We start from the raw sequence: 57671 nt of genomic DNA, 5'->3' as shown, positions 1-57671 counted from the left end.
CCTTCATCCGGGCCTTGTCCCGGAAGAGATCCGCGGTGTCCTCGTCGGTGCCCTCCACCCCGAAGTGCGCGCGCGCCTTCGCCAGCTGTACCTGGAGCGGCTCGAGGACGCCGACGATGCGGTGGGGCTGACCGTGGCGGGCACGGAGCCGCTCGATCGCCTCGATGAGCTGGGGCACCGAGAAGCAGTCGGCCACCTCCACCACGTCGGCGAAGATCGAGCGGTCGGCGTGAGGGGGAGGCTCCTGCACCACGGCGAGGAGCCGCACGTCGGGGAGGCGCGCCGCCGCCCGGGCGAAGCGCAGGGAGGTCTCCAGGAGGAAGGGGGCGGCGAAGACGACGGAACGCATCGGACTGTAGGCTATCCCCATCCCCCCCGCCCGGAGTAGCGTCTTCTTCGATGAGAGTCGTCTTCCTGGGTCCGGTCTATCCACCGGAGATGCGGCACTTCACCCGCGGCCTGGCCGAGGTGGGCGCCGAGGTCTATGGGATCGGGGACACGCCGAGGGCCGCCCTGCCGGCGGACTCGCGTTACTACCTCCACGACTACTTGCAGGTGCCGAGCCTCCTCGACGAGGAGGACGTGCTCGAGCGCGCGTCCCGGTGGCTGCGCAACCTGCCCATCGAGCGGGTGCTCTCCGCCTGGGAGCCGACCGTGCTCCTGGCCGCCCGGATGCGAGAGCGCTGGGGCCTGCCCGGCATGTCCCACGACACGGTGCTGGGCTTCCGGGACAAGCAGCTGATGAAGGAGCGGGTCGCCGCCGCGGGCCTGCGGGTGCCGGCCTCGGCGCGGGTGTCCACGGTCGAGGGGCTGCGGGAGGCCGCCGAGGCGATCGGCTTCCCGCTCATCGTCAAGCCCATCGCCGGCGCCGGCAGCGCCGACACCTACCTCTGCCGCGACGCCGAGCGCCTGGAGGAGGTCATCAAACTGACCCGGGGCGTCGCCGAGGTGAGCGTGGAGGAGTACGTCGAGGGCGAGGAGTTCACCTACGACACCCTCTGCGTCGACGGGCGGCCGGTCTACGAGAACGTCGCCCAGTACCTGCCCAAGCCCCTGGAGGCGCGCAGCGAGGAGTGGATCAGCCCGGTGATCGTCACGGTGCGCGACCTCGCGCCGCCGAAGTTCCAGGCGGGCATCGCCCTCGGGCGCGAGGTCCTCGGCGCGCTGGGCATGGGCGACGGCTTCACCCACATGGAGTGGTTCCACACCCCCAAGGGCGAGGTCGTGCTGGGGGAGATCGGCTGCCGCCCGGGTGGGGCGCGGCTGGTCGACCAGATGAACTTCACCGGGGACATCGATCTCTTCCGGGAGTGGGCCCGGGTCGTCTGCTGGGGGGCCTTCGAGGCCTCCACCGAGCGGAAGTACAACTGCGGCATCACCTTCAAGCGGGCGCTGGGGCAGGGCCGCATCACCCGGATCACGGGCCTGGAGGCCTGGCTGCAGGCCTGCGGCTCCTGGGTCGTGGACGAGTCCCTCCTGCGGCCGGGGAGCCACCGGCGCGACTGGAAGCAGACCCTGCTCTCCGACGGCTGGGTGATGGTGCGTCACCCGGACTGGGACGAGGCGGTCCGGATGGCCTTCGCGGCCGCCACGGACATCACCCTCTACGCGAGCTGAAGGCCCCCCCGGCGGATCACTCGCCGGCCGCGGCGGCCTGCCACTGGAAGAGGATCTCGAGCTTCTCCTCCAGGAGCGGGACGGTGCTGGGGCCGAGGGAGTTGGTCTCCTCGTAGTGATCGCCCGCCGCCTCCTCGTAGTAGGGGCTGGTGGGATCGAGCTCGAAGGTCCAGCTGGGGACCAGGTAGCCGACCTCGTCCATCGAGAGACCGAGGACGAAGGTGTGCTCGGTGCCCATCCGCTCGCGGTAGGCCGGCGGCGGATCGGTGGGGAGGGTCGGCGGGTTCGGGTTGTTCGGGTCGATCCGCTCCTTGTTCGCGGGCGTGTAGCTCGCGTCGAAGCCGACGGCCGCCTCGGAGAAGAGCTCACCGGGCACCGAGAGGAGGGAGAGGTTGCCGATCCGGAAGAGGGCGGTCTCGGACTTCAGCCAGGGGAAGTTCTCGTCGGGGTCGATGAGGCCGCCGGCCCACTCGCTGCCGTCCGCCTGGTAGGCCTGCCGGTTCGAGAAGACGCCGACCCCGAACATCACCTGGAAGAAGATGTTGTTCATCGGCAGGAAGAGCTCCTCCGCGCCGAAGGCGATCGTCGTGTCGCTCATCGGCGTGGCGCTGGCGGCCAGGGAGAGGGCCTCCTCGGCCAGGCGCTCGCCCACCGCCCGGGCCTTCTCCCAGTCGCGCACGGCGTCGCGGTTGGTGCCGTCGCGGGTGGTGGCGCCGACCGTGCCCAGGGGGGTGAGCAGGCCGCCCACCGGGCCCTGGAGGTAGACGCAGATGCCGCCGCGGCCGGCCACCGCCGGGGCGCTGCCCTCCGCGGGCAGGCCGTTCTCGACGGCCTCGCGCAGGTAGTGGGAGTAGTCGGAGGTGATGAGGTTGTTGATGTCCGAGAGCACCTCGGGGTGGTTGCCCCAGTTCACCAGGGTGGCGATGGGGTCGCCGCTCGCGGCGTCGTCGAGGACCAGCACGCCCATGGTGTCGTCGATGATCACGGGGTCGCGGCTGTCCCGGACCAGCCCGTCGGCGCCGGTGCGGCCGGTGGCCACCGCGGCGGTGGCGGGCACGGCGGCGTCGTAGGCCTCGATGATGGCGTCGGCGGTGCGGTCGATGAGGTAGTCGAGCCAGACCAGGTTCACGCCGGACTTGTAGGCCGCGGGCACGCCCAGGCCCGGGACGTCGGGGGTCAGCCCCCACTGGCCCAGGGTGTCGGGGACCTCGTGGACGTGGGTGGAGCCCACCTGGATGAAGTCGAGGTCGGCGAAGACCTCGGGGCGCTTCTGGCGCACCGCCTCGCGGACCTTGCGCACGTCCGAGTTGAAGAAGCCGACGAGGTCCAGGTAGACGAAGGCGACCTTCACGTCGCCCTTGCCCAGCACCGCGGCCCGGGCCCAGAGGTCGTCGTGGACCCCGGTGGCCGGGCGGTTGTTGCCGAAGCCGGCCAGCCACATGCCGTCGAAGATGCCGTTGCCCTCGGTGCCGTCGGCGTCGGGGGCCACGTAGCCGGCGTCGCCCGGGCAGACGTTGTCGGTGCCGCAGTCGCGGAAGAAGTCGTAGACGCCGTCGCGCTCGGTGCCGTCGGCGTCCGGGGCGGTGTAGGTCGGATCCCCCCGGCAGAGCATGTCGGCGCCGCAGTCGCGGGTGGCGATGTCGATGAGCTCACCGCAGCGGTCCCCCACGTCGCACTGACCGAGGGCGGCCTCGTCCCGGAGGTACTCGGGCAGGGGCACCTCGAAGGCCGGCGGGGTGATCGTCACCGCGGCGGCGCCGGCCAGGAGGGCGTCGCTCTCGCCGCCGCCGTTCTCGCAGCCGGCCTGCCCGGGACAGTAGGTCGCGGGCGGCGTGGCGCTGCCACCATCGGGGTCCCCGCCCTTGCCGTCGCAGGCGGCGGTGAGGACGAGCAGACCGGAGAGGAGGAAGAGAGAGCGCTGGCGCATCGTGAGTGACCCCTTTCGAGGCCGGAACCTAGCCCATCCGGGCCGATTCGGGGAGGGCGTGGCTTGTGGGGCTCAGGCCCGGAGGATAGGAAGGGGCTCATGGCGGCGCAGCGCAGCTATCGGCTCCGGAACCTGCCCGGGCGTCCTCGCCCGGGCGCGGGCAGCCCGGAAGCCATGCCCGCCGAGTCGGGCCCGCGGGTCTACCGGGTCGACGAGCTCACCCGGGAGATCAAGGGCCTGCTCGAGGGCCGCTTCGCCCGGATCCAGGTGCGGGGTGAGATCTCGGGCTTCAAGCGGGCCACCAGCGGCCACTGCTACCTGACCCTCAAGGACGACGACGCCACCCTCTCGGCGGTGATCTGGCGGGGGCCGGCGGCCCGGATGCGCCTCGACCCCCGGGACGGCCTGGAGGTGATCGCCACCGGGCGGATCACGGTCTACGCGCCCCGGGGCAACTACCAGCTGGTGATCGACCGGCTGGAGCCAGCGGGGGAGGGCGCCCTGCGGGCGGCCTTCGAGCAGCTGCGGGCCCGCCTCGAGGAGGAGGGGCTCTTCGACGAGGCGCGCAAGGTGGCGCTGCCGCCGCTGCCCACCCGGGTGGGGGTCGTGAGCAGCCCGACCGGCGCGGCGATCCACGACTTCCTCCAGGTCCTCGGCCGCCGGGCGCCCCAGGTCTCCGTGCTGCTGGCCCCGGCCCGGGTGCAGGGGGAGGGGGCCGCCTCCGAGCTCGCCTCCGCCTTGCGCCGCCTGGACGCCGAGGACTGCGACGTGATCGTCGTGACCCGGGGCGGCGGCAGCCTGGAGGACCTCTGGGCCTTCAACGAGGAGCTGGTGGTGCGGGCCATCGCCGCCTGCGAGACGCCGGTGATCTCGGCGGTGGGACACGAGGTGGACGTCACCCTCTCCGACCTGGCCGCCGACCTGCGGGCGGCCACGCCCTCGGCCGCCGCGGAGCTGGTGGCGCCCGCCCGGGAGAGCCTGCGGGAGGAGCTGCGGAGCCTGCGCCGGCGCCTCCAGAGCGCCCTGCGCCTCTCCCTCGGGCGGCGGCGCCAGGTCCTGCTCGGCGCCCGCGCGCGCCTCTCCGATCCCCGCATGGCCCTCTCCGCCCGCCGCCAGCGCCTCGACGAGCTGCACCTGATGGGGCGCTTCGCCCTCGAGCGGGGCCTGCGAGAGCGGCGGGAGGCCCTCTCCCGGGAGGCCGCTCGCCTCGAGCGCCTGCACCCCCGTCAGCGCCTCGGCCAGCGCCAGCGGGCGCTCGCCGACCTCGAGCGGCGGCTCGAGCGCGAGGTCCTCTCCGGCCTGCGCGCCGAGCGCACCCGGCTGACCCGCCACGAGGCCGCCCTCACGGCCCTCTCCCCGCAGAGCGTCCTCGACCGGGGCTTCGCCCTGGTCAGCGACCAGGAGGGCAGGCTCCTGCGCGACGCCGCCACGGTCGCGGTGGGAGACGCGCTCCAGATCCGGCTCGCTCGCGGCGCCCTCGGCGCGCGGGTGAGCCACCACTCCCAGGAGGCAAGCGATGCCCGGCACCCGCAAGACCAGGAAGAAGACTGACGCCGCGCCCGGCGCCCACGAGGCGCTGCCCTACGAGCAGGTCGTCGAGCGCCTCGAGGCCACCGTCGAGCGCCTCGAGGCGGGCGAGCTGCCTCTGGAGGATCAGCTCGCGGCCTTCGAGGAGGGGATGCAGCTGCTCCGGGCCGGCCAGAAGCTGCTGGACGGCGCCGAGCGCCGGGTGGAGAAGCTGCTGGCCGACGGCGCCCGGGAGCCCTTCGAGGACGAGGACTAGGTGGGGAGCGGGGACGAGGCGAAGGTGGTGGTCCTGGTGGTCCAGGACTTCTCCACCCGCAAGGCCCTCTCGGGGCTGCTGATGGCGGCGGGCATCGAGCCCCTGCCGGTGGCCAGCGGGCTGGAGCTGGTCTCCCGGATGCGGGTCGACCGGCCGGCGCTGGTGGTGGTCGACCGGGACGAGATCTTCTGCGACCCCCTCTCCCTGGTGCACAGCGTGGCCGGGGGACACGCCAGCTTCCCGCAGACGCCGGTGGCGGTGCTCTCCTCCTCCCGCTCCCTCGAGGACATGCAGGCCTACCTGGAGGCGGGCGCGGCCGACTTCTTCACCAAGCCTCTGCGCCCCGGCAGCTTCATCCGGCGGGTGCAGGAGATCTTGAGATCGAACGACGAGGAGAGCGTAGCGTGAGCGAGAGCTTCGAGCAGTGGATGGAGGAGGCCCGCGCCGAGGTCGAGGCGTGGCTGAGTGGGTGGGGCGAGGCGGCGCCGGGCCCCGAGCGCCTGCGCGAGGCGATGTTCTACAGCGTCGCGGCCGGCGGCAAGCGCCTGCGGCCCCTGCTGGCCCTGGCCGCGGCCGAGGCCGTGGGGAGCACCGAACGCAGCGAGCTCTTGCAGGACTACTGCGTCGCCCTCGAGCTGGTGCACACCTACAGCCTGGTCCACGACGACCTCCCGGCGATGGACGACGACGACCTGCGCCGGGGCCGCCCGACCAACCACAAGGTCTTCGGCGAGGCCGTGGCGATCCTCGCCGGGGACGGGCTGCTCACCGAGGCCTTCGCCCTGCTGGGCAGCGAGGCCCAGCGCGAGCGCGCCGCCCTGGTGGGGCTGCTCGCGGCCTGCGCCGGCTCCGGCGGCATGGTCGGCGGGCAGGTCCTCGACATCGAGCGGGGCGCCCTGGGGGCCGGCCTCGACGCCGTCGAGGAGGTCCACCGCATGAAGACGGCGGCCCTCATCCGGGCCGCCTGCGTGGGCGGGGCGCTGGCGGCCGGCGCCGGGGACGAGGCCCTGGAGGCCCTCTCCACCTTCGGCGAGGCGATCGGCCTGGCCTTCCAGGTCGCCGACGATCTCCTCGACGCCGAGGGCGAGGCCGAGTCGATGGGCAAGGCCGTGGGCAAGGACGCCGAGCGGGGGACCGCCACGGTGCCCGGCGCCATCGGCGTCGAGGCCGCGCGCGAGCGGGCGGGGGCGCTGCTGGCGCTGGCCCGCGAGGCCCTCGCCGAGCTGGACGCGGAGGCGGGCGATCCCTCCCGCCTCGACGCCCTGGCCGGCCTCCTGGTGGAGCGCCGGAGCTGATGGGGAAGGGGGGCAAGGTGCGCATCGACCGCCTGCTGGTCGAGCGCGGCCTCTGCCCCAGCCGCGCCCGGGCCCAGGCCCGGATCATGGCCGGCGAGGTGATCGTGAACGGTCACCGGGTGGAGAAGGCGGGCACCGAGGTCCCGGAGGACGCCGAGCTGCGGCTCAAGGGCGAGGACCTCCCCTTCGTCTCGCGGGGGGGGCTCAAGCTGCAGGGAGCCCTCGAGGCCTTCGGCTTCGATCCCACCGGCCTGCGCTGCATCGACCTGGGCGCCTCCACCGGCGGCTTCACCGACTGCCTCCTGCAGGCCGGCGCGGCCTCGGTGGTGGCGGTGGACGTGGGCTACGGACAGCTGGCCGCCAAGCTGCGCGCGGATCCCCGGGTGGAGGTCCACGAGCGCACCAACGCCCGGCTGCTGAAGGCCGGTGACCTCGGGGAGCCGGCGGATCTGGTCGTGGTCGACTGCTCCTTCATCTCCCTGGAGCTGCTCCTGCCGGTGGCCGCGCTCCTGCTGAAGCCGGCGGGCAGCTGCCTGCCCCTGGTGAAGCCGCAGTTCGAGGTGGGGAGGGAGGCGGTCGGCAAGGGCGGGGTCGTGCGGGACGAGGCAGCGCGGCGCGCGGCCCTCGCGCGGGTGCGCGCCTTCGCCGAGTCGCAGGGCTTCGCCGTCCGGGGCGAGATCGTCTCGCCCCTGAAGGGCCCCAAGGGTAACGTGGAGTACCTCCTCTGGCTGGAGCGCTCCCCTTGAACGACACCTTCCCGAAGATCGGGCTCTTCGTGAGCGAGGCGGCCCTCGAGCCCGCCGTGATCGAGGCCCTCGGCGCGGTGCGGCTCGACGAGGAGGGGCTCGCCCGCCTGCGCGCCGGCGGGGCGCCCGCGCTCTCGCCGGGCCACGAGGCCTGGATCGAGGCCTGCCGGATCTCGCCCGAGGCGCTGGCGAAGCACGCCGCCGAGATCGCGCGCCTGCGCGAGGCGATGGTCCGCTCGGTCCTCCCCCTGGCCCTGGCCTTCTTCTCGCTGGCCGCCACCTTCGCCCTGGGCCTCTTCGCCGTGGGCTTCGTCTTCTCGCCGGTGCGCCGCTGGGCCTTCATCGCGGGCGCGGTCGTGCTGGTGGTGGTCGTCCTCGGCGCCACCCTGCGCGCGATCCGCTCGGCGCTGGTGCAGCGCCGCCTCCACGACGAGCTCGAGCACACGGCCGACGCCCTGACCCGCCTGCGGCAGGAGGGGGATCGCCCCCGCCTCTACGCCCTGGCCCTCGACCTGGAGCACGCGCCGCGGGAGCCGGCGACCGTGCGCTGGAACCACCCGGCCTCGGATCCGGAGCGGCCGCTGGTCCTCCAACGAGCGCTCGTCGAGGGAGACCTGCTCGCCTGGCTGCTCGAGCTCTCCCGGGCCCGGGCGGTCATCGTCGAGGGCTCGCCGCTGCTCGAGCACGACGAGGCGACCCGGATCTCGCCGGGCTGAGGCCTCAGCCCTCGGGGCGGATCTGGGAGAGCTCGTCGTCGAGGCGGTCGAGGTAGGCCTGATCCTCCTCGGAGAGCTCGGTCTTGTCCTCGCCCTTCTCGTCGTCCTGGCCCCGCTTCATCCACTTGCGGCCCACCCAGAGGAGGGCGAAGCCGGCGATGAGGATGGCGGCCACCGAGAGCATGAGCACCTCGGCCAGGGCGCTGCCCGGCGGGACGGCGAGGATCTTCTGGCCGTAGGTCTCGATCACCCAGGCCTCGACCTCCTCGGGGGTCTTCCCCGCCTCGAGCTGCTTGCGGATCTCCTTGCGCAGATCCTGGGCCGGCTGGGAGCTGTGGACGTCGAGGGTCTGGGTGTAGCAGCAGGGGCCGAGGAAGAGCTGGTCCAGCTTCATGGCCTCGCGCTCGATGTCCCGCACCTCGGCCGCGGCGGCGAAGGGCAGGGCGAGGAGGAGGGCGAGGGCGAGGAGGGCCCGGGGGAGGCCGGATGTGCGTGCTCGGAGGGTGTCAACCATGGTCATCGAGAGCCCCGTTGGAGGAGGAGGGTCGGGATCGCAGCCCGCATAACCTAGTCAAAAGGGTCGCACCCGGCCACCCCGGCTACTGGGCGACGATGTGGAACTCGACCCGCCGGTTCATGGCCCGGCCGCGGGTGGTGAGGTTCGGCGCGATGGGCTTGGTCTCGCCGAAGCCCTTGGCCTCGATGCGCTCCTCGCCGATGCCGTTCTCGATGAAGTACTGGCGCACCGAGTCGGCGCGGGCCTGGGAGAGGCGCAGGTTGCGCGAGTCGGCGCCGGTGGAGTCGGTGTGCCCCTCGATGCGCAGCTTCTCGATCTTGTGGCTGACGACGGCGTCGATGACCTGATCGAGGAGCTGGTAGCTGTCGGGCAGGATGGTGGCCTTGCCGGTCTGGAAGTGCACCTTGCGCTTGAGCTGGATCTTCTTCTTGTGCACCACGATCAGGGACTGCTTCGCCTTGGGGGAGAGCTCGAGGTCGACCAGCAGCCTGGCGCCGTTGTCGATCTCGAAATCCTTCTGCCGGGCGTTGTGGCCCTCGTGGGTGACGTCGACCCGGTACTTGCCGGGCTTCAGCTCGGCCAGGGCCTTGCCCTCGGCGTCCGCGGTGACCTCCTTGGTCTCGGGCCCGGTGAAGGTCACGGTGGCCGGCAGGCCGCCCTTGGTCTTGGCGTCGGTGATCGCGAGGGTCATCGTGCCGGCCACGACCAGCTTCTGGAGGGCGAAGTCCAGGGGGGTGACGGCCTTGTCGGCCACCAGGGCCGCGGCCGAGACCGGCGCGTAGCCCTCCTTCACGGCCGTGAGCTGCACCTGCCCGGGGGCGATGTCGCGGGAGCGGTACTGCCCGCTCTCCATCGCCGAGGCGACGGGGAGGCCGTCGCCGGGCTCGACGGTGATCAGGGCGCCGGCGAGGATCGCGCCGGTCTCGGCGTCCCGGACGATGCCCTCGACAATGCCCGCCGGCGGGCGGGTCTCGATGGGCTTGTCCACCTCGATGGTGCGCTCCATGGTGCGCGTGACGCGCTCGGAGCGGGAGAGGGGATCGAGGGTGTAGGAGAGGCCCAGCATCAGGTTCCAGGGCATGGTCGCGGGCACGCCCTCGATGGCGGCGCCGGCCAGGCCGATGTCCATCGCGGCCAGGAAGGAGAGGTCGCGCAGGGCGGTCACCCGCAGGCCGAGGGTGAGGTGCTGGGAGACGATCTCGCCGTAGGTGAGGGTGCGCAGGGTGCCGTCGTCGTTCACCTCGGGCAGCTCGGTCACGCCCAGGGGGGCCGCCAGCCGCCAGGCGACGAAGGGGCTGACCCAGGGCAGGGGCAGCTCGAGGCCGGCGCCGGCCCGGAAGCGGTGGTAGCGGTGGATGCCCAGCGCGAACTCCTCGACCCGGGTGAGGGCGAGGTTGCCGGGGAGACCGCCGGTGCCGTCGAAGTTCGCGCCGACCTCGAGGTGGAGGATCAGCGGCAGCTTCTCGACGGCCGGGCGGAAGTCGTAGGCGAAGAGCGCGCGGGGCGTGAAGCCGGCGGCGCCCACGCCCACCTCGCCGATGGGCGGGAAGAAGGAGACCTCGAGGTCGAGGCCGAGGGCCACGCCGTTCTCCATGGCGTAGACGCCCTTCACGCCGAGGCTGGAGTCGCCCTGGATCTGCAGGAGGGAGGGCGCCGAGAGGGTGTTGGTCGCGGAGGCGTAGGCGAGGTTGCCGTAGATCTCGAGCCACTCGGTCGGCGTGTAGCCGAGGGCGAAGGTGAGGGCCTGCCTCGACTCGCGATCGCCGACGATGAGGAAGTCGTCGAGGAGGAAGAACTCGCCCACCAGGGAGAGGCGGACGCTGCCCTCCGCGCCCACCCGCGCCGTGCGCTGGGTGGCCAGGCCGACGGCGCCGGTCAGGGAGGGGGAGGGCCGCTCGTTGGACCTCGCCGCGGCGGCGTTCTTCCGGGTCGCCGGCGCGAGGGCCGAGGCGCCGATGGGCTCGACCTGCTCGTTCACCAGCTCCTCCCCCACGAGGCGCCGGCCCTCACCCAGATCCTCCTCGGCGGCGGTGGTCTCGGCGCCGGCCTCGCCGGGCTCACCGGCCGCGGGCGCGGTCTCGGCCGGGGCTCCGGCCTCGAGATCCGTCGGGGGCTGGAAGGCACCCTCGGCGGCCGGCGCAGGGGCCGGGGCATCGAGGAGCTCGGGGGCGGGGAGCAGTCCGGAGGGCTCGGCCTCCTTCTCGTCCTCCTTCTCCTCCTCCTCCTCCTCCTCGTCGGCCTTCGCGGGCGCGGGGGCCGGAGCCGGCGCAGGGGCCGGCGCCACGGTCTCGGCCGGGGCCGGATCGGGGTCGAAGGGAACGAAGTCCTGGGCGCTGGCCGCCTGCGGGGGAAGGAGCAAGACCCCGAGCGCGAGGAGCAGCAGACGCATGTGAGCCTCCGGGTTCGTGAAGTGGGGGAATCATAGTCGGGGCCCGAGGGGGGCGAAAGATCGTGGGCTCTCCCGGGACCGGTCGGGAGCGGGCAGGAAACCTCATTTCGCCGGGTTTTTCGTCTATCATCGGCGCGATGTCCGACAGCTCGAGAGTGCATCCGAAGGGGAATCAGGGCGCGGCCCACGGCTGCGTCGCCGCCGGCGATCGCCGGACCGCCGCGGCCGGTGCCCGCCTGCTCGAGGAGGGGGGCAACGCGGTGGACGCCGCGGTGGCCGCGGCCTTCGCCGCCTTCGCCTGCGAGCCCGTCCTGGCCTCCCCCTTCGGGGGGGGCTTCGCCACCTACTCCGACGGGGAGGGCCACGAGGAGGCCTGGGACTTCTTCGCCGAGGTGCCCGGCCTCGGCCTGCCCCCGGCGCTGGAGGATCCCAGCCTCGACTTCGTGGCCATCGACGTCAGCTTCGGGCCCACCAGCCAGGTCTTCCACGTCGGCCGCGGCGCGGCGGCGGTGCCCCTGATCCTGCCGGGCCTGGTCGAGCTGCAGCGGGCGCACGGCGTCAAGACCCTGGCGGAGGTGGTCGCGCCCTCCATCGAGCTGGCGCGGGCGGGGGTGCCCCTCTCCGCCGAGATCGCGCCCATCGTGGAGATCCTCGAGCCGATCCTGCGCTTCACCCCCGAGGCCTCGGAGATCATCGCGCCGGGCGGCCGGCTCATCGGCGAGGGTGACCCCTACTTCGTGCCCCAGCTCGCGGGCCTGCTCGAGCGGGTGGCCGCCGGCGGCAAGGTGCCCGGCCGGCCGGAGCTCCTCGAGGGCTTCGGGCCGCCCCGCGGGCGGATGACCGACGCCGATCTCGACGCGGCGGTGGCGAAGACCACCGTGCCGATCCGGATCGGCCTGCCCGGGGGCCTGACCGTCCACCTGCCGCCGCCGCCGGCCAGCGGCGGCCTGCTGATCGCCTTCTCCCTGAAGCTGCTGGCTCCGGTCGAGCGCGGCGTCTGGAGGGATCCGGGGGCGACCGCCGACCACCTCCTGGCGGTGATGGCGGTGGCCAACCAGGCGCGGCAGGCGGCCCTCGCCCCCCTGCTGCGCTCCGGCGCCGTCCCCCCCGACGAGGTGGTCGCCGCGTTCCTGGGCGAGGAGTCGATCCGCCGCTGGCGCGAGCCCTTCGAGCGGGCGGTGGTCGAGGGGCCGGCCTTCGCCGCCGCCCGGCCCGACAACCACCTCGGGCGCACCACCCACGTCAGCGTCATCGACGCCGCGGGGAGGGCCTGCTCCCTCACCCACAGCAACGGGGAGGGCTGCGGCCACCTCGTCCCGGGCACCGGGATGCAGGCCAACAACTTCCTGGGCGAGGAAGATCTCCACCCCGAGGGCTTCCACTCCGACCGGCCGGGCACCCGCCTCACCTCGATGATGTGCCCCTCGATCGTGACGCGGGAGGGCCGCCCGGTCCTCGCCGTGGGCAGCGGGGGATCGAACCGGATCCGCTCGGCGATCCTCCAGGTGCTGGTGCACGCCCTCCTCGGCGAGCGGCCGCTGGTGGACGCGGTGGACCTCCCCCGGATGCACCTCGAGGGCCGCACCCTCAACATCGAGCGCCGGGGCGTGCGGGGCAGCTACGACGTGGCCGTCCTCGAGCGCCTCGCCTCCCGTGTCGGGGAGCTCGTCGTCTTCGACACGCCGAGCATGTACTTCGGGGGGGCGCACGCCGTGGGCGAGGGGGGCACCGGCGCCGGTGACGCCCGCCGCGGTGGTGCGGTCTGCCGTGTCTGACACGCCCCCCGACGGCGCCGAGACGCCGACGATCCGGGAGCGGAGACGGGACCGCTACCTGCGGCGGGCCCGGCGGGTCGCGGTGGTCCTCTCCGTCGGGCTCCTGATCCTGCTCCTCGTCCTCGCGCTGGGCCTGCGGGTCTACCTGACCGAGGAGCGCGCCCAGGCCATCGCCACCGAGGTCTTCGCGCAGGTGCTGCAGGGCCGGCTGGAGATGGAGGCCTTCCACTGGGAGCGCTTCCCCGAGCGGATCCGGCTGGAGTCGGTGCGGGTCTTCGCCCCCCGGGGCGAGCGGGTGATGGAGGCCCGGGAGCTGGAGGCCGAGATCGCCCTCGTCGATCTGCTCCAGCAGCGCGTCCTGCTGCGGGAGGTGATCCTGCGCGAGGCCGTGATCTCCCTCCTGCCGCCGCAGCCGGCGGCGCCCGGCCGGCCCGAGCCGCCGGCCTTCGCCCTCATCGAGGCGGTGCTGCCCGACGGCTACGGTGAGGGCGATCCGGACGACGACACCCCCTCGGGCTGGCGGGTGAGCCTCGACTCGCTGGTGCTGGAGGATCTGGACGTCGACCTCGTCCTCGAGTCCCTCTCGGTCGAGGCGCGGGGGCTCGAGCTCGCCGGGGGCAGCCTCGATCTGACGCTGCCGGGGGTGGAGGCCCTCCTCGAGGGGGTGAAGGCCGAGGCGGTCACGCTCCACGCCCTGGAGCGCAGCCTGACCCTCGCCCCCGTGACGATCCGCCAGGGCCGCTACCACCGCGACGCGGAGGGGCCCGGCTCCCACTTCGAGGTCGAGGGCGCCCGGGCGCGCGGCGAGGGCCTCGAGCTCGGCGGCGAGCTGCGCCTCTCCGAGCTGGACCTCGACCGGGACTGGGGGCTGCGGGCCTCCCTCGAGGGGCAGGTGGAGCTCGACGCGCCCGCCCTCGAGCTGCCGGACCTGGGGGGCCGGGTGACGTTCACGATCCAGGGCAGCGGGACCCTGGGCAACCCCGGGATCGAGCTGGTCGCCACGGCGCCGCGCCTCACCCGCGAGGAGCTGGTGGTGGAGGCCCTGCGGCTGGAGGCGGGCCTCTCCGAGGGCGGCCTCGCCCTGCGCCGGCTGGAGGCCGGCCTGGGGACGGGGCGCGTCGAGGCGAGCGGCGCGGCGCGGCTGCTGCCCGAGCCGGGGACCTTCGAGCTCACGGCGAAGCTCGAGAAGATCCCGGCGGCGCTGGCGGAGCCCTTCGGGGCGCCGGCCGAGTGGTTGCCGGGGAAGGTGAGCGGCCGGGTCGGGCTCTCCGGGGCGCTCCTCACCGAGCTCGCCGCCGACTGGTCCCTCGATCTGCGGATCGAGGGGATGCCCCGGGCCCTGCCCGCCGGGCTGCCCGGCACGGTCACCCTGAAGGGCAAGGGGAAGCTCGACGCGGAGAAGGTCGTGCTCGCCGAGGGGACGAGCCTCGTCGCCGGCGAGACCTCGGTCTTCGCCCGGGGCTGGGTGCGCCTCGACGACGATCTGCGGCTGCGCCTCGACACCCGGGTGGTCTCGGCCGAGCTCGGTCCCCTGGCGGAGGCCTTCGACCTGAAGGGGCTGGGCGGCCGGGCGCAGCTGCAGGCGAGGGTCGAGGGGCCGATCCGGGCGCCGACGGCCGGGGGCAGCCTGGAGCTCGAGGGCCTGAAGAACCCCTGGCTCGCCCCGCTCTCGGGCCTCCTCCCCTTCGACTGGGACGGCCAGAGCCTGGCCCTGAAGGACGCCCGGGTCTCGGTGGTCCACGGCACTCTGCGCGCCACCGGCAAGGTGACCCTCCTCGACGAGGGAGGCGCCCTCGTCGCCGATCCCCGCGGCGCCTTCGCGGTCGAGGGCAGCGGGCTCGCCCTCTCGGCGCTGGCCCTCCCCGAGGTCGAGGGCCTGCTCTACTTCGAGGGCGATCTGCGCGGCTCGCTGCGCGCGCCCACCGGTCAGGCGAGCGCGCGGGTGAAGCGCGGGCGGCTGGGCGGGGTCCCCCTGGAGACCCTGGAGGCCCTGGTCGTCGCCGAGGGTCAGGCCCTGCGCCTGGAGCGCGTGAAGCTGGAGCCCGAGGGCGGCGGCGCCCTCGGCGGAGAGGGCAGCGTCGACCTCGAGCGCGAGACCCTGGATCTGACGCTGCGCCTCGAGGGCCTGCCCACCGCCCTGCTGCGCCCCTTCCTCCCGGACCTGCAGCTCGCGGGGGTGATCGGTGCGAACCTGGAGGTCGAGGGCGCCTGGCGTGACCCCACGGTGCGGGGCCCCATCGGCGTCGAGGGTCTGGTGGTCGAGGGGATCGCGCTGGGGACCCTGGGCCTCGAGATCGGAGGCCAGCGCAGCGCCCTGCGGGTGGACGCCAGCCTGATCGGAGACGCCGGCACGGTGCGGGTCGAGGGGACCCTGATCGACGACGGCGCCGGCCTGCGCTCGACGCGGCTGCGGACCGAGGGGCTGCGGATCGCTCCGCTGATGCCGCCCGCCCCGCCCGCGGCCGGCGACGCCGCGGAGGCCGACGAGGCGAGGGCCGGGCCGGCGCCTCCGCCGATCGACGCGCTGATCAGCGCCGACCTCACGCTGGAGGGCGCGCTGCCCATCCCGGAGATTCGCGGCCAGCTGCGCGCGACCGGCCTCCAGGTGAAGGGGGAGCGGCTGCCCGGGGGCGAGGCCATCGCCCGCCTGACGCCCCTGCCCGGCGGGGTGCAGCTGAGCCTCGCGGCCCTCGGGGTGCTGGACGGCCAGGCCTCGATCACGCTCGCCGAGGGTGGGCTGACGATCAGCGGCGACGGCTCCCTCCGGCGCTTCGCCGTCTCCTCCCTCGTCCCCTCCCTCTCCGAGTACGAGACCGAGATCGTCACCGCCGGCCGCCTCTCCTTCGACCTGGTGGGCGAGGCCTGGGAGGTCGCGACCGAGCTCACCACCCTGGAGCTCTCCCTGGCCGGGGTCCGCCTCGATCAGCAGGGCCCGGTGAAGCTGCGCTACGGGGCAGAAGGCCTGACCCTCGAGCCCTTCCTGCTCACGGGGACCGGCGGGCGCCTGCGCGCCGGCGGCAGCGTGGGTGAGCGCCTCGCCCTCGACGCGACCGGCGAGGTCGACCTCTCCCTCCTGCCGCCCTTCGTCGAGGCGATCTCCCGGGCGAGCGGGCGGATCGGGATCGCCCTGAAGATCCGGGGGACGCCGGAGGCGCCGGATCTGCAGGGCGAGATCTCCCTGAACGGCCCGGCGATGCTGCGCCCGCGGACGGTGGTGAGGGAGATCCACCTCTCGAGCGGCAGCATCGAGCTGCGCGGCAGCGAGGCCATCCTCCAGGGCATCGTCGGCGAGATCGGCAGCGGTACCTTCTCGGCCTCGGGGATGATCACCCTCTCCGGGGAGAGGGCCGGCGCCCACCGCCTGGGTATCCGGGCCGAGGGGCTGCCCCTGCGGCTGCCCGATCTGGTGCTGGAGGTGAACGGGATGCTGGGGGTGGAGGGGACGCTCCCCGAGACCCTGGTGCGGGGCGAGGTGGAGATCGTCCGGGGCCGCTACCTGCAGAAGTTCGAGCTGAAGCGCTTCAACTTCCGGGCGCAGGAGGTCGAGCTCGACGAGCCCCTGGCGGTGACCTACCCCTGGCTCGAGGGCATCGGCCTCGATCTCACCGCCGTCAGCGCGGGCGGGCTCGAGGTCGTCGCCAACGCCGGCCCCCTCAGCCTCGACCTCTCCCTCGACAGCGACCTGAAGATCCAGGGGACGGCCGCCGATCCCCTCATCGAGGGGAAGATCTCCTCCACCCAGGGCACGATCGTCTTCCCGGCCGCCACCCTCGACGTGACCGAGGCGCGGATCGACTTCGAGCCCACCGGCGGGGAGGGCATCGCGCCGATCCTGAACCTGCGCGCCGAGGGTGAGGTCACCCCGCCCCTGGTCGGCGGCGACGCCCAGCCCACCTACTTCATCACCATGGGGCTGGCCGGCGATCCCTTCGAGGAGATGCCCCTGGAGCTCACCGCCGATCCGAGCCTCTCCCAGCTCGAGGTCCTCTCCCTCCTCACCACCGGGCGGGTGGCGCCGGACTTCGAGTCGGGGGGCGGCGGCTCGGGCGCGGCGAACGCGGCGCTCGCGATGGTGGGCTCGCAGCTGGCTGCGCCCCTGACCCGCTTCGTCACCCAGCAGCTCGAGCGCAACCTGAACCTCGAGCTGCAGCTGGACGCTGGCATCACCAGCGAGGGGGTCACGGTCACCGCCGGCAAGGAGATCACCCGCCGCCTGCGCCTGGAGGGCTCCTTCGAGCGCAGCTTCGAGTCGCGCTCGATCGCCACCGGGCGGGCGCGCTTCCTCCTCTCCGATCGCCTCTTCCTGGAGTACACCGGGGAGTCGGTGAGCGGGGCCTCGGCCGAGTCCAAGGACAAGGATGAGAGCAGCAGCCGGCTCGAGCTGAAGCTGAGGTTGCTGGGAAAATGACGCGCGCGCCTGCCCTCGGCCTCGTCGGCCTCCTCCTCGGGCTCCTCGCCCCCGCCGCAGCGCGGGCGCAGGACGAGGGCGCCCTGCGCAGCGAGTGCCGGGTCGAGGCGGGCGACGGCGAGACCTTCGCTCTCACCCTCCTCCAGACCGAGTGGAAGGGCTGGCCGAAGTTCTGTGAGCGCCTGGCCCTCTACCTGCGCTCGCCCGAGGGCAAACGCTTCACGCCGGACGAGCGCTCCCGCCTCCTGCGCGAGTACCCGGGCTTCGAGCGGGCCGAGTGCTCGGCTCAGGAGGGAGGCGTGGTGGCCTGCGCCATCGTGCCGGGGCAGATCGTCTACCGGGTGAAGATCGCGGGGAAGATCCCCTTCGCGGTGCTGGTCGAGGATCTCCGGCGCCGGATCTTCCTGCGCCCCGGCACCGTGGTGAAGGAGCTGGAGGACACCCTCGAGCGCCAGCGCCTGCGCCTGGAGTCCTACCTGGAGAAGGAGGGCTTCTTCGGCTCGAAGGTCCTCCTCACCACCCGGCGGGTGCCGGGCGCCGAGCCGGCCAAGGGGCTGGAGCTGGAGGTGCGGGTCGAGGCCGGCCGCCCGGCCCGCCTGCGGAAGATCGAGCTCGAGGGTGCGCTGCCGGCCGAGGTCGATCGCAAGGAGGTGAAGAAGCTCTTCACCCACCGCACCCTGGGGATGTGGCGAGACCGCTTCATCCCGCGCCGCGCCGAGCAGGACGCCGAGAAGCTCGAGGAGCTGCTCAAGGACCACGGCTACCCGGAGGCCCGGGTCGAGGTGCGCTGGGCGGTGGATCAGGAGCGCCACGGCGCGGACCTCACCCTGGAGCTCGACGCCGGCCCGCGGGTGGTGGTGCGCTTCCTGGGCAACCGCTCCCTCGGCACGAGCACCCTGGAGAAGAAGCTCACCTTCCGCGAGGTGGGCGCGGCGGACACGGTCGAGGCCGAGTCCTCGGCCGAGGCGATGCGCAAGGCCTACCAGGAGCGCGGCTACCACGGCGCCACCGTCGAGACCCAGCTGACCACGCCCGAGGAGGGCACCCTCTGGCACTCCTTCGAGATCACGGAGGGGGAGCGCGCGTCCGTGAGCGCGGTGGACTTCGAGGGCAACGAGGTGATGAGCCGGGAGCAGCTCCTGCGCGAGGTCGAGCTCAAAATCCAGCCACCCGGCCTCGTCACTCGCTCCCGGCTGGTGGACGAGGTCCTCGCCGCCGACCGTCGGGCCATCGAGCGAGCCTACGTGGCGAGGGGCTACGCCGCCGCCGAGGTGAAGAGCCGCAGCGAGCTGAGCCCGGGTGGGAAGATCCGGGTGGTCCACAGCATCGTCGAGGGGCCGCGGCGCTGGGTCGAGGCGATGACCCTGGAGGGCCTCCCGCCGGAGATCGACCCGAAGGCGCTCACCGAGGCGCTGGGGCTGCGCACCGGCACGCCCTACGTCCACTCCCTGCTGGGCCCCGACCGCCGGGAGATCCACGTCTGGCTGGCCCGGGCGGGCTACGCCGGCGGCGTGGTCAAGCGTGATCTCGAGCGGCCCTCGCCCTCGGAAGGGGGGCCGGCCACCCTCCACTACCGGGTCACGCCCGGCCCCAAGAGCCGCTTCGGAGGCATCCTCGTCAGCGGCGACTTCCGCACCCGGGTGAGCCTGCTCGAGGAGCGCCTCGAGCTCGATCCCGGCGACGACCTCGACCTGCTGGTCCTCGGGGCCTCCCGGCGGGCGCTGCTCGAGCTGGGGCCCTTCTCCACGGTCGACCTCGAGCCCCTCGGTAGCTGGCGGGAGGACGGGGTGACCTGGCTCTCGGTCGAGGTGAAGGAGCGCACGGCCACGACCCTGGACCTGGTGCTCTCCGCCTCCACCGACGACGGCCTCGCCTTCGGTCTCGACCTTCGCGACCGCAACCTCCTGGGGAGGGCGGTGCGCCTGGAGGCCCGCGCCCGGGCGGGCTGGATCTTCGGCCTGATCGATCCCGCCTTCCGGGTGGGCAACTCGGACACGGCCGACGTGCTCCTCTCGGCCCCCGAGCCCTTCGGCGCGCCCTTCGACGTGCAGGGCACGGCCTTCTACAACTACCGGGAGAAGGCCACCTTCCAGGAGCGGCGCATCGGCATCGCCGGCGGGCTCTCCCGGCTGCTCCTGCGCCAGACCCGCTGCAAGGCCTGCCCCGATCTCACCGCGGCCCTGCGCTACGGGCTCTCGACCAACGACTACCAGTCGATCAACGAGGAGGGTGGCAACGGGGAGGCGGACTTCACCAACATCGGCCGGCTCACGCCCTCCCTGAAGGCGGACTGGCGGGACTCCTTCCTCGACCCGCGCGGCGGGGGCCTCCTCGAGCTGCGCTTCGAGCTGGCCCGCCCCTGGCTCTCTCCCCTGAGTCAGGGCGCCAGCTTCCTGCGAGCCATGGTCTCGGGGCAGCTCTATCTCGGCCTGGGAACGCCCTTCGCCGTCGACCTGGGCGAGGAGCAGGTGGCCGGCGGCCCGATCGTCCTGGCCATGGGCGGACGGATCGGCCTGGGCTGGCCGACCGGGGGGACCCTCACCCTGCCGGAGAGCGAGGCCTTCTCCTACGGCGGTGACGCCAGCGTCCGGGGCCTGAAGCTGCGGATCTCCCAGGCCGAGGGCGCCTGGCCGGTGGCCCGCAGCCTCCTCGAGGGGACGGTCGAGCTGCGCTGGTACCTCCTGCAGAACGTGGGCTTCGGGACGGTACAGCTGGCCCTCTTCGCCGACGCGGCGGCGGTCTCCGAGTCGCCCGCCCCCAGCTTCGGGCCCCTGACCCTGACGGTCGGCCCGGCCCTGCGCTACGTCACGCCCGTGGGGCCGATCTCGCTGGCCTACGGCTACCCCGCGGTGCTGCCGGCGGTGCTGGCCAACCGGCGCCCGAACCCGGTGCCGGGGGAAGATCCCTTGCCCTCGCTCGTGAATCGGGGAGGACGGTTGCACCTGACCTTCGGGTACACTTTCTGATCGTGATCGCGAAGGGAGCCGTCATCACGGTCCTCCTCCTGGGGGCCACCGCCTGCGCGACCACCACGGGTGCCGCGCCGGAGCCCTCCACCCGCGCGCCGAGCACCGGTGCGCCCGTGGACCCGCCGGCCGAGGCCGGCGCCCGGGGGGGTGGGGATCTCGCGGCGATGGCCGACGCCCTGCGGCCGGCGCCGGTGCGGCCCTGGTCGAGCGCGGCCGCCTATCGCCACTTCCTCGAGGGGAGCGTGGCCCTGGAGGACGGCGCCTACGGCCGGGCCGAGCGCGAGCTGGCCGAGGCGGTCCTCCACGATCCCGAGAGCGCCCAGCTCCACCTCGCGCTGGCCCGGGCGCGCTACCACGCGGGGAAGCTCACGTCGGCCCGGGAGGCCGTCGCCCGCGCGGCCCGCCTGGATCCCGGGCTCACCGAGGCGCACCGCCTCCTGGCGCGGATCCACCTCGCGACCGGCGCGAAGGCCGAGGCCGAGGCGGCCCTGGGCCGGGCCATCGACTCGGCCCCGGACCAGCCGGAGGCCTACGTCGATCTCGCGGCGCTCCTGCTGGAGGAGGAGCGGGTGGACGAGGCCCTGCGGATCTACGAGGTGCTCGAGGGCAGGGAGAGCCGGGAGGGCGCGCCCTGGAAGGCGCTGGGGCTGGACCTCGAGCGGGCGGGCCACCTGAAGGGGGCGCGCCTGGCCTTCCACCGCGCCCGGGAGGCGGTCCCCGAGGACGCCGCGGCGGCGGAGCACGAGGGCAGGGTCTGCCAGGCCCTCCGCGATCGCGCCTGTGCGATCCGCGCCTACGACGACGCGGTGGTGCTCGCCGAGGAGCGCTTCCCCCTGCTCGTCAGCGTGGCGCGCCTCCACGGAGAGCTCGGCCAGGACGCCGACGCCCGGGCCGCGGAGGAGAAGCTCCTCGCGGGGGATCCGGGGAGCGCCGACACCCTGCGGCAGGTGGCCCTCTCCGCCGCGGAGCGCGGGGAGCTCGAGCTGGCGCTCTCGCGCCTGCAGCGCGCCCGGGCGCTGGCGCCGAAGCGCCTGGACCTGTCCTTCTTCGAGGGCTACCTGCGCGAGATGCGCGGCGAGCACGCCCTGGCGCTCGGCGCCTTCGCCCGGGCCACCGCGGATCCGGTCTACGGCGCCGAGGCGCGCCTGGCCCGGGCCTCTCTCCTCGGGGACCTCGGGCGGGACGAGGAGGCCCTCGCCGAGCTGCGCCTCCTGGGGCGCGGGCGCACGCCCCCCCTGGAGGCCCACACCCTCGAGATCGAGGTGCTCGCGCGCCTCGGGGATCTCGAGGGGCTCGAGGGCGCGGTCGCCCGCGTGCCGGCGGCCCTGACCCACGACGTGCGCGTGCTCACCGCGCGGGCCACGGCCCTGCTCACCCTGAAGCGCCCGGAGGAGGCCCTCCGCCTCCTGCGGGCGGAGCTGCGCCTGCGGCCGCGGGACCAGAACCTGCAGTACCTCCTGGCGACGGTGCTCCTGCAGCAGCAGCGGCGGGAGGAGGCCCTCACCCTGATGCAGGCGGTGAGCCGGGCGGACCCGGACCGGGCCGACGCCCTCAACTTCCTGGCCTACACCTGGGCCGAGAAGGGAGAGCGTTTGGAGGAGGCCGAGGCCCTCGCCCGCCGGGCCCTCGAGCTCGAGCCGAACAACGGCTACATCCTCGACACCCTGGGCTGGGTCCTCCTGGCGCGGCAGCGCCCGGGAGAGGCGGTGGAGGCCCTGACGCGGGCCGTCCGCCTCCTCCCCGTCGAGGCCGAGGTGCTCGAGCACCTCGCCGAGGCCCACTGGCAGGCGGGGCAGGAGAGCCGGGCGCGGAAGCTCTTCCGGCACCTCCTCGGCCTGCCGGGCCTGGAGGATTCGCGGCGCGAGCGGGTCGAGACCCGCCTGCGGCAGCTGAAGGCACCTTGACCGATCCGATGTAGGCAAATACCTTCCATCGCCCTACATGAGTGACACAGCCATGAATCAGGACGCGGATCGGGTGAGGGACGACGGCTTCTTCGAGGCCCCGGACGGGACTCGGCTCTTCTGGCGCTCGGTCGTGCCCGCCGAGGTGAAGGCCCGGATCGTCCTCGTCCACGGCTACAGCGACCACAGCGGCCGCTACCCCCACGTGATCGAGGCCTTCGCCGATCGCGGCTTCGCCGTCCACGCCTTCGACTACCGGGGCCACGGCAAGTCCGAGGGCCGCCGCGGCCACGTCGGGCGCTTCGGCGAGTTCGTCTCCGATCTCTCCACCTTCGTCGCGCGGGTGCGCGCCGAGATCACCGACTCGGCGCCCCTCTTCGTGGTCGCCCACAGTCACGGCGGCCTGATCACCCTGCGCTGGCTGCTCGATCGCCCCTCGGGCCTCACCGGCGCCGTGCTCACCTGCCCCTTCCTGGCCCTCGGCTTCGAGCCGCCGGCGCTGAAGGTGCTGGCGGCGCGGGTGATCGGGAAGATCATCCCCCACCTCCCCCTCGGCAACGAGCTGGAGGCCGAGAACCTCACCCGCGACGAGGCCTTCCAGGAGGAGACCCGCAACGATCCCCTCTACGGCCACACCACCACGCCCAGCTGGTTCACCCAGATGCAGCAGGTGCAGGAGGAGGTTAAGCGGCGGGCCTCGGAGATCGTGACCCCCCTGCTGATCCTCCAGGCCGAGGCCGACACCATCGTCAGCCCCGAGGCCAGCCGGAAGCTCTTCGACGCCCTGAGCGTCCGCGACAAGGAGTGGGAGAGCTACGAGGGCATGCGCCACGAGATCTACCGGGAGATCGGGCGCGAGGCGCCCATCGAGCGCACCCTCGCCTGGCTCGAGAAGCGCCTGGGCTGAGCGCTCCGGTCAGCGCTGGCGCCGGCCGAGCTTCTTCACCAGGGTCTCGCCCTCGAGGATCTCGATCTCGAAGCGCTGCTTGCGCTTGCCCCGCTGGATCTCCACCGCGTGGGGGCCGGCCGGGAGCGGGTAGCGGGAGAGGGGGAGCTTGCCGGCCTGCTCCCCGTCCACGAAGACCAGGCCGTTGCCGCCGGTGATGGTGAGGTAGCCCTCACCGAGGCTGGCGCCCGCCGGGGCGGCGGCCGGCTCCGGGGTGGCGCCCATCCCCGGGAAGGTGTGGATCACGGTCGGCGGGTTGCCCGGGATCTCCTCGGGCTTGAAGGTCTGGACCCAGCTCTCGCCGGTGGGGAAGGAGAGGCGGACCTCGTAGGCGCGCCCGCGCTCCAGGCCGGTGAGCACGGTGGGGGTCTTCTGGCGCAGGCGCAGGCTGTCGAGGTGGATCTCGGCGCCCGGCGGCGTGCTCTGCAGGGCCACCGCCAGCTCCTCGGCCGGGGCCACGCTCGCGGCCGGCGCCGAGAGGTACCAGGCCAGGCCCGCGACGCAGGCCCCGGCGACCAGCAGGATGGCCACGATCCGGGAGAGGAGGCCGCTGCCCTGTGTGGGCGGCTCGAGCTCCCAGTCCTCGGCGGGGGCGGGCGCCTCGATCCAGCCCTGCTGGGCGGGATCGACCGCCTCGGTGAGGGTGGCCTCGGCGGCGCCCCCCTCCGAGGGCAGGCCCAGCCGGGCGTCGCCGACCACCCCCTCGAGGGGCCGGGGACCCTCCCGCGAGATCTGGGGCTCGGGGGGGATCCACACGGCGGCCAGCGTGGGCTCGGTGCGCCGGAGGTCCGGGTTGTGCTCGGGGGCCGGCGCCGGTGCCGGCGCGGGGAGCGGGAGGTGGACCGCCGGCAGGTGGGTCTCGGTGATCTTGGCGGCCGGCTCGATGGCCCCGGGCAGGACCGCGGCGAGCTGAGTGGGGGCCAGGCCCTCCTCCCCGACCTCGACCGGCGCCGGCCGGGGCGCCCGGCCCAGGGCCATCGGGCTCACCGGCGGGGCGCGGTCGGTGAAGCCGTCCTCGTCCTCCTCCGCGGTGATCAGCGGCTCTCGATCGAGGGTCGTCGGCGCGGCGGTCTCGTCCACCATCAGGGGGCCGGGGGAGCTCGGCGCCGGGGCGGGCGGGGCGGGGATCTCGTCCGAGGCGTCGGAGCCCTCCAGGCCGAAGCGCGCGTCGAGGAGCGCCGAGGCGTCGCCGCTCTGGCGGGCCACGTCGATGGCCGCGAGGCGCTCGGCGAAGACCTGCTTCATCAGCTCGGCCAGGTCTTCCTCGGTCACCGTCACCCGGTGAGCCTCGAGGAAGGCCGCGAGGTCGTCGCGCAGGGCCTGGGCGGACTCGTAGCGGTTGATCCGGTCGTTGGAGATCGCCTTCAGGACGATCCGCTCCAGGTCGGGGGGGTAGCCCGGAGAGGCCGCCGCGGGGGGCGTGAAGATGTTCTGGGTGATCCGGCGCATCGTCTCGAGCTCGGTCTTGGCCTTGAAGAGGCGCCGGCCGGTGGTCAGCTCGTAGAGGAGGATGCCCAGGGCGAAGACGTCGGTGCGCCGGTCGAGGGGGACGCCGAGGATCTGCTCGGGGGCCATGTAGGCGTACTTGCCCTTCAGCACCCCGGAGCGGGTGCGGTTGGCCTGATCCGCCGCCTTGGCGATGCCGAAGTCCACGATCCGCACCCGGCCATCGAAGGTGACCAGGATGTTCTGGGGGGAGACGTCGCGGTGGACGATGTTCAGGGGGCGGCCCCCGCCGTCCATCAGCTCGTGCGCGTAGTGCAGGCCCTCGGCCGCGCCCATGATGATGGCGACCGCCAGCTTGCGGGGCAGGGGGATCTGGGCGGCGCGGGCCTGGCGGGCGATGGAGCGGATGTCCTCCCCGTGGATGTACTCCATCGCGATGTAGTAGGTGCTGCCCTCCTTCCCCAGATCGAAGATGTGGACGCAGCCGGGGTGGTTGAGGCGGGCGGCGATCCGCGCCTCGTCCACGAACATCATCAGGAACTCGGTGTTCGAGGTCAGGTGCGGGTGGACCCGCTTGACCACGCACTCCCCGTGCTGGGGGTGGTCGGCCAGCCAGATCTCGGCCATGCCGCCCTGGGCCAGCAGGCGCACCAGCCGGTAGGGCCCGATGTTCTGGGGCTGGTTCTGGGAGTCTGCAGTCGCCACGATCTACACGTACCGCCCCGATGCTATGGGGCGGACCGGGTGGTCGCAAGAACTGGCCCGAAAGGGCCGCCGGCACCCGCTAGGGGATCTGACGGCGCGAGGCGCGCCAGGTGCCCTCGATGTCCCGGAGGATGCTGGTGAGGAACTCGCCGTCGTACCAGCCGTCGCGGGTGGACTCGTGGTTCGCCGTGCCCAGTTCGCGCGCCTGGGTGGTGCGCATCTCGGTGATGTTCGCCTCACCGTGGAAGGTCAGCACCCCGAGGTCGAAGGCGAACCCGTAGAGCCGGTCGGTGACCGTCTGGGCCACGCTGCCGACCAGGGAGTTGCAGATGCCCTCGGCGGCGGACTCCGAGAGGAGGCCGAAGCTGTTGTTCGCGACGAAGGAGCCGATGCTCTCGCAGTCCACGACGGCCACCAGGGCCTCGGAGAGGGTGCTGTAGGGGGTGAAGCGGTCGATCAGCTCGTCGACCAGCCAGCCCACCAGCTTGGCCACCCGCATCTCGGCCTCGCGCTCGTTCACCACGACGACGCTCTCGCTCACCGTGCCGTTGAAGGGCTTCACCTTCAGCCCGAGATCGGCGGGGACGCCGGGGCCGGAGGTGAAGAGGTCGACCCGGGCGCAGGGCGGGGTGGGGTCGGCGGGGATCGAGCTGCAGAGGGTGAGGTCGTAGAAGACGAAGCTCTCCCAGACCTCGGTGCCGGTCCAGGCGCCGTCGGTCTGGGTGATGGTCATGTAGCCCATCGAGCGCAGCTCGTTGAGCAGGGTCGCGATGACGTCGAGGACGTGGATGAGGTCGACCACCCAGCCCGGGATGTACTGCTGCACCACCGAGGCGATGATGTCCTCGATGAAGCCCGGCAGCCCGAAGTCGCCCACCAGGATGCGGTCGATGGTGCGGATGGGACCGGCGATGTCCGCCACGAAGGGGATGGCGCCCGAGATGTCGAAGACGTGCTCGGTGTACCAGGGGCCGGAGATGTCGGGGATGACGCCGACCGGCTCGCAGGCGCCGGCGTTGCAGACGAAGCCCGAGGGGCAGGGGTTGGTGGCGTCGCAGGAGGGGTTGTCCGCCACGCAGGCGCCGGTGGTCGTGTCGCAGTGGAAGCCGTTGCCGCAGTTGCTGTCGTCGACGCAGACCCCGCCGAACACCGGCAGGCACTCGTTGTTCGGCGAGCACTGGTAGCCCACCGGGCAGTCGATGCCCTGGGTGGGGTCACAGCCCGGCACGCCCTGGCAGATGCCGTTGCCGTCGCAGTACTGCCCCTGGGGGCAGTCCTGGTTGCCGGCGCAGAGCTTGATCGCCGCGTCCTGCAGCGTGACGGTCCAGGTGGCCGTGGCCGAGGCGTCGCTGCGGGCCGTGATGATGAAGGTGTCCTGGAGGTCGGTGCCCGTGTCGAGGGTGATCTGGGCCTCGCCGCCGCCGCCGGTGGTGGGGGTGACCGCCGCGTCGACGAAGGCCGCGCTCGAGGCGGTCGTCTGGAAGGAGTAGTAGACCGGCACCCCCTCGAGGGCGTTGCCGAACTGGTCGGTGATCCGCACCCGCAGCAGCACCTTGGTGAAGGCCGTCGAGTCGACCATGGCCTGGAGGCCGTTGGCCTGGACCCGGACGGTGGGGGTCCGGACGATCTGGAGGATCTGCTGGAGCTGGATCACCTGGACGCCGAAGGCGACCTGGTTGGCGCCCTGCGCCGAGGCGGCCACCTGGAAGGTGGTCTCGGTCATGCCCGCGTTCAGGGTGATCGCCGCGAGGCCGCCCGCGTCGGTGACGGCGGTGCCGGTGAGGGCGCCGCCCAGGGCCGAGTCCGCGGAGTTGCCGATGATCTGGAAGGTGATCACCTCGCCGGCGACCGCGCCGACGTTCTCCTGGACCAGGGCGACCTGGAGCTGGGCGGTGGTGCCCGTCTGGACGCTCACCAGGGGTGGACCGACCACCGAGAGCCTCCGGCCGGCACCGCTGCCGCCGTCGGTTCCGCCGTCCGTCGTTCCGCCACCGTCAGGGGTCACCGTGCCGTTCCCGCCGCAAGCGGCGGACAGCAGGGCAACCACGGCGACGAGCCACACCCCTCCCTTGATGGACCTCATCCTGTGAGCCTAGCCCAGCCCAGGCGAAAACGGGCATCGGACGACTGACCGATCCCGGCGGGACCTTTGAAGTAAGGTGAGGTCCATGGCGGTCCACACCCCCCTCCAAGCCACCGAGATCGCGGCCTTTCTCGAGGCGGCGGGGCTAGAGGGCGCCCACCTGGAGGCCAGCGAGGGGGTGGCCGAGGGCTCGATCCACACCACCTACCGGCTGCGCCACGCCGGGCGCACCCGCTACCTGCGCCGCTACGAGGGGACGCCGATCGGGGAGGTCGAGTACGAGCTCGCCCTCCTGCGCCACCTCGCCCCGCGCCTCGCCGCCGGGGTGGCGGAGCCCCTCCACCTGCCGGAGGTGGTCGTGCACCGGGACGGCCGCCTCTTCCGGGAGCTGGCCGGGGCGCCGGCCGCCCTCTTCGAGGCGGTCCCGGGAGGCCCGCGGCAGCCCGCCACGCTCGGGCCCCCCGAGCTGCGCTCCCTCGGCGCCCTCCTCGCCCGCCTCCACCTCGCCTCCGCCGGCTTCGCCGGGCGGCGCTCGAACCCCTACGGCGGCGCGACCGTGGAGGGCTGGCTGCGGGCGCTGGAGGCGGAGGCCCCGGGGGGAGAGGTCGGCGAGGCCCTCCCCCGGATCCGGCGGGCCCTGGAGCGAGGCCGGGAGGCGGTGACCCTCCCGGCGGGAGAGGCCCCCCTCGTGGGGCACGGCGATCTCTTCCCCGACAACCTCCACTGGGAGGGCGGACGGATCACCGGGGTCCTCGACTTCGAGATGGCCTGCGATCTGCCCCGGGAGTGGGACCTGGCGGTGGGCCTGCTGATCTTCTGCTGGACCGACGCGGGGCCCGACGCCGCGGGGGCGCGCGCGCTCCTCGAGGGCTACGGCCGGGCGCCGGGCGCCGACCCGGATCGCCTGCGCGGCGCGCTCCACTTCGTGGCCGCCCGCTACGCCCTGAGCCGGATCCGCGACTTCGCCCGCAGCCCCCTCGCGGGCGATCGCCTGGTGCAGAAGGACTGGCGCGAGCTCGATCGATGCCTGCGCCACCTCGAGGCGATCGGGGCTGAATTTTGGGATGCGCTCCACCCGCGTTAGACCGCTTTCAGGTTGAGGTGAGCCCGTCCACGCTGAGGGCGGCGCGTTCCCAGCAAGGCGGACGACGCAGCCGGGGTGGGGCCCCGGCAAGGAGGACAACGCCGCTGGGGGCGTGCCGAACCTGCGTGGTGGGATCAGATCAACCTGAAATCGGTCTATGGTGGGTTGCGATGAGGTCGTACGGACGGTGGCTCTTGCTGGGGCTCTGGCTCCTGCCGGCGGGGATCCTGGCGCAGCCCGCGCCGGCCGAGCCGGAGGTCTTCGTGCAGTGGTACCCGGAGCAGCCCGGCCGCGGTGATCCCCTCGTCGTCGAGGTCCGCCTGGAGGGGGAGGGCGCCGCGGACTGGAAGATCGGGGCGACCTTCCTGAAGCACCGCCTCGCCTTCTTCCCCTGGGGCGAGCAGCAGCGGGCCCTGGCGCCGATCGCGGTGACGACCGAGGCGGGCACCCACCCCCTGCAGGTGGTCCTCACCCGGGGCGAGGGGGAGGCGCGCCAGACCCTGGAGCGCACCGTCGGCGTCCCCGTGGCCGAGGTCGAGTTCGAGCAGTCGACCCTGCGGGTGAGCCCCCGCTTCACCTCCCCCCCGAAGCAGGCCCGGGCCCGGATCCGCCGGGAGCGGGCCCTCATCAAGAAGGCCTGGCGCAAGCAGTCCGACCAGCGCCTCTGGCGGGGTGCCTTTCAGCGCCCGATGACGACGGAGGTCACCGGGGTCTTCGGCACGGAGCGGGTCTTCAACGACAAGGTCGAGAGCCGGCACCTCGGCCTCGATCTCGACGGCAAGACCGGCGACCCCATCCAGGCCGTCGCCGGTGGGCGGGTCGTCCTCGCCGGCCACCTCTTCTACACCGGCCGCTGCGTCTTCATCGATCACGGCCTGGGTCTCTTCAGCGTCTACTTCCACATGAGCGAGCTGAAGGTGGCGGAGGGGGATCGGGTCGAGAAGGGACAGGTGATCGGCCTGGTGGGCCGCAGCGGGCGGGTGACCGGGCCGCACCTGCACTTCGGGGCGAAGCTGCAGGGGGTCTACGTGAGGCCCTCGACGCTCTTTGCTCTGCCGCTGGGAGATGATCCCGGCGCCTGAGGTCGAAAAGGCAGGGCGACTCGTACACGTGCACGTACACGGACACGTGCTCGGATTCTCCCGTGCTCGACGAGCCCTACCTGGGCAAGCCCAGGGAGAGGCCGTGTACGAGTACGTGTACGTGTAGGTGTACGGCGGGGGCCGTGGTGCCCTACAGCCCCCCGATAACCCGCCACCCCGCCTCTTCGCGGCGCAGCTTCATCTGGTGCACGTTGATCTCGTTGTGCCAGCTGCTGCCCGCGGGCATCTCGAGCTGGAAGCGCAGGTCGTAGCGCAGCTCGAGGGCCGCGACCTCCTTGCCCTCGTCGAACTCGAGCTTGAGGACCTCGAGGGAGAGCTTCAGGGCGGTGATCCGCGCCATCTCCGCCTCGAGCTTGGCCTTCAGGCCCGCGCGGTCGAGATCGTCCGAGGGGTCGAGGGAGCCGCGCCCGTCGAGGTAGTCGGGCGAGGTGAGGGAGAGGATGGCGTCGACGTCCCGGGCCTCCATCGCGTGACGGTAGCTCTCGAGCAGCTCGAGCACGGCCTCCGACTGCGGTCCCCGGGGGATCCGCTGGTTCTTGCGGCCGCCGGTGCAGGCGGGCAGGAGGGTGACGATCGCCAGGGCGAGGAGCAGGGTCCGGAACGTACGCATGTGAGTCCAACCTTTCGACCCTGGGGGTATTCCAAAGCGCCGCCGGATGACAAGGGCCCGGCGGAGGGCCTATACCGCTCGACCCATGAGCACCGAAGCAACCAGCGTCGACAAGCTGCGCACCTTCTTCGAGACCAGCCCCGCGGCCGCGAAGGCGACCAAGCCCCTCAAGAAGGGCGCCGAGGTGGGCGTGGTCTTCACCGACGTGCCGGGCGACTACCGCTTCGGCGTCGAGACGGGCGCCGGACGGATCGGCGAGGGCAAGGCCTCCGATCCGGACTTCGAGCTGGAGCTGGCCCCGGGGGCCGTCGATCGCCTCTGCTCGATGCAGACCGACGACCTGGGTGAGTTCGCGGTCACCTTCTTCAAGTGCATGCTCGCGGACGACCCCGAGCAGAAGATCGGGGTGAAGCTCCACTCGGGCTTCCTCAAGCTCACCAGCCGGGGCTACCTGAAGACCATGGCCCTCGGCGGCGCCAAGGTCTTCGCCTTCATGGCGAAGAACGGCTACATGGGCCCCACCGCGGTGAAGAAGGCCATCGACAAGCTGCGCAAGTCGCGCTGAAGGACCCCCCGGCGGTGGACCTCCTCTTCCCACCCCTCGGCGCCGGGCGACCGGCGACCGGCGCCCCCCTGCTCTCCCTGGGCGAGGCTCGCCTCGACGCCGCGGCGCTCGGCGCGGCCGTCCACGCCGCCGCGCGCCTCCTCGAGGCCGAGGGGCTCACGGAGGGCGAGCCGGTCCTGATCGAGGTGGGGGGCGACGCCGAGAACCTCCTCGCGGTCCTGCCGGCGCTCCTGGCGGTGATGGAGCTCGGGGCCGTCGCCGTCCCCCACGCGGGGAAGCTCGGGCACCGGGCGCTCGCCCACCTGCGCGCCGACACGGCGGCTCGCCTGCGCGTCGGCCGGGCCGCCGCCGAGGGGAGCCCCCTCACGGGGCTTTGCACCCTCGAGCCCGCCCGCCTGCGGGAGGCCGCCAGCGAGGGATCCCGGAGGGGGGGCGCGCTGCGGCGGGCCCTCGACGATCGCCCCTGCCTGATGCTCTACACCTCCGGCACCACCGGCAGCCCGAAGGGCGTGCCCCACTCGCCGGCCGGGCTGGCCGCGAACCTCGACGCCCTGGCCCGGGCCTGGGCCTGGGGCGAGGCGACCCCCGTGGTCCACGCGCTCCCGCTCTTCCACGTCCACGGCCTGGTCCTCGGGCTCTTCGGAGGGCTGCGCCACGGCGGTGGCCTCCTGCACCTTCCCCGCTTCGAGCCCGGCGCCCTGGCCCGGGCGGTGGGCGAGCGCCGGGGGATGCTCTTCTCGGTGCCCACGATGCTCCACCGCCTGGTCGAGGCCGGCCGCGAGGATCCCGGCATCGGCGAGGCCCTGGGGAGGGCGCGGCGGCTGATCAGCGGCTCGGCGCCCCTGCCACGGAGGATGCACGCCGCGGTCGAGGCCCTCTGCGGCCAGCCGGTCTTCGAGCGCTACGGCCTCACCGAGAGCGCGATCAACTGCGCGGTGCGGGTCGAGGACGGCCCTGACCCCGGCTTCGTCGGGCCGCCCCTGCCGGGGGTCGAGCTGAAGCTCGTGGCGGACGACGGGCTGAGCGAGGTGCCCTCCGACGGCGAGAGCCTGGGCGAGGTCTGGGTGCGGGGCCCCTCGGTGATGCGGGGCTACCACGGGCAGGAGGCGGCGAGCGCCAAGGTCCTCCTCGCGGGCTGGCTGAAGACCGGCGACATCGCGGCGCGCCGCGCCGACGGCAGCGTCCGCCTGGTCGGGCGGCGCTCGGTGGATCTGATCAAGAGCGGGGGCTACCGCATCGGCGCCGGCGAGGTCGAGGCGGCCCTCCTCGAGCTGCCCGGCGTCGCCGAGGTGGCGGTGGTCGGGGTCGCCGACGACGACCTCGGCCAGCGCATCGAGGCCTTCGTCGTCCCCGCGCCCGGCGCCCGGCCCGACCCGGCGGCGCTCATCCAGGGCGTCGCCGAGGCGCTCTCGCCCCACCAGCGCCCGCGCGCCGTGCACCTGCGCGATGAGCTCCCCCGCAACGCCATGGGCAAGGTCCAGAAGAAGCTGCTGCTGGACTAGGGAGGACCGGCGCCGAGCGCGACGGGGACCAGGGCCGGCTGGCCCCGGGCCTTCCAGACGAGGCGCAGGGGGAGGCGCTCGGGGTAGCGCGCGGCGAGCTCGGCGTGGAGCTCGGGCCGGTCGCGGACCCAGAGCACCGGCTCGTCCATCCGCGGCGAGGGCAGGGGAGGGCGCGTCACCCAGCTGCGCCGGCCGCCCCGCACGTCCGACCAGAGCAGGAGGATCTTCCCGCCAGGGGCGGCCGCGGCCGCCTCCTCGGCGAGGGCCACCGGGCGGGTGATGTCCCCGGCCAGGCCGTGGAGGCGAACGGCCTGGACGACCCAGAAGGTCGCCAGGGCGCAGAGGGTGGCGGCGAGGGCGTGGGCGGCGACCCGCTCGCGCCCGAAGCGCGCGGCGAGGCGCTCGAGGCCCACCGCCACGGCGAGGGCGAGGGCCGGCCAGGCGGGCAGGTGGTAGAGGGTCCCCAGGTCCTGCACCGAGGGGAAGATGTAGAGGAAGTAGCCGAGGAAGAGCAGGCCCGAAAAGAGCCAGAGCGGCCACCCGCGGCGGCGGAAGGGGCGGTGGGCGAGGCCGATGGCGACCACGACCAGGAGGAGCGGCCACCCGCTGGCCCAGAGCTCGATGCGCAGCAGGGCGGTGAGGGTCTTGGTGAGCGCCGAGAGGGGCGTCTGCTCGAGGTTCCAGATCGTCTTGCCGAAGCCGAAGAGGGGCGCCCCGGGCATCCCCTGCGCGACCCAGCGCGGGTAGGCGGTCTCCAGGAGGCTCCCGGTGGTGCGCAGGTTCGCCAGCAGCTGCACCGAGGCGGCCGCGCCCGTCGCGCCCAGCGCCGCGAGGGTCCGCAGGGCGAAGGCCAGCCGCTCCCCTCCACCGAGCGCGCGGAAGGCCGCGATCCACACCGCCGCGACGGTGACCCCGACCACCAGCCCGTCGAGGGGTCGCACGAGGTAGCTGATCCCGATGGCGAGGCCGGTGAGCAGCGCCCGCCAGAGGGCGGGCCGCTCGCGCGCCTCGAGCGCCATCCAGAGGGAGAGCAGCACGAAGAAGGTGCTCGGGACGGCGTTGTGCTTGGTGGCCGCCACCCCCAGCAGCCAGGGGGAGAGGGCCACGAGGGCCGCCGCGAGGAGCGCGAGCCGGGGCTCCTCGAGCAGCCGCAGGGCCAGGCGCCAGGTGAGCAGGACGATCCCGCCGACGAAGAGCGCCTGGAAGAGGGAGGGGTCACCCAGGAGAGAGGCCGCGGCCATCAGGAGGGGCTGCCCGACCGGGAAGAGCCCGGCGAGCCCCTCGCCGCCCTCGATGGGGATGGCGAAGGCCGGGAGGAAGGCGCGCAGCGGGCGGGGCAGGGGGCCGGTGAAGCCGCTCTCGAGGAAGACCTGGGCCTGGTACCAGTAGGTCCGCTCGTCGTCGGTGAGGTCGGCGTCCAGCACCACGAGGTGGCGGGCGAGCAGGGCCACGGCGACGCCGAGGAGCGCCAGCAGGGCCACGACCTTCCCGGGCTCGGCCGCGCCCAGGGCGAGGAGGCGCCGCGGCAGGCCGGGCGCCCCGCGCCGCAGGGCCTCGCCGAGCAGGAAGGTGGCGGGGACGACCGTCGCCAGGGCGAGGAGGAGGGAGAAGAGCTCACCGGGGGAGGGGCGGAAGTGGAGGCCCTGCTCGACGAAGGAGAGGCCCAGCCCCCAGCGACCGTGGAGCCAGTGGTAGGCGGCGAGCAGGGCGGCCCCGGCCAGGAGGAGGCCCGCGGAGACCACCGGAGAGGGCCGGGCGGAGGCCGCCTCCCTGGCGCGGTCGGGGCTCATCCCTGCTCGGCGGGGCGGTGCGCGATCAGGAGGTACTCGGCGGTGGGGGCCTGGAGGGGGTTGAGCTCCAGCACGCTCTTCACCATCGCGTAGACCGGCAGGCTGGCCGCCTTGCGGAGGCCCGGGGTCAGGGTCCACCGGCCGGTGACCTTCTTGTTCACCCAGCCCAGGAGCGAGGGGAGCAGGAAGGCCTCGAAGGCCATGGTCGAGGCGGTGCTCCCCACCGGCTCCACCCGGTCGACCACGAAGCCGACGTCCTCGAAGATCGCGCGCCAGCCCTCGGCGTCCTCGAGGTGGTGGTGCTTGAAGACGGTGTTCACCGCCTCGTCGAGGATCCCGGCCAGGGGGCCGAGCTTGAGGCCGCGCAGCAAGCGCGAGGAGAGCATCTGCCCGGCCCAGGCCCGGTCGGGGACGAAGGCGTAGAAGACGCCCCCGGGCCTGAGGGCCGCGAGGATGTTGCGGGCGGCGGCCGGGAGGTCCGGCACGTGCTCGAGGGAGCAGTTGGCCACGCAGGCGCCGAAGAAGCCCTTGGGGAGGTGGGCGGTGGTGACGTCGGCGAGGACCACCTGGGAGTAGGAGCGGCTCGCCTGGGCGCGCCGCGCCTCGTTGCCGTCGATGTCGATGCCCCAGACCTCCGCGTCCTCGAAGGCGAGGCGGGCGAAGAGGCCGTCGCCGCAGCCGACGTCGAGGATCGGGGGCGGGCAGCCGTGCTCCTTCATCGCCCCGAGGCGGACGCACTCCTTGATGACCAGCGCGGTGGGCGCATAGGGGAAGTACGAGAGGAAGTCGGCGTAGGTGATCTCGTCACGCATCGGGGGCATCGGCTTTCGTCTGGGGCTTCCTGGCCGTGCCCGAGAGCACCCACCCGAGCGAGCGGGCGTGCACCTCGACGGCGGAGAGGCCGGCGCATTCCATCACCTCGGTCAGTCTGCGGCAATCGAAGCGGCTCGGGTGGAGCTCGCGCCGCGAGAAGCCCTGCGAGCGGGCGATGAGCTCCAGCACCGTCGCCTCGATCAGCGGCAGGGTGGAGGTGCGGCCGTAGTTCGGGGTGGTCAGGTAGATGCGGCCGCCGGGCCGCAGCACCCGCACCAGCTCGGCCAGCCAGGGCGCCGGCTCCGGCACGTGCTCGATGACGTCCATCGAGGTGACCAGCGCGAAGGCCCCGTCGGGGTAGGGGAGCGGCGCGCCGACCTCGAGGGTCCGGGCGTCCTCGAGGGCCTCGCCGTGGAGGCCGCGGGCCGCCTCGACGGCCCGGGGATCGATGTCGCAGACCGACCAGCGCCAGCCCGCCTCCGGCAGCTCGCGAAGCTCGAGGAAGGGTCCGGAGCCGACGTTGAGGGCCGGGCCGCCGGGCCCCTCTCGCAGCACCCGGGCGAGCCCCTCGACGATCGGCCGGTGGTAGAGGCGCCAGGGGAAGCGCAGCTTCAGCCGGTGGTTGGCGTAGTAGTCGACGGCCTCGGACACCGGCGAAGTCTAATCCAGGGCCCGGGATTCCCGAACAGTTCTTGCCTCGCCCGCGAGGAGGCTCAGGCCTCGATGGGCTCGAAGCGGCCCTGGAAGAAGCGGAGCTTCTCGGGCTCGTAGACGAAGCGCAGGCCCTTGATCTCGTCGCGGCGCTGGTAGAGCCGGATGATGCCGTCGGCGACCGCCCGCATGTGGTCACGGGTGTAGACCCGCCGGGGGATGGTCAGCCGGACCAGCTCGAGGGCCGGCCGGTAGTTCTCGCCGGTCTTCGGGTCGCGGCCCTTGGAGACGTTGCCCCGCTCCATCGGCCGCACGCCGGTCTCGACGTAGATCTCGGCGGCCAGCCGCTGGGCCGGGTACTCGTCCTGGTCGACGTGGGGGAGGAAGGCCTTCACGTCGAGGAAGATGGCGTGGCTGCCCGGGGGCGTGACGATGGGCACCCCGGCGTCCATCAGCATCTGGCCGAGGGCGGCGGTCTGCTCGACCCGGGCGCTGATGTAGCGATCGTCGAGCATCTCGTCGACGCCCACCGCGATGGCCGCGAGGTCGCCGGCGGCCAGGCCGCCGTCGGTGACGTTGCCCTCGTAGAGGCGCAGCAACTCCTCGGCCTTCTCGGCCCAGACCGCGTTGTCCTTGAAGGCCAGCAGCCCGCCGATGTTGATCAGGAAGTCCTTCTTGCCCGAGACGGTGCAGCCGTCCCCGTAGAGGAGCATCTCGCGAAGGATGTCGCGGATCTTGGTGTCGGCGTAGGCCGGATCCCGCTGCTGGATCATGTAGGCGTTCTCGGCCATCCGGGTGGCGTCGAAGAAGATCGGGATCTTCAGGCTGCTGCAGTAGGCGTAGACCTCCCGCATGTTGTCCATCGAGACGGGCTGGCCGCCGGCCATGTTCACCGAGTGCTCGAAGGAGATGTAGGCGATCTTCTCCGGGCCGTGCTCGTCGACCAGGGCCTTCAGCTTGTCGAGGTCGATGTTGCCCTTCCAGGGGAAGTCGCCGCCCGGATCGTGCGCCTCGTCGACGATCACGTCGGCGAAGACGCCGCCCACCATCTCCTGGTGGAGCTTGGTGGTCGTGAAGTACATGTTCCCGGGCACGAGCTGGCCGGGCTGGATCATGATCTCGGAGAGGATCTGCTCGGCGGCCCGGCCCTGGTGGGTCGGGATGATGTGCTCGTAGCCGGTGGCCTCCCGCAGCACCTTCACCAGGCGGTGGTACTCGTCGGAGGTCGTCGGCGTGGCGCGGGCCGCGTCGAAGGCCGCCCACTGGTCGGTGCTCATCGCCGAGGTGCCCGAGTCGGTGAGCAGGTCGATGGTGACGTCGGCCGAGCGTAGGAGGAAGGTGTTGTAGCCGGCCTCCTGGATGGCCTTGCGGCGCTCCGCCGGACCGAGGGAGGCGATCCGCTCGATGGTGTGGATCACGAAGGGGTAGGTCTCGAAGGTGAAGGTCTCGAGGTCGGGGTAGACCCAGCGGTACTTCATCTGATCGCGCCAGGTGCCCTCCTTCACGACCTCCAGGGGCACGACCTTCTCGCCCTGGGCGTGGAGGCTGATGATGGCGTCGGCGACCTGATCCAGCTGCCGGGTCGTCATCGCCAGCCGCGGGATCTGGACGGGCACGAGGCCGTCCCGCCCCACCACGCCGTGCGCGAGGGCCCGCACGCCGGACATGAGATACAGGGCGGCCGAGAAGGCGTCCTGCTGGTGGCTCTTCAGGTGGGGGAAGAACGAGTCCGCCAGGATGTAGGCGCCGTCACAGCCCCGCTCGAGGGGGACGCCGCCGTCCTTGAGGCGGCGGGTGAAGCGCTCGGTCTGCTGCATCACCCACTGCACCTCCTCCTCGAGGCACATCTCCTCGAGGCCGCGGGCGAAGACCTCCATGGTGCGGCCGGCCATGCCGCCGTAGGTGTGCAGGCCCTCGTAGACCACGACCCAGTTCATGAAGGCCTCGTGGTCCTGCGGGTTGTCGGTGGCCAGCAGGCCGCCGGTGGGGCACTTGGGATCCTGGGCGCCGTCGAGCTGGAAGACGTGGGCGAACTTGGCGATCTCCCGCACCAGGGTGGCGATGCTGCGGGAGCCCATCCCCTGCTCGTGCTGCTGGATGAACCAGGCGTTCTCGATGACGCGGGAGCCGTCGAGGATCAGGCGCTTGCCGTGGCGCTCGGCCAGGGAGCGCACCGCCCGCAGGTTCGCCATGCTGAAGGGGTGCTGGCCGTCGGCGAAGGCCTGCAGGCCGACCACCGAGACCTTGCCGCCCTCGAGGAGGGCCTCGAGCTTCGCCAGATCGACGTTGCCCGTGAAGACCTCGGCCGCGCGGTCCCTCACGTCGGGCATCTCGACGCCGCGGGGCGTGAGCAGATCGAGGCGGGTGCGGGCGTTGGAGGGCAGGAGGGAGCCCGGGGGCACCAGGGTCGCCGTGACCAGCTTCACGCAGCCCTGCACGTTGTGGGTGGGGCAGACGTAGCTGTGGCCGAGGACCTCGCGGACCGCCTTCTCGAGGCGCTCGAAGTTCCGGGCGCCGGCGTAGGCCTCGTCGCCGACGAGCTGGCCGGAGAGCTGCTCCTGGGTCATGGCGCTGGTGCCCAGCGAACACATGTCGAAGCCGACCTGGGAGGGCGTGAGGTTGAAGACGTTGAAGTGGGCCTCCGCCAGGAGCTTCTTGCGCTCCTGCAGCGTCGGGAAGGCGACGGGGCGGATGGTCTTGATCTTGTGGGGTTCGTGGACGAGCTGATGGATCATGGTGCGCCTCCAGGGGGGCTCGGTTGCGAGTTCGCGGAACCGTAGTCCCCCGGGCGCCCCGCTGCAGGTCGAAGGCGGACTTCAGCGCGCGGCCGGATAGGCGGCGGCCTCCAGGGCCTCCGTGTCCGGATACATGGGCCAGGGGCCCCGCAGGACCGACTCCGGGGAGGGCCAGGCCCGCGCGCCGCTCTGCTCCAGCACCTCCCGCAGGAAGGCGGCCACGGCCTGCGGCTCGTCCAGGGGCGGATCGAAGAGCTGGCCGAAGGAGAGCTGGGGGTCGCAGAGGCGGACCACCGTGGGCGGCTGCCCCGGGCCACCCCAGCTGGCGACCAGATCGATGATGGCCTGGGGGAGGGGCTCTCCCGCCGAGTCGGGGCCGGCGTCCACGTGCCCCACCACCACGCCAACGATCTTCGACCAGGCCACCAGGCCCTCGCGGCCGTCGCGCAGGATCATCCGCGGCCCCTGCGGGGTGCGGGCGGCCACCCGGCAGAGGGTGGCGCGGGCGCGCAGGTCCGGCGCCGGTGGGGGAGGGGAGGCGGCCGCCCGGGGGGCGAGCGCGGCGGCCGGGGCCGCGGCCCCGACCAGCGAATCGGTGGAGGTGCTCCCGGCGCCGCCGGTGGCCTGGAGGATGGCCTGCACCCGATCCTGCAGGGCCGGCTCGAGGGGCTCGGCGAGGAGCTCTCTGGCCATCTCGCGGGCGAGGTGCAGGTCGTGGATCGGACCGGCGGCGAGCTCGGCCGCCTCGAGGCGGGCCGCGATCGCGTTGGGGGCCGCCGAGCGCCCCACCGCGATGAGGAAGGCGAAGGCCGCCGTGTAGCGCTCCGCCTTGGCCTCCATCCGGGCGAGGCGGTACGCCAGGGCCGGCCGCAGCGCGCTCGCGTCGATGTGGGCGTGCAGCTCGTCGATCACCGCGCGGATGTTCTCTTCCTGCTGCTGGGCCAGCCAGCGGGAGAAGACGCCGTCGAGCCGGCGGGTGCCCCGGGCGTCGTCGCCCTCGTCGAAGTCCATCCGGGCCAGCGCGAGGTGGGCGTCCTGGTTCGTCGCGTCCGCGGCGACCACCGACTCGAAGGCGGCGCGGGCCTCCTCTCGCCTCCCCTCGGCCAGGGCCGCGTAGCCCGCCGCGACCCCCGGGTGCTGCTTCCAGAGTCCGTCGGCCGCATCGAGGGAGGGCTGGATGAAGCGCTCCTCGAGCCGGAAGACCTTGAGGGCCACGGCCGTCCCGAAGCCGAAGCCGAAGCCCCCGATGTGCGCCATGAAGGCGACGCCCGCGCCGTCACCGTAGGTGACGAGGTTCAGGATCTCGGAGCCGATCCAGAAGATCCCGTAGACCCAGGCCGGGAGCAGGAAGGTGCCGTACCAGCGGAGGTGGAGCCAGTAGAAGAACTTCACCCGCCGGCTGGCGAAGCGCAGGGAGAAGGCGCCCATGCAGGCGGCGATGGCGCCCGAGGCCCCGAGGATCGGGATCTCGGAGCCCCAGCTCATGACCGCCTGGGCCAGGCCGGCGAAGAGCCCGCCGAGGAGGTAGAAGGCCAGGAAGTACTTCCAGCCCCAGACGTCCTCCAGGAAGGGGCCGACCAGCATCACGAAGAAGAAGAGGTTGCCCAGCAAGTGGAGCCAGCCGGCGTGGAGGAAGAGGCTGGTGAGCCATCCCGGCTGGAGGAGGCCGCGGGCCGGCACCAGGGCCCAGCTCCGCCAGCCGCCCCGCAGGGTCGCGAGCAGATCGCCGCAGAGCACCTCGCCTCGCTGCCGATCGGCGTCCGTGGCCGCGCTCGTCCCCTCGCGCAGCAGGTGCGCCAGCGGAGAGTCGGGGTCGCGCAGCCGCTCGGCGTTCGGCAGCAGCTCCCGGCAGGCCTCGGGCATCTCGAGATCGGGGTGGGCCGCCACGTGCTCGACGAGGGCGAGGGCCCGCTCGTCGACCTCGGCGTCGTCGCTCGCGCCGGGGCTCGCCACGAAGAAGCCGATCAGGATGGTGGCCACCAGGCCGATGGAGGTCCACGGGATCCGGGAGATCCTCGAGTCCTCCAGCTCATAGGGAATGATCATCGCCGCCCCCGCCCCACCAGGCACCAGGATATCCGAGCCCCGCCCACGGCTCCAGGGACGCTTCCCCGCGCTTCTTCTGACGAGCTGTGGCAAGAAGGAGCGATGCCGGTGTCCTTCCGCGAAGCCCTGGGACTGGGAGAGCCGCTGCCGCGCCTCAAGGAGGCGTGGATCGCCCTGCGGGGCGCCGACTCGGTGCCGCCGAGCCGCTTCGGCCTCTCCTCCTTGCGTCAGCTCCACCCGAAGATCGCGCCGCCGCTCTGGTTCGGGCGGCAGGTCGTCGAGCGCAAGGTGATCCTCACCAACCTCTTCAACCACGAGCAGAGCCCCATCGAGGAGGGCTGGTCGGTGAAGAAGACGCGGGTGCGTGACTTCCGCGGCGGCACCCTCTCCTACGACAGCCACAACGGCACCGACTTCGCCATCCCGGTGGGCACGGTGGTGACCGCGGCGGCTCCGGCCCGGGTGGTGCGCCGCTACGTCGAGTACAACCGCGGCGGCTTCAAGCTGATCCTCGATCACGGCGGCGGGCTCTTCACCTGCTACGCCCACCTCGCGCGGCCCCTGGTGGAGGAGGGCGCCCGCCTCGAGCGGGGTCAGGCCATCGCGCTCTCGGGCTACAGCGGCCTCGACGCCCTGGTGACCCTCCTCTTCGGCGTGCCCCACGTCCACTTCAACGTCTGGCACGACGCCGAGCCCGTCGATCCCTTCCCCCACGACGGGGAGGCCAGCCTCTGGCGCGGCGGCGACCTGCCGGTGCCGGCGGGCCAGGACGAGCCCTTCGACTTCCAGCCCACCCTCTTCGACGCCGCCGCGGTGAGCGAGGCCATCGAGGCCTGCAAGACCGCGGCGACCCGGGAGGCCCTGCAGGCGATCGAGGATCCCTACCTGCGCGGCGCCACCCTGGTCTCGGAGTGGAACTACTACCCGACCCGCTTCCCCCTCCGTCCCCGGATCGTCCGCGAGCCGCGGCCCCGGGAGGGCGTGCTCACGCTCCCCTTCGAGGCCGAGCGCTTCGACGGCGTCGTCTTCGCCGACGAGCTCTAGGGGACGCGCGAGAGGAGGCGGTCCCGGCGATCGGCGGCCTCGAGGCGATCGACCTCGGGGGCGCCGGGGTGGTCGAGCACGGCCTGCCAGGCGTCCGCGGCCGCCCGGGCCTGTCCGGGGTCGGACCAGGAGAGCTCGTCCCGGGCCTGGGCGATGAGGCGGAGGTTCTCCAGCGCGAAGCCCTTGAGGGGGGGCAGGCCGAGGTCGCGCGCCTCCTCGAACCAGCGCAGCGCCCGGCCGAACTCCCGGCGGTTGAAGATCTGCCGGCCGAGCAGGTAGGCGAAGAGGGCGCGAGCCTCGGGCTCGTCCTCGGAGATCGTCGCGAGGTGCTCGTGGAGGGTGAGGGGGAGGAGGTCCCGGGCGCGCTCGCTCAGGAAGAGCCCGAAGAGGACCGGCGCGTGCCCGGGGTGGACCATCGCCCAGCGCTTGATCGAGAGGAGGCGGCGCTCGTCGTCCCGCGCCGCCGTCTCCAGGGCCTCGGCGTAGGCCTCGTCGGCCGCCGCGAGGTCGCCGGCCCGCCAGGCCTCGTCTCCCTGGCGGCCCTGCACCCGGGTCTTCAGCTGCGGGCCGGTCTTCGGGTGGGCGAGGAGGCGCTCGAGGAGCTCGCCGGCGCGCTCGGGCTCGCTCGCCTCGTCGGTCTCCAGGGGGTGCTGCAGCGCGACCTGCAGCAGGGCCTCGAGGTGCGCCGGATCGTCGGGCTCGAGCTTCGCGCAGCGCTCGAAGGCGCGCCGGGCGGCGTCGCCGTCTCCGGCCCGCAGCGCGTCCTCCCCCTCTCGCCGGAGGGCCTGCACGTCGAAGGCGCAGGGCCGCCGGAGGATGCCCGGCCGCCGGAAGCGGTCCTCGGCCAGGCGCAGGGCCCGCTCGGGCAGGGGCAGCAGGTCGAGCGAGGCCTCCCAGGCGGCGAAGAGGGGCTCGGGATCGCCGAGCACCGCCAGGTCGCCGGCGGCGTAGGCGCGGCGCACGGCGTCGATGCCCTCGGCCTCGGCCAGCCAGCGGATGAAGGAGCCGGCCAGGGTGTAGGCGCGGCTGCCCGACTCCCGCCAGAAGCCGTAGGTGGAGAAGAGGCCGCGGATGTCGGGCGCCACCCCGATCTCCCGCATCGCCCGCGCCCACTGGTGGAGGGTCAGGTCCTGGGCGCGGTGGGTCGCCGCCACCGCCACCCCCTCGACCAGGCCGGCGTTGGGCAGCAGCCCGCCGGGGACGCCGAAGAGGGAGCGGCTCCAGCCCGCGGTGAGGGCGTGGGCCAGCTCGTGGCGCAGCACCGGGTGAGGGTAGCCGCGGTCGTCGAGGAAGACGGCGCTCTGCCAGGGCTTGGCGATGCTGGTGCCGCCGGCGCCGGTGAGCCGCGCCTTCTCCTCGGTGCTGCGGAAGACGTAGCTGTGGATCACCGGCGCCGTGGAGGGATCGATCGCCAGCCACTCGAGGAGGACCTTCCGGTCGTGGACGTGGTCCGCGCGCAGGCGCTCGACCCAGGCCGGGTCCCGCTCGGCCGGGTAGTGGATGACCAGCCCGGGGACCTCGAGGGTGCCGCCGAGCTCCCGCTGCAGGCTGGCGAAGCTCTGGGTGAAGCCGACGCGGTGGCGCAGCCCGTAGAGGGTGAGGGCGCCCAGGGCGCAGGCGAGCAGGAGGACGTGGACCCGGCGGTCGGGTTGCCAGCGGCGCAGGGCGAAGCGGGGCGCGTCACAGAGGCCCATCGCCAGGGCCGCCACGACGCCGGTCCAAAGGAGGGTCAGGCCGCGGTACGCCAGGAGGGCGCCGGTCAGGGCGATGCGCTCGTCGTAGATCGGCCCGGGGACGTGGCCGAGGAAATGGTTGAAGACGAAGGCCTGGGGGCCGAGCACCACCGGCCAGGCCGAGAAGGCGAGGGAGGCGCCGAGCACCGCCACCATCGCCGGCCAGAGGATGCGCCGCCGGCCGTCGAGGAGGGTGAGGGCCACGCCGCTGATCGTCCCGAGGGCCAGGGAGGGGAGCACCAGCACCGGGTAGAAGGCGAGGCCGCGCAGGATCTCGCAGCTGCCCAGGACCAGCCCGCCGAGGAGGGCGACGCCGAGGCCACCGGCGAGGAGGAGCAGCGCGCCGCCGAGGGCGGCCCCCCAGGCGCCGAGGACGGCGCGCCGGGGGTTCTTCGCCGGCAGGAGGTAGAGGGCCAGCCAGCGGGGCTGCTCCGGGCCGGCGATCACCCGCTCCATCCGGCCGGCCATCACCCCGAGGATCAGGGCGGCGGGGCCGAAGAGGACGTTCAGGGCCAGGGCGTTGGGGAAGCCCAGCACTCCCACGAGGCGCTCGGCCCAGAGGCCGAGGCAGGCGAGGAGGGTGAGGGCGACGAGGACCCAGTAGGCCCGCCGCCGCAGGAGCGAGCGCAGGCGGTGCTGCAGATGTTCCCAGGTCTCCATGAAGCTTTGTTGACAGCCCTCTGGGCCACTCCTAGCATCGAACGCGATGTCGCAGGACAACCGCAAGACCCCCCGGGTCCCCATCGAGCTTCGGGTCGACTACAAGAAGATGAACACCTTCTTCGCCGACTACACGAAGAACATCTCCAAGGGCGGCACCTTCATCAAGACGGAGAAGCCGCTCAAGCAGGGGACCGAGTTCATCTTCAAGCTGGTGATCCCCGACGTGCGCGAGCCGGTCGAGCTGCGCGGGCGCGTGATGTGGATCAAGCGCGAGGGGGACACCCACCACCCCGAGGAGCCGGATCCCGGGATGGGCATCAAGTTCATCTACGACGACGACTCCCAGCGCCGGGACTTCGAGGCGCTCGTCGAGCGGATGATGCGGGAGTCGCTGGGCGACCACCTCTTCTCGAAGCTGATGCACAAGGACTGACGCCGGAGGCGTCGGGCCGGCTGTGAGCTATGAGCTGTGAGCTTCGAGCTGATAGCCTGCGCTCGATGATCCGCCGCTCGATCTTCCTGGTCCCGCTGCTGCTGGCGACGTTGGCCGCGTGCCCGGGGGCTCGGCGCGCCGACGCGGGGCCGCCCGATGCGGGACCTCGGGCGCTTCCCCCGGGGGTGATCACGGTGACGCCCGTGGGGCGCGAGCCGATCCCGGTGAAGGTCGAGCTCTGCCTGAACGACGCGGACCGCGCCCGCGGGATGATGTTCCGCGAGTCCCTCGAGGGTGGGCACGGGATGCTCTTCATCTTCGAGCAGCCGAAGATCCAGCGCTTCTGGATGAAGAACACCCTGATCCCCCTGGACATGATCTTCATCGACTCGGAGGGGAAGGTGGTCGGCGTGGTCCACGAGGCCGAGCCCCTGACCACCACCTCGCGCTACGTGGATCGGCCGAGCCGCTGGGTGCTCGAGGTGCCGGGGGGCTGGGCCCGCGCCAACGGCATCGACGCGGGCGCCACCGTCCGGACTCGAACCCTACCCGAGGGCGTCTCGGTCACCGACTGATCCCGGGGCGCTCGCAGCTCGTAGCTCGCAGCTCGCAGCTCGAAGCTCGCAGCTCGAAGCTCGCAGCTCAGTCCTCGAGCATCCCCGGCAGCGTCCCCACCTCCAGCACCGCCTCGCTCTCGGCCTCCATCTCCCGGGCCGAGTCCGCCAGGACCTCGGAGAGGGTGCCCAGCTCGGTGGCCAGGCGGCTGGAGTCGGAGGAGCGCAGGCCCACCAGGGAGACCCGGGTGCGCTCGAGGAGCGCCACCTGCCCGTGGAGGGAGGCGACCACCCGGTCGCGGCCGGTGCGGATCCGGTGGAGCTGATCGGCCTGGGCCTCGAGGTTGCGCCGGGCCAGGAGGTACTGGCGGCGGGCGACCTCGTCGGTGGTGCTCTCGGCCTTGCCCGCCAGGCGCTCGAGCTCGTCGGCGAGGTCGAGGTCCGAGCGGCCCCCGAGGGCGCCGTCCACGTCCGAGACCTGCACCGCCAGCTCGATGGAGCGGGTGGCCATCCCGGCCAGCTGGCTCTCGAGCCGGACCACCTGGGACTTCTGGGCGCCCCGGGCGCGCAGGGCGTCGCGGCAGGACTGGTAGGTGGTCACGCTGCGCTCGGCCAGCTGCAGCAGCTCCCCCTGTAGCTGAGGCCGGGCCTTGGCGAAGGCCCGCTCGACGGGGTCCCGGGCAGTGGTGAGGTGAGCGGCGGCGGTCCCCAGCAGGGTGAAGAGGCCCATCGCCGCGCCGTAGCCCACCAGGGCCAGGGGCGTGGGCAGCACCGACTCGAAGAAGCCGTGCGCCATCAGCCGGGTGATGGTGAAGGCGCCCAGGGCGGTGGTCAGGCCGCAGCCCAGGGCCGAGAGGAGCCAGGCCTTGGCCGGCCCGCGAGGGATCTTCTTGCGCCCGGCCAGCGCGCCCAGCCCCAGGCCCACGCAGAGGGCGGCGAAGGTGGAGGGCGCCGTGCCCAGGGAGGTCGCGGCGATCCCCGCCAGCCCGCCCCCGGCGGCGGCGGCGATGAGGATGGGCCACCAGGCGTCAACCGTGGCCGCGATGGCCACCCCGATCGCCACCGGGGCGAAGAGCGAGATGGGTCCGGCGATGGCCCCGACCAGGGCGCTGACGCCGCCGGCCACCGCGCCGGCCGCCACGCTGCGGCTGACGGTGCGGTGGAAGCGGCCGTGGTCCTGGAAGGCCACCGGCAGGGTGGGGCGGGGCGCCTGCTTGGTCAGGGCGGAGCTGGTCATCGGGCCATCCTCACGGCGCGAGCCTTCATGGACTTCACCATGTCCCGTCCCCGGTCGCTGCCGGCCGGGGCGGCGTCGAAGTCGGCCTCCGCCTCCAGGGCCTCGAACTCCCGGGAGAGGTCGGCCGAGCCGATGGTGGCCCGGTTCTGCAGCATGACCTCCTCGAGGCGGGTCCGCAGGACGCGCTGGGCCTCGCGCTGGCGGCCCTCGGCGTAGGCGCGGGCGGCCTGGTCGAGGGCCTCGGCGGCGTAGGCGCGGGCCCCGGCGGCCAGGACCTCGCGGTCGCGGCCCCGCTCGACGAGCTCGGCGTCATCGACCACGGTGTGGCCGAGGGTGAAGGCGGTGGTGGCCATGCCCCCGGCGTAGCGGGCGGCGGTGGCCGGATCGGCGATCTGGTACTGCAGGGTCAGCTCGACCACCGGCACGCCGCCGGGGATCCCGGTGGGCGCGCGCAGGGTGGCGACCACCCGGGCGTGGCCCTCGCTCTCGAGGTCGCGCAGGCGGACCCAGACCTCACCGTCCTGCCGGGTGCTGGGATAGCCGTAGAGGGTCTCGAGGGTGGTGCCGTCCCGGGGGCGCAGCCGCAGGAGGATCTCGCGGGCGACGGTCTGGCCGGCGTCGAGGAGCTCCTGGCCCAGGACCCCGGAGAGATCGGCGGGGCCGCGCACGTAGGCGTAGCGGCCGCCGGAGGCGTCGGCCAGGGCCAGCATGGTGTCCTCGTCGAAGTCGACGCCGAAGCCCACGCTGGAGATGGTGATGCCCTGGCCCGAGAGGCGCTCGGCCAGGCGGGTCAGGCCGCGGCGGGAGGTGACGCCCTCGTTGGCCTCACCGTCCGAGAGGAGGATCAGCCGCTTGACCCGGCCGGGGTGGCCGCTCTGCAGGGCCCTGCCCGCGGCCTCGAGGGCGCCGGAGATGAAGGTGCCGCCGAAGTCCTCGATCCGGTCCACCGCGGCCAGCAGCTCGGCCTTGCCCGAGCGGGTGCCCGGGACCCCGCGGGCCAGCATCGTGACGGTGGAGCCGTAGGCGATCAGGGTGACCCGGTCGTCGGGGCGGGCCCGATCGATCAGGCTGCGGGCCGCGTCCTTGGCGGCCTTCAGCTTGGGGCCGGCCATGGAGCCCGAGCGGTCGATGACCAGGGCCAGGTCGAGGGGGGGCGCGGCGCCGGCCGCGAGCTTGCTGGCGTGCACGTCGGCCACCAGGGTCAGGCTGCCGTCAGCGCCGACCAGGACGTGGCTGCCGGAGAGCGCGCCGCTCAGGGAGAGCACGCCGTCGGCGCTGGCCCTGGAGGGGTAGGCGCTGGTGGGCACGGGCGGGGGCAAGGGGACGACGTCCGGGACCGGGGGCGGGTCGGGAGGCGGCGGCAGCTTGTCGAGGATGGGGCCGAGGATCAGGGCCGCGAGGGAGAGCGCGGCGGCGACCAGGAAGCTCGAGAGGGTGCGAAGCATTTGGGACCTCCGACACGTGACGGCGCGTCACCTGCAAAGGAAGGGACAGATGAAGCCTTTCCTTTGTTCCTACGATCTTGGCGCGCGAAGGATCCATCGGGCAAGGCGCGGTCGGTCATTCGACCGAGGGGCGCGCCCGGGACGGAATCCGCCCCCTGATTTCAGGGGCTTCCAGAGGCGGGGCCGCGCCGCCCTAGGGGCGGGCGCAGTAGCGAGCGTTCTGGATGTCGCCGAAGACCCGGAAGAACTCCTCGTCGCCGAGGCGCTGCCGCAGCTCGGTGAGGAAGGCCTCGTCGAGGACCAGCTCCCGGCAGATCAGGGTCTTGTCGACCCCGCCCTTGCACTGGGCGTCCTCGGCGCAGCGCCGGGAGCAGTAGCCGTCCTCGCCGTCACCCGCGGTGTCGATGCAGGTGAAGTCCTCGCAGCCCGCCTGCCCGGTGGAGAGGTAGTCGTTGGCCTCGGAGGGCGGGTCGAAGGGCTCGGGCTCGCCGCCCACGGTGGGCTGGACCAGGGTGCAGGGCGTGCCCAGGTCGGTCTTGCCGCAGCCGGCCGAGACCACGAGGAGGAGCGGCAGCACCAGGAGGGAGAGGCGAGGAGTCATCAAGAAGCGGCATAGCACGCCGCGGCGAGGGCGAACAAGGCGGTGCCTCCGGAAGGAGGGTGGGTTCAATTGCTCGCCTCAGGAGCCGTGGTGTATGCTCCAGCACTCACTGGGCGTTTTCCCCAGATCCAGCCAACGAACCACTCGAGTGCGTCCCTTGCCGGGATGTGGGGGATGATGGGCGTCCGGAACTTTCGAAGAGAGATCAAGGTGATGCGAGCCTCCAGCATGGCGCTTCTTGCGGCCGCCGCGTTCCTCTGGAGCGGGGCTGCCCGGGCGGACGACGACCTCCTCGACGAGCCGCCGGCCTTCGACCTCAGCGACGACGGCGGCGATCCGGATCCCGGGCCAGCGCCCGCCGCCGCGCCCTCCGAGCCCGACGCCGCCGCCCCGGCCGCGCGGGCCTCTACTAAGGATGCCCGGGCCAAGGCCGCGGAGGACAAGCGCCTGCCCACGGCCCCGGGCGATCGGGTCTTCACGGTCGGCGACCGGGTCAAGGCGGTGCAGAAGAAGCTGATCCTCAAGGCCGGCCGCTTCGAGATCGCCCCGGCCCTCTCCCTCTCGGTGAACGATCCCTTCTTCCAGAAGATCGGGGGCGGGGTGGCGGCCACCTTCTGGCCCGCGGACAACCTCGGCATCTTCGCCGACGTCTACAGCCTCTCCACCATCGAGACCGAGAACGTGCGCCTGGCCAAGCAGGCCACCGTCAGCACCCTCCTCGACTCGCGGCTGCGCTTCCTGGCCGCCGGCGGCTTCCAGTGGTCGCCGGTCTACGGGAAGGTCGCCTTCCTCGGGAAGCAGATCATCCACTTCGATCTCTTCTTCTCGGCGGGCTTCGGCGTGGTGCGCACCTCGGCGGCGGCCCTCGACGACACCCCTCCCCTCCAGGTGATGACCACCTTCGGCGTGGGCCAGCGCTACCTGGTCAACCGCTTCCTGGCGCTCTTCTTCAAGGTCGAGGACCGCCTCTATCCAGAGGTCTTCGATCTGAAGGCCGGGCGGGTCTCGGGCATCTCCAACGTCCTGACCCTCTCCCTCGGAGCGTCGATCTTCTTCCCCATGGACTTCAGCTACAGCCAGTGATGCGCCGCACCTCCTTGTTGGCGGCCCTCGTCGGCCTTCTCCTCCTGTCCGCCTCCCCGGCCAGCGCCCAGTCGGTGCGCAAGGGCAAGCGGGGTGACGAGCTGCAGGATCGTATCCCCGCGGTCTCCGGACCCCTCTTCCTGAAGGCCGGACGGCACGAGCTCTCACCGCTCGTCTCGCTCTCCCTGGCGGATCCCTTCCGCCGGAAGCTCGGCGGCGGGCTCTACTACGCCTGGCACCTCCAGGAGTACTTCGGCCTCTCGGCGCGGGTCTCCTACAACTTCCTCGCCACGGACTCGGGCGCCGTCCAGGTCTGCCCGACCCCCGACTCCTGCAGCGGCCCCGGCGACGACGCCCTCGACACCCTGCCGGGCAACCTCACCCTGGTCGCCGCCCTCTCGGGCGAGGTCTCCCCGCTCTATGGCAAGCTGAACATCATCGCCGAGTGGGTCATTCACTTCGACATCTTCGGCAGCGTCGGCGCCGGCGTGGTGGGCTTCCAGAGCGCCAGCGCCGCCCCCGAGGCCGCCCTGGGCCTGGCCGTCCCCCTGAGCGTCGGGCAGCGGATCTTCTTCAACGAGTGGTTCGCCCTGCGCCTCGAGTTCTCCGACCTGCTCTACACCCAGAAGGACGTGAACGAGGGGCGCCGCCTGCGCGGCCAGCTGGCCTTCACCGCCAGCGCCTCGTTCTTCTTCCCCACCACCTTCTCCTACCGGAGCGCGAACTGATGAGGCTGCTACGCGTAGGCACGGCCCTCGTCTTCGGCCTCTCGCTCCTCGGCGTCACCGCGCCCGGAGCGGCGGCCGCCCAGATGAGCTTCGACGGCTTCGATCTCTCCGAGGGGGGCGAGTCCAAGCCCGAGCCGAAGAAGAAGAAGAAGGGAAAGAAGAAGAAAAAGAAGAAGGCGGAGCCCGAGGAGAGCGGGGGGGGCTTCGACCTCTCCGGCGACTCCGGGGACACCGGCGGCGGCTTCGACCTCACGGGCGAGAGCGGCGCGAGCGGGAGCGACTTCGGCATCGATCTCACCGGCGACTCCGGCGAGAGCGGCGACACCGGGAGCTCCAGCGCCGGGGGTGACGGCTTCTCCATCGACATCGGCGTCGGCGACGCCGAGGTGAAGTCCGACGAGGGCTCGGGCCTCGCCTTCGACGAGCTGGTGCTCGAGGAGACCCCGGAGAGCCGCCGCGCGATGGACGCCGCGATGCGCCTCGCCGAGAAGGAGAACCACGACGCCGCGGCCGTGGCCTTCTACAACATGCTCCAGGACCCGAAGATGGCCGCCTTCCACCAGCAGGCCGAGTACCTGCTGGCGAAGAGCCTCTACAAGAAGGAGCTCTACCACTCGTCGCTCGCGCGCTTCTCGCGGATCCTGGCGGCGGGCGAGGGCCACAAGTACTTCCAGGTCGGCCTGGAGTGGCTCTTCTTCATCAGCCGCAAGACCGTGAACGAGTCGGTGGTGCTCGAGCAGATCGCCGCCTACGCCGACCAGGAGTTCCCGGAGAAGTACAAGGACGAGTTCCTCTACCTGCTGGCGAAGTACTACTTCGCCCGGGCGCGCGCCCTGCAGGAGGCCGGGCAGGAGGGGGAGGCGTCCGCCTCCTTCGACGAGGTCAACACCTTCCTCTCCCAGATCTCGCAGAACACCAAGTTCTACCCGAAGGCCCGCTTCCTCACCGGCCTCGCCAAGTACCAGGCGGGCGATCCCCAGGCCTCGGTCGAGGAGTTCAAGGAAGTCGTCCGGATGACCAACCCCCGCAAGGGGAAGTACAGCAACGACGACCTGCGCGACCTGGCCTTCATGCAGCTGGCCCGCCTGCACTACGAGCACAAGCAGAACCGCTACGCGGCCTTCTACTTCGGCAAGATCCGCCGCGACTCCGACCAGTGGCTCGAGAGCCTCTTCGAGTCCTCGTGGGGCTACTTCCGCCTCGGCGACTACGAGAAGGCGCTGGGCAACATGGTCACCCTCCACTCCCCCTTCTTCGAGGAGGAGTACTTCCCCGAGTCGCTGATCCTCAAGGCGGTCATCTACTACGAGAACTGCCGCTACCCCGAGGCCAAGGCCATCGTCGACGAGTTCGAGCGGGTCTACGGGCCGGTGCAGGCCGAGCTGCAGAAGCTCACCACCTCGAACCGGACCCCCGAGCAGTACTACGACCTCCTCGCCGACACCCAGAAGGGCATCGAGGCGGGCAAGGAGACCGACGAGGTCATGGCGCGGATCCTCAAGGCTGCGCTGACCGACAAGGAGTTCGAGGCGATGAACGACTCGATCCGCGAGGTCGAGCGGGAGATCGAGCGCATCGAGACGGGCAAGGACGTCTTCAAGTTCTCGGCGATCTCCAAGGAGCTCCTCATCAGCCTGAAGGAGGAGCGCTACGACCTCATCCAGAAGGCCGGCATGATGGCGGGCGCCAAGCTCTACGCCGAGGGTGAGGCGCTCCGCGGCCTCATCGGCCAGGGGCTGCGCATCCGCTTCGAGACGACGACCAAGGAGAAGGAGTACCTCGAGGCGCAGCTCGCCGCGGGAGGCAAGCTCGACGTCGTCAAGGACTACGGATACTCGGTGGCCGTCTCCGACGAGACCCTCTACTGGCCCTACGAGGGTGAGTACTGGCGGGACGAGCTGGGGACCTTCGAGTACACCCTCACCAAGGGTTGCAAGGACCGCCTCGCGGTCACGGCGGCTGGGGACTGAGAGCCATGAGCAAGTACGGAAGCACGCGGGGTCCGCTGAAGCGGGCCCTCCTCCTCTTCTCTTGTCTTCTCCTCCTGACGCCGGCGCTCGCGCCGGCGCAGCCCAAGCGGCCTTCGCCCAAGAAGGAGGCGAAGCTCGGCCAGAAGAAGGACGCCGGGCTGGACGACTCCCTCAAGGAGGAGCTGAAGCGCCAGAAGTCGGACGAGAACTGGGAGGCCGCGCCGACCCTGAAGTTCGAGCAGTTCAAGCGAGGCGTCGAGCTGCAGCTGGCGGAGAAGCGCCGCGAGCAGATCGAGACCCTCTCCAAGATCGTCGAGCTGGGGCAGGGCGGCTCGGACATCGCCGACCTCCTCTTCCGCCTGGCCGAGCTCTACTGGGAGGAGGCCCAGTACTACTTCTTCCTCTCGAACCAGAAGGACGACGAGATCATCGCCGCCGGCGGTGACCAGCAGAAGATCGCCCAGCTCAAGGCCGAGCAGCTCGAGCTCAACGACCAGTCGAACTACTACCGGCGCCAGGCAGTGCAGCGCTACCGGGAGATCGTACAGGGCTACCGCGACTATCCGCGCCTCGACGAGGTGCTCTACTCCCTGGGCTCGAACCTCTGGGAGCAGGGGGAGCAGCAGGCGGCCCTGAAGGCCTACAAGGCCCTGGTCCAGCGCTTCAAGCAGTCGGAGTACGTCCCCGACGCCTTCCTGGCCTTCGGCGAGTACTACTTCAACAAGGGCGAGATCCGGAAAGCCCTCAAGGCCTACGAGAGCGCCAGCGCCTTCACCGAGTCGAAGGTCTACGGCTTCGCGATGTACAAGCAGGGGTGGTGCTACTACAACCTCGGCGACTACGCGAAGGCGCTCGACCTCTTCAAGGCGGTCATCTACTACAGCGACATCGCGGCCTCGGTCACGGGTGAGAACAAGATCGCCCTGGTGCGCGAGGCGCGCCGCGACTACGTCCTGGCCTACTCCCAGGTGGGCAACCCGAAGGAGGCCAAGACCGACTTCGACGCGATCGGCGGAGACAACGCCGACAAGATGATCCGCTCGCTGGCGAACCTCTACTACGACACCGGCAAGGACAAGGAGGCCATCTACGTCTACCGCCTCCTCATCAAGGAGCAGCCCCTCCACCCCGACTCCCCCGGCTACCAGGCCCGCATCGTCGACGCCGCCCAGCGCATCGGCAACAAGCGCTACACGGTGAAGCAGGCCCGCCTGCTGACCCGCCTCTTCCGCGAGGTCGAGGAGGCGAAGGTCATCAAGACGGACAAGGAGAAGGAGAAGATGGCGGACGCCATGGAGTTCGCCGAGCGGACCATCCGGACGCTGGCGGTCACCTGGCACTCCGAGGCGAAGAAGACCCGCGACGAGGACGTCTACTTCCTCGCCCACGAGCTCTACGCCGACTACCTGAACCTCTTCCCGTCGACGAAGCACGAATACAAGATGCGCTTCTACTTCGCGGAGCTCCTCTACTACCTGGAGAAGTTCCCGGAGGCGGCCGAGCAGTACACGCGCACGGTGCTGATCGACATCGATCGCATCGAGGGCAAGCGGAAGAACGAGAAGGGCGAGCCCGAGAAGCCGGGCAAGTTCATGATCGACGCCACCTTCAACGCCATCCTCTCCTACGAGGACGTGGCCAAGAAGTTCGAGGAGACCGAGCAGCGGCCCTCGGTGCCCTCGACCACCAAGATCGACATCCCGCCGCCGAAGCAGGCCCTCCTCGAGGCCTGCGAGCGCTACCACAAGTACGTGCCCCGCGGCGACAAGGTCGTCGAGATCACCTACAAGATCGCCAACATCTACTACCGCTACAACCACTTCGACGAGGCCGTGCAGCGCTTCGCCTGGGTGGCGCTCGAGCACCCCGAGAACGACATGGCCGAGTACGCGGCCAACCTCGTCCTCGACTCCTACGTGCTCCTCGACAATCCGGAGAAGGTGAACGGCTGGGCGCGCAAGTTCCTCAAGAACGATCAGCTGGCGAAGGGGAAGTTCCGCACCGATCTGCTGCAGATCATCGAGGACTCCGCCCTCACGATGGTCGAGCGCTCGAGCAAGGACGGCAAGCACGCGGTCGCGGCCAAGTCCTACGAGGGCTTCGTGGCCGAGTTCCCCAAGTCCAAGAAGGCGGACCGGGCCCTCTTCAACGCCTCGGTCTCCTGGGCCAAGGCCAACCGCCTCGACCGCGCGCTGGCCCTCCGGGCCCGGATCATCCAGGAGTACCCGGACTCGAAGCTGGTCCCCGAGTCCATCTTCTCCACGGCCAAGGGCTACGAGTCCTTCGCCGCCTTCGACCAGGCCGCCCGCTTCTACGAGCTCTACGCCAACCGCTACAAGGAGCAGAAGGAGGGCCCCCCGGCCAGCGCCAAGGGCAAGGGCAAGGGAAAGGGCAAGGCGAAGCCCGCGGCGCCGAAGAGCGACGCCAAGTACGAGGAGGGCAAGGCGCAGGAGGCCCTCTTCAACGCGGCGGTGCTGCGCGAGGGCCTCGGCCAGTTCGCCAAGGCCCGCGCCGACCGCGAGACCTACATCGCCCTGTGGCCCAAGGCGACGGACGCCGAGGCCCTCTACCTGACCATCGCCGACCTCCACGAGCGCGAGGGGAACATCCCCGCGGCCAACGCCCAGCTCGAGGGCTACCTGAAGACCTACAAGGCCGGTGACATCGACGAGAACCTGGTCATGCGGCTGCGCATGGCGAGGCTCTACGAGAAGAGCAAGAACACCAAGCTGCGGGCCAAGGCGGACCAGAAGTACGACGAGATCCGCCGCTACTACGCCGGCCTGAAGAAGCGGAAGAGCGAGGTCAAGGCGGGCCTCGAGGCCGTGGCCACCGTCGAGCTGATGGACCTGAAGCGGGTCCGGGAGGACTACGACAAGGCCAAGCTGGTCTACCCCTGGACCGAGAAGCAGACCCCCAAGGAGCTCTTCGCCTTCATCGCCGAGGAGAACCTCCAGAAGCTCGCCGCGAAGCTGCGCACCGAGCGGGACGTCGTCCGGCTGAAGAAGCGGATCAAGGACACCGCCGAGGCGCTCAAGGCCGGCGTGTCGAAGTCCGACGCGGCCTTCAAGAAGTCGGCCTCGGCGAAGGCCGACGAGCTCAAGAAGGTGGTCGAGGCCTACACCAAGATCGTGAAGTACAAGCAGGGCGAGCCCGCGCTCTGCGCCCTCGAGAAGATCGGCCTCGTCTACCTCGACTACGTGCAGGTCCTCAAGAAGGCCCCGGCCCCGCCCTACCTCCAGGACGAGGGGCAGGAGCTGCAGTTCCGGGACAACCTGGCCCAGGAGATGCTCCCCATCGAGGACAAGGCGATCGAGGCCTTCTCCACCGCGGTGCAGAAGAGCCACGAGCTGCACATCTACAACGCCTGCTCTCGCCGGGCCCTCAAGCAGCTGCGCAAGCTGCGGCCGGACCAGTGGCCCCTGATCGTCGAGAAGGCGCCCCCCGTCACCGTGAAGCCGGTCGTCCACGCGACGGGGGAGGGCTACGTGGAGGCCATCCAGCCCATCCCCGCGCCCGAGCCGGAGGGGCAGGCCGAGCGGCCGGACTCCGACATCGCCGGTGATCTTCCCGGCGAGGAGGTGCCGGCCCGCGCTCCCGAGGAGGTGGCCGGGGCCGGCCCGGAGGACACCCCGAAGCCCCGGGGCAAGAAGAGCCTCGACGAGATCTACTCCGACCCCGAGGAAGACGAGGACCTGCTGCCATGAGGAAGCTCGAGCTCATCGTCCTCCCCCTCGCCCTGCTGCTCGGCGCCTGCCCCGGCGCCCAGACCAAGGGCGACGATCCCACCAACCTCTCCCGCCCCGGCAAGGGCGCGGTCGATCCGGCCAAGATCGAGGCCGATCAGAAGCGCGCCTTCGAGGACGGGGTCCGGGCCATCACCGAGCAGCGCGAGGCCAAGGTCGAGGACCTCCAGGCCCTCGACAGCAAGTGGTCCCGGGTGGTCCGCGACGCGCCCGACATCGGCGAGGTCCACCACAACCACGGCGTGATCCTCGAGCGCCTCGGCCGCCTCGACGAGGCCGAGAAGGCCTACCGCCAGGCCCTGCGGGTGAAGCCCTCCCTGCGGCAGTCCGCCCAGAACCTGGCGGTGATCCAGGAGAAGCGCGGCAACCCCGAGCAGGCGGCCAAGATCTACCAGCAGGTCCTGCGGGTCTATCCCGAGGACGCGGCCGCCCGGGCGCGGCTGGCCGAGGTGATCCGCACCCGGGGTGACAACGACCGGGCCGAGTCCCTGGCGCGCGCCGCCCTCGAGCGCGAGTCCGACACCGCCCAGGCCTACGTGGTGCTCATGAAGATCGAGCTCGATCGCGAGAACCCCGACATGGCCCGGCTGCTGGCCCTCAAGGCGATGAAGCTCACCCCCGACGATCCCGACCTGCACTTCGGGATGGCCTGGGCGGACCTCCTCCAGAAGAAGGAGGCCTCGGCGCGGCGCCACCTCGCCAAGGTGCTGGAGCTGGATCCGCAGCGCCTGGACGCTCATCTGGCGCTGCTGGAGCTGGCCCGGGCGCACCAGGACTGGGCTGCCGTGCAGCAGCACCTGGCACCGATCCTCGAGGCCGAGCCCGAGAACGCCGCCGCCTGGGTGCTGCAGGGCGTGGCCCGCCGTGCCCAGGGCAACCCCGACGAGGCCCTGGCCTCCTACGAGAAGGCCCTGCAGATCGCGCCGCGGATGGCCGATGCCCACCTGGGGATGGCCGTCGTCTACCAGCGGGTCCGCCAGGAGCCGAAGCCGGCCATCGAGCACGCTCAGAAGTACCTCGCCATCGAGCGGGACGCGCCGCCGAACCACCTCGCCCGCAAGCTCATCCAGGAGGCCGAGGAGACCATCAAGGTCCAGGAGGAGGCCGCCCGCATGGAGGCCGAGGCCGCCCGCATGGAGGAGGAGATGCGGCGGCAGGAGGAGGAGATGAAGCGGCAGGAAGAAGAGGCTGCCCGAAAGGCCGCCGAGGAGGCCGCGGCTCGCGAGGCCGCCGGCGAGCCGGCCGAGGGGGCGCCCGCCGAGGTTGAGGCCGCGGAGGGCAGCCCGGGGGAGGAGACCCCGGAGGCCCCGGCCGAGGGTGACACCCCGCCGGAGGATCCCCCCGCTGAGGGTTGAACCTCCCGGAATTCCAGGCGGTTGGACGACGAGCCAGTTTGGGCGCCCCGGCACGGCCTGTGCTAGACTTTTCCCGATGGCCCGATCGTGCCGGCGGCTGCCGGCGCCAGGGCCCCTGGAACGTCAGCGTGAAGGAGTGAGCCAGATGGGCGGAATGAGAAGGAAGTTCGGGCTTCTGGGCCTGGCGGCCCTGATCCTGGGTGGGCTCCTCCTGGTCTGGCCGGCCGGCGCGGCGGCACAGGACGTCTCCTACAAGAAGAAGACCGAATACAGCTTCGACGAGGACACGGTCTCGGGCGATCTCACCCGCCCCGACGGGGAGTACGTCGAGGCCCGGAAGAAGGTGAGGCACTCCAACCTCATCAAGATCCGGGAGCATTTCCGGGACAAGGTCCTGCAGTCGGTGGGCGAGCTCTAGCGAGGCCGGCCCCCGAAAGGCCGCGAGGCGGGAACTCGCGGCCCTCTCCGGGGTCGGATAGAGACGTAAGGGAAGCCCAACTCAAAGGAATCGACAGCCCACGGCGGGAGCGGCAAGACGATGCCAGCGCACCTATCTCTCGAAATCTACCAGGGCAGCACGCTCGCCGAGACCCGGGAGTTCCACCGGGACATCATCAAGGTGGGGCGCCTCTCCTCGGCGCACCTCCGCCTCGACGACGAGAAGGTCTCCCGGATCCACTCGGTGATCGAGGTCAACGCCGTGGGCGAGATCTCCATCATCGACATGGGCTCGGCCGTGGGGACCCTGGTCAACGGTGAGCGGATCAACAAGTCCCTCCTGAAGGAGGGGGACGAGATCACCGTCGGGGGTACCCGGATGGTGTTCCACGTCCACGACCTGGGGAAGGGCGACGCCCCGGCCGCAGAGGCCCCGGCGGCGGCTCCGACCCCCGCGGCGGCCCCGGCCCCCGCGGCGGCTCCGGCCCCCGCGGCAGCGCCGGCCCCCGCGGCAGC

General features: G+C 72.3%; 42 protein-coding genes and 1 pseudogene (1 of these 43 running past the window's edge). 26 read left to right on the top strand and 17 right to left on the bottom strand.

Annotation, left to right across the window (positions count from 1 at the left end; genetic code table 11):
- A protein-coding gene (locus P1V51_20410) for an ATP-grasp domain-containing protein (protein MDF1565412.1) crosses the window boundary here: on the bottom strand, nt 1-349 show its start. Its footprint begins 866 nt before the window's first position; the window shows 349 of its 1215 coding nt (coding positions 1-349); the start codon lies at nt 347-349; the stop codon falls past the left edge of the window.
- Between the two features lie 50 nt (nt 350-399).
- Between P1V51_20410 and P1V51_20405 the strand changes: the two genes are divergently transcribed.
- A complete protein-coding gene (locus tag P1V51_20405; protein ID MDF1565411.1) occupies nt 400-1617 on the top strand; it encodes an ATP-grasp domain-containing protein in 1218 nt (405 codons plus the stop codon).
- A 16-nt stretch (nt 1618-1633) separates the two neighbouring features.
- Here P1V51_20405 and P1V51_20400 read toward each other — a convergent pair whose 3' ends face one another.
- Nucleotides 1634-3544 (bottom strand): hypothetical protein, encoded by a 1911-nt coding sequence (locus P1V51_20400; GenBank protein MDF1565410.1) that lies wholly within the window; start codon nt 3542-3544, stop codon nt 1634-1636.
- Nucleotides 3545-3643: 99 nt separating this feature from the next.
- On the opposite strand from P1V51_20400, the gene xseA reads away from it, so the two are divergent.
- The 6 genes from xseA to P1V51_20370 are packed head-to-tail and all read left to right on the top strand — an operon-like array spanning nt 3644 to nt 8084.
- A complete protein-coding gene (xseA, locus tag P1V51_20395; GenBank protein ID MDF1565409.1) occupies nt 3644-5095 on the top strand; it encodes an exodeoxyribonuclease VII large subunit in 1452 nt (483 codons plus the stop codon).
- Nucleotides 5061-5327: an exodeoxyribonuclease VII small subunit gene (gene xseB, locus P1V51_20390; GenBank protein MDF1565408.1), complete on the top strand. Its 267-nt coding sequence runs from the start codon at nt 5061-5063 to the stop codon at nt 5325-5327. The genes xseA and xseB overlap by 35 nt, the downstream gene beginning before the upstream one ends.
- On the top strand, nt 5328-5735 hold the full coding sequence (locus tag P1V51_20385) for a hypothetical protein (protein ID MDF1565407.1): 408 nt from the start codon (nt 5328-5330) through the stop codon (nt 5733-5735).
- Nucleotides 5732-6622, top strand: a complete 891-nt coding sequence (locus P1V51_20380; protein ID MDF1565406.1) for a polyprenyl synthetase family protein — start codon at nt 5732-5734, stop codon at nt 6620-6622. The genes P1V51_20385 and P1V51_20380 overlap by 4 nt, the downstream gene beginning before the upstream one ends.
- Nucleotides 6622-7368: a TlyA family RNA methyltransferase gene (locus P1V51_20375; GenBank protein ID MDF1565405.1), complete on the top strand. Its 747-nt coding sequence runs from the start codon at nt 6622-6624 to the stop codon at nt 7366-7368. The genes P1V51_20380 and P1V51_20375 overlap by 1 nt, the downstream gene beginning before the upstream one ends.
- The gene (locus P1V51_20370) at nt 7365-8084 is read left to right on the top strand and encodes a hypothetical protein (protein MDF1565404.1); all 720 of its coding nucleotides are present in this window, start codon (nt 7365-7367) and stop codon (nt 8082-8084) included. The genes P1V51_20375 and P1V51_20370 overlap by 4 nt, the downstream gene beginning before the upstream one ends.
- 4 nt (nt 8085-8088) lie before the next feature.
- Here P1V51_20370 and P1V51_20365 read toward each other — a convergent pair whose 3' ends face one another.
- On the bottom strand, nt 8089-8598 hold the full coding sequence (locus P1V51_20365; protein ID MDF1565403.1) for a cytochrome c-type biogenesis protein CcmH: 510 nt from the start codon (nt 8596-8598) through the stop codon (nt 8089-8091).
- 85 nt (nt 8599-8683) lie between these two features.
- Nucleotides 8684-10990 (bottom strand): OmpA family protein, encoded by a 2307-nt coding sequence (locus P1V51_20360; protein MDF1565402.1) that lies wholly within the window; start codon nt 10988-10990, stop codon nt 8684-8686.
- Nucleotides 10991-11127: 137 nt separating this feature from the next.
- On the opposite strand from P1V51_20360, the gene P1V51_20355 reads away from it, so the two are divergent.
- From P1V51_20355 to P1V51_20335, 5 genes are read left to right on the top strand one after another with little or no spacing between them, the layout of a single operon-like run.
- Complete coding sequence (locus tag P1V51_20355) at nt 11128-12765, top strand: gamma-glutamyltransferase (GenBank protein MDF1565401.1); 1638 nt, start codon at nt 11128-11130, stop codon at nt 12763-12765.
- Complete coding sequence (locus P1V51_20350; GenBank protein MDF1565400.1) at nt 12758-17173, top strand: translocation/assembly module TamB domain-containing protein; 4416 nt, start codon at nt 12758-12760, stop codon at nt 17171-17173. Before P1V51_20355 ends, P1V51_20350 begins: the two co-directional genes overlap by 8 nt.
- Nucleotides 17170-20139, top strand: coding sequence for a POTRA domain-containing protein (locus P1V51_20345; GenBank protein ID MDF1565399.1), 2970 nt, complete (start codon nt 17170-17172; stop codon nt 20137-20139). Before P1V51_20350 ends, P1V51_20345 begins: the two co-directional genes overlap by 4 nt.
- 2 nt (nt 20140-20141) lie before the next feature.
- Nucleotides 20142-22046: a tetratricopeptide repeat protein gene (locus P1V51_20340; protein MDF1565398.1), complete on the top strand. Its 1905-nt coding sequence runs from the start codon at nt 20142-20144 to the stop codon at nt 22044-22046.
- A 52-nt stretch (nt 22047-22098) separates the two neighbouring features.
- Entirely contained in the window at nt 22099-22953 is an 855-nt protein-coding gene (locus tag P1V51_20335) for a lysophospholipase (GenBank protein ID MDF1565397.1), read from the top strand.
- Between the two features lie 9 nt (nt 22954-22962).
- On the opposite strand, the gene P1V51_20330 is transcribed toward P1V51_20335, so the two are convergent.
- Nucleotides 22963-25143 (bottom strand): serine/threonine protein kinase, encoded by a 2181-nt coding sequence (locus P1V51_20330; protein ID MDF1565396.1) that lies wholly within the window; start codon nt 25141-25143, stop codon nt 22963-22965.
- Nucleotides 25144-25222: 79 nt separating this feature from the next.
- Entirely contained in the window at nt 25223-27226 is a 2004-nt protein-coding gene (locus P1V51_20325; protein MDF1565395.1) for a hypothetical protein, read from the bottom strand.
- Nucleotides 27227-27311: 85 nt separating this feature from the next.
- Here P1V51_20325 and P1V51_20320 point away from each other — a divergent pair, with 85 nt between their 5' ends.
- Nucleotides 27312-28310 (top strand): phosphotransferase, encoded by a 999-nt coding sequence (locus tag P1V51_20320; GenBank protein ID MDF1565394.1) that lies wholly within the window; start codon nt 27312-27314, stop codon nt 28308-28310.
- Between the two features lie 170 nt (nt 28311-28480).
- Nucleotides 28481-29392, top strand: coding sequence for a M23 family metallopeptidase (locus P1V51_20315; protein ID MDF1565393.1), 912 nt, complete (start codon nt 28481-28483; stop codon nt 29390-29392).
- A gap of 151 nt (nt 29393-29543) precedes the next feature.
- Here P1V51_20315 and P1V51_20310 read toward each other — a convergent pair whose 3' ends face one another.
- Entirely contained in the window at nt 29544-30023 is a 480-nt protein-coding gene (locus tag P1V51_20310) for a hypothetical protein (protein MDF1565392.1), read from the bottom strand.
- Between the two features lie 85 nt (nt 30024-30108).
- Here P1V51_20310 and P1V51_20305 point away from each other — a divergent pair, with 85 nt between their 5' ends.
- Together P1V51_20305 and P1V51_20300 are read left to right on the top strand one after the other, a co-directional pair.
- A complete protein-coding gene (locus P1V51_20305) occupies nt 30109-30588 on the top strand; it encodes an AAA family ATPase (protein MDF1565391.1) in 480 nt (159 codons plus the stop codon).
- 14 nt (nt 30589-30602) lie between these two features.
- Nucleotides 30603-32090 (top strand): AMP-binding protein, encoded by a 1488-nt coding sequence (locus P1V51_20300; GenBank protein MDF1565390.1) that lies wholly within the window; start codon nt 30603-30605, stop codon nt 32088-32090.
- Here the strand turns inward: P1V51_20300 and P1V51_20295 are convergent.
- The 6 genes and pseudogenes from P1V51_20295 to P1V51_20270 all read right to left on the bottom strand — a co-directional run bounded on the left by P1V51_20295 (nt 32087) and on the right by P1V51_20270 (nt 40125).
- On the bottom strand, nt 32087-33880 hold the full coding sequence (locus P1V51_20295) for a glycosyltransferase family 39 protein (GenBank protein MDF1565389.1): 1794 nt from the start codon (nt 33878-33880) through the stop codon (nt 32087-32089). The two genes, P1V51_20300 and P1V51_20295, sit on opposite strands and share 4 nt — an antisense overlap.
- Entirely contained in the window at nt 33877-34692 is an 816-nt protein-coding gene (locus tag P1V51_20290; protein ID MDF1565388.1) for a class I SAM-dependent methyltransferase, read from the bottom strand. The genes P1V51_20295 and P1V51_20290 overlap by 4 nt, the downstream gene beginning before the upstream one ends.
- A complete protein-coding gene (locus P1V51_20285) occupies nt 34685-35344 on the bottom strand; it encodes a class I SAM-dependent methyltransferase (protein ID MDF1565387.1) in 660 nt (219 codons plus the stop codon). The genes P1V51_20290 and P1V51_20285 overlap by 8 nt, the downstream gene beginning before the upstream one ends.
- A 62-nt stretch (nt 35345-35406) precedes the next feature.
- On the bottom strand, nt 35407-36822 hold the full coding sequence (locus P1V51_20280; GenBank protein ID MDF1565386.1) for a tryptophanase: 1416 nt from the start codon (nt 36820-36822) through the stop codon (nt 35407-35409).
- A 171-nt stretch (nt 36823-36993) separates the two neighbouring features.
- Nucleotides 36994-37935, bottom strand: a pseudogene (locus P1V51_20275) (beta-eliminating lyase-related protein).
- 225 nt (nt 37936-38160) lie between these two features.
- Nucleotides 38161-40125: a rhomboid family intramembrane serine protease gene (locus P1V51_20270; GenBank protein MDF1565385.1), complete on the bottom strand. Its 1965-nt coding sequence runs from the start codon at nt 40123-40125 to the stop codon at nt 38161-38163.
- 108 nt (nt 40126-40233) lie between these two features.
- On the opposite strand from P1V51_20270, the gene P1V51_20265 reads away from it, so the two are divergent.
- The gene (locus tag P1V51_20265) at nt 40234-41169 is read left to right on the top strand and encodes a M23 family metallopeptidase (protein MDF1565384.1); all 936 of its coding nucleotides are present in this window, start codon (nt 40234-40236) and stop codon (nt 41167-41169) included.
- On the opposite strand, the gene P1V51_20260 is transcribed toward P1V51_20265, so the two are convergent.
- On the bottom strand, nt 41166-43562 hold the full coding sequence (locus P1V51_20260; GenBank protein MDF1565383.1) for a hypothetical protein: 2397 nt from the start codon (nt 43560-43562) through the stop codon (nt 41166-41168). The genes P1V51_20265 and P1V51_20260 overlap by 4 nt on opposite strands.
- Nucleotides 43563-43608: 46 nt before the next feature.
- Here P1V51_20260 and P1V51_20255 point away from each other — a divergent pair, with 46 nt between their 5' ends.
- Together P1V51_20255 and P1V51_20250 are read left to right on the top strand one after the other, a co-directional pair.
- Entirely contained in the window at nt 43609-43998 is a 390-nt protein-coding gene (locus tag P1V51_20255; GenBank protein ID MDF1565382.1) for a TIGR02266 family protein, read from the top strand.
- Nucleotides 43999-44063: 65 nt separating this feature from the next.
- A complete protein-coding gene (locus tag P1V51_20250; protein MDF1565381.1) occupies nt 44064-44573 on the top strand; it encodes a DUF192 domain-containing protein in 510 nt (169 codons plus the stop codon).
- Between the two features lie 67 nt (nt 44574-44640).
- On the opposite strand, the gene P1V51_20245 is transcribed toward P1V51_20250, so the two are convergent.
- The 3 genes from P1V51_20245 to cglC form a co-directional block, all read right to left on the bottom strand.
- Nucleotides 44641-45789 carry a hypothetical protein gene (locus P1V51_20245; protein MDF1565380.1) on the bottom strand — a complete coding sequence of 383 codons (1149 nt, stop codon included), beginning with the start codon at nt 45787-45789 and terminating at the stop codon, nt 44641-44643.
- Nucleotides 45786-47234: a VWA domain-containing protein gene (locus P1V51_20240; protein MDF1565379.1), complete on the bottom strand. Its 1449-nt coding sequence runs from the start codon at nt 47232-47234 to the stop codon at nt 45786-45788. Before P1V51_20240 ends, P1V51_20245 begins: the two co-directional genes overlap by 4 nt.
- 193 nt (nt 47235-47427) lie before the next feature.
- On the bottom strand, nt 47428-47835 hold the full coding sequence (gene cglC / locus P1V51_20235) for an adventurous gliding motility lipoprotein CglC (GenBank protein MDF1565378.1): 408 nt from the start codon (nt 47833-47835) through the stop codon (nt 47428-47430).
- 213 nt (nt 47836-48048) lie between these two features.
- Between cglC and P1V51_20230 the strand changes: the two genes are divergently transcribed.
- From P1V51_20230 to P1V51_20200, 7 genes are all read left to right on the top strand, one after another.
- Nucleotides 48049-48918 carry an outer membrane beta-barrel domain-containing protein gene (locus P1V51_20230; GenBank protein MDF1565377.1) on the top strand — a complete coding sequence of 290 codons (870 nt, stop codon included), beginning with the start codon at nt 48049-48051 and terminating at the stop codon, nt 48916-48918.
- Nucleotides 48918-49646, top strand: a complete 729-nt coding sequence (locus P1V51_20225) for an outer membrane beta-barrel domain-containing protein (protein ID MDF1565376.1) — start codon at nt 48918-48920, stop codon at nt 49644-49646. The genes P1V51_20230 and P1V51_20225 overlap by 1 nt, the downstream gene beginning before the upstream one ends.
- Nucleotides 49646-51616, top strand: coding sequence for an adventurous gliding motility protein GltC (gene gltC, locus P1V51_20220; protein MDF1565375.1), 1971 nt, complete (start codon nt 49646-49648; stop codon nt 51614-51616). The genes P1V51_20225 and gltC overlap by 1 nt, the downstream gene beginning before the upstream one ends.
- A gap of 5 nt (nt 51617-51621) precedes the next feature.
- Nucleotides 51622-55323 (top strand): tetratricopeptide repeat protein, encoded by a 3702-nt coding sequence (locus P1V51_20215; protein ID MDF1565374.1) that lies wholly within the window; start codon nt 51622-51624, stop codon nt 55321-55323.
- Nucleotides 55320-56717, top strand: a complete 1398-nt coding sequence (gltE, locus tag P1V51_20210; GenBank protein ID MDF1565373.1) for an adventurous gliding motility TPR repeat lipoprotein GltE — start codon at nt 55320-55322, stop codon at nt 56715-56717. The genes P1V51_20215 and gltE overlap by 4 nt, the downstream gene beginning before the upstream one ends.
- 154 nt (nt 56718-56871) lie before the next feature.
- Complete coding sequence (gene cglF, locus P1V51_20205) at nt 56872-57135, top strand: adventurous gliding motility protein CglF (protein MDF1565372.1); 264 nt, start codon at nt 56872-56874, stop codon at nt 57133-57135.
- A 120-nt stretch (nt 57136-57255) separates the two neighbouring features.
- The coding region (locus tag P1V51_20200; GenBank protein MDF1565371.1) for an FHA domain-containing protein at nt 57256-57671 on the top strand (416 nt) is incomplete at its 3' end.

It is taken from the genome of Deltaproteobacteria bacterium, from assembly GCA_029210625.1.
In the GTDB taxonomy this organism is placed as follows: domain Bacteria; phylum Myxococcota; class Myxococcia; order SLRQ01; family SLRQ01; genus JARGFU01.
The sequence above is the reverse complement of the archived record's forward strand: the minus strand, read 5'-3'. Positions and strand labels throughout refer to the sequence as shown.

Coding starts and splice junctions, on each gene's coding strand:
- P1V51_20405 (MDF1565411.1), top strand. CDS start 400: ATGAGAGTCGTCTTCCTGGGTCCGGTCTATCCACCGGAGATGCGGCAC.
- P1V51_20400 (MDF1565410.1), bottom strand. CDS start 3,544: ATGCGCCAGCGCTCTCTCTTCCTCCTCTCCGGTCTGCTCGTCCTCACC.
- xseA (MDF1565409.1), top strand. CDS start 3,644: ATGGCGGCGCAGCGCAGCTATCGGCTCCGGAACCTGCCCGGGCGTCCT.
- xseB (MDF1565408.1), top strand. CDS start 5,061: ATGCCCGGCACCCGCAAGACCAGGAAGAAGACTGACGCCGCGCCCGGC.
- P1V51_20375 (MDF1565405.1), top strand. CDS start 6,622: ATGGGGAAGGGGGGCAAGGTGCGCATCGACCGCCTGCTGGTCGAGCGC.
- P1V51_20365 (MDF1565403.1), bottom strand. CDS start 8,598: ATGGTTGACACCCTCCGAGCACGCACATCCGGCCTCCCCCGGGCCCTC.
- P1V51_20360 (MDF1565402.1), bottom strand. CDS start 10,990: ATGCGTCTGCTGCTCCTCGCGCTCGGGGTCTTGCTCCTTCCCCCGCAG.
- P1V51_20355 (MDF1565401.1), top strand. CDS start 11,128: ATGTCCGACAGCTCGAGAGTGCATCCGAAGGGGAATCAGGGCGCGGCC.
- P1V51_20345 (MDF1565399.1), top strand. CDS start 17,170: ATGACGCGCGCGCCTGCCCTCGGCCTCGTCGGCCTCCTCCTCGGGCTC.
- P1V51_20335 (MDF1565397.1), top strand. CDS start 22,099: ATGAATCAGGACGCGGATCGGGTGAGGGACGACGGCTTCTTCGAGGCC.
- P1V51_20325 (MDF1565395.1), bottom strand. CDS start 27,226: ATGAGGTCCATCAAGGGAGGGGTGTGGCTCGTCGCCGTGGTTGCCCTG.
- P1V51_20320 (MDF1565394.1), top strand. CDS start 27,312: ATGGCGGTCCACACCCCCCTCCAAGCCACCGAGATCGCGGCCTTTCTC.
- P1V51_20315 (MDF1565393.1), top strand. CDS start 28,481: ATGAGGTCGTACGGACGGTGGCTCTTGCTGGGGCTCTGGCTCCTGCCG.
- P1V51_20310 (MDF1565392.1), bottom strand. CDS start 30,023: ATGCGTACGTTCCGGACCCTGCTCCTCGCCCTGGCGATCGTCACCCTC.
- P1V51_20305 (MDF1565391.1), top strand. CDS start 30,109: ATGAGCACCGAAGCAACCAGCGTCGACAAGCTGCGCACCTTCTTCGAG.
- P1V51_20295 (MDF1565389.1), bottom strand. CDS start 33,880: ATGAGCCCCGACCGCGCCAGGGAGGCGGCCTCCGCCCGGCCCTCTCCG.
- P1V51_20290 (MDF1565388.1), bottom strand. CDS start 34,692: ATGCGTGACGAGATCACCTACGCCGACTTCCTCTCGTACTTCCCCTAT.
- P1V51_20280 (MDF1565386.1), bottom strand. CDS start 36,822: ATGAAGTACCGCTGGGTCTACCCCGACCTCGAGACCTTCACCTTCGAG.
- P1V51_20270 (MDF1565385.1), bottom strand. CDS start 40,125: ATGATCATTCCCTATGAGCTGGAGGACTCGAGGATCTCCCGGATCCCG.
- P1V51_20260 (MDF1565383.1), bottom strand. CDS start 43,562: ATGGAGACCTGGGAACATCTGCAGCACCGCCTGCGCTCGCTCCTGCGG.
- P1V51_20255 (MDF1565382.1), top strand. CDS start 43,609: ATGTCGCAGGACAACCGCAAGACCCCCCGGGTCCCCATCGAGCTTCGG.
- P1V51_20250 (MDF1565381.1), top strand. CDS start 44,064: ATGATCCGCCGCTCGATCTTCCTGGTCCCGCTGCTGCTGGCGACGTTG.
- P1V51_20245 (MDF1565380.1), bottom strand. CDS start 45,789: ATGACCAGCTCCGCCCTGACCAAGCAGGCGCCCCGCCCCACCCTGCCG.
- P1V51_20240 (MDF1565379.1), bottom strand. CDS start 47,234: ATGCTTCGCACCCTCTCGAGCTTCCTGGTCGCCGCCGCGCTCTCCCTC.
- cglC (MDF1565378.1), bottom strand. CDS start 47,835: ATGACTCCTCGCCTCTCCCTCCTGGTGCTGCCGCTCCTCCTCGTGGTC.
- P1V51_20230 (MDF1565377.1), top strand. CDS start 48,049: ATGCGAGCCTCCAGCATGGCGCTTCTTGCGGCCGCCGCGTTCCTCTGG.
- P1V51_20225 (MDF1565376.1), top strand. CDS start 48,918: ATGCGCCGCACCTCCTTGTTGGCGGCCCTCGTCGGCCTTCTCCTCCTG.
- gltC (MDF1565375.1), top strand. CDS start 49,646: ATGAGGCTGCTACGCGTAGGCACGGCCCTCGTCTTCGGCCTCTCGCTC.
- P1V51_20215 (MDF1565374.1), top strand. CDS start 51,622: ATGAGCAAGTACGGAAGCACGCGGGGTCCGCTGAAGCGGGCCCTCCTC.
- gltE (MDF1565373.1), top strand. CDS start 55,320: ATGAGGAAGCTCGAGCTCATCGTCCTCCCCCTCGCCCTGCTGCTCGGC.
- cglF (MDF1565372.1), top strand. CDS start 56,872: ATGAGAAGGAAGTTCGGGCTTCTGGGCCTGGCGGCCCTGATCCTGGGT.